Origin of the sequence: Niabella beijingensis, from assembly GCF_020034665.1 — a bacterium.
In the GTDB taxonomy this organism is placed as follows: domain Bacteria; phylum Bacteroidota; class Bacteroidia; order Chitinophagales; family Chitinophagaceae; genus Niabella; species Niabella beijingensis.
In genome coordinates this window covers 1211104-1268774 of record NZ_JAIQDI010000002.1, presented here as the reverse complement: position 1 = coordinate 1268774, position 57671 = coordinate 1211104, and the positions used below count along the sequence as shown (strand labels likewise).

45 protein-coding genes and 1 pseudogene (2 of these 46 only partly in view) are annotated in these 57671 nt (G+C 48.7%); 20 read left to right on the top strand and 26 right to left on the bottom strand.

Annotated features, from left to right (window positions below; all coding sequences use genetic code 11):
• The 8 genes from K7B07_RS21345 to K7B07_RS21310 all read right to left on the bottom strand — a co-directional run.
• Positions 1-1837 carry the 5' portion of an ABC transporter permease gene (locus K7B07_RS21345; protein ID WP_223712572.1) on the bottom strand. Its footprint begins 608 nt before the window's first position, so 1837 of the gene's 2445 nt are visible here — the first part of the coding sequence; it begins with the start codon at positions 1835-1837; its stop codon lies beyond the left edge, outside the window.
• A 238-nt stretch (positions 1838-2075) separates the two neighbouring features.
• Positions 2076-3596, bottom strand: coding sequence for a serine hydrolase (locus K7B07_RS21340; RefSeq protein WP_223712571.1), 1521 nt, complete (start codon positions 3594-3596; stop codon positions 2076-2078).
• A gap of 160 nt (positions 3597-3756) precedes the next feature.
• Entirely contained in the window at positions 3757-4797 is a 1041-nt protein-coding gene (locus tag K7B07_RS21335; RefSeq protein ID WP_223712570.1) for a DUF4097 family beta strand repeat-containing protein, read from the bottom strand.
• A gap of 132 nt (positions 4798-4929) precedes the next feature.
• A complete protein-coding gene (locus K7B07_RS21330; RefSeq protein ID WP_223712569.1) occupies positions 4930-7353 on the bottom strand; it encodes an ABC transporter permease in 2424 nt (807 codons plus the stop codon).
• Between the two features lie 42 nt (positions 7354-7395).
• Entirely contained in the window at positions 7396-9768 is a 2373-nt protein-coding gene (locus K7B07_RS21325; protein ID WP_223712568.1) for an ABC transporter permease, read from the bottom strand.
• Between the two features lie 112 nt (positions 9769-9880).
• A complete protein-coding gene (locus tag K7B07_RS21320; RefSeq protein WP_223712567.1) occupies positions 9881-12253 on the bottom strand; it encodes an ABC transporter permease in 2373 nt (790 codons plus the stop codon).
• A gap of 70 nt (positions 12254-12323) precedes the next feature.
• Positions 12324-14681, bottom strand: coding sequence for an ABC transporter permease (locus K7B07_RS21315; protein WP_223712566.1), 2358 nt, complete (start codon positions 14679-14681; stop codon positions 12324-12326).
• Between the two features lie 313 nt (positions 14682-14994).
• A complete protein-coding gene (locus K7B07_RS21310; RefSeq protein WP_223712565.1) occupies positions 14995-15672 on the bottom strand; it encodes an ABC transporter ATP-binding protein in 678 nt (225 codons plus the stop codon).
• Positions 15673-15821: 149 nt separating this feature from the next.
• On the opposite strand from K7B07_RS21310, the pseudogene K7B07_RS21305 reads away from it, so the two are divergent.
• Positions 15822-16169, top strand: a pseudogene (locus K7B07_RS21305) (four helix bundle protein).
• 82 nt (positions 16170-16251) lie between these two features.
• Here the strand turns inward: K7B07_RS21305 and K7B07_RS21300 are convergent.
• Together K7B07_RS21300 and K7B07_RS21295 are read right to left on the bottom strand one after the other, a co-directional pair.
• Positions 16252-17505, bottom strand: coding sequence for an efflux RND transporter periplasmic adaptor subunit (locus K7B07_RS21300; RefSeq protein ID WP_223712564.1), 1254 nt, complete (start codon positions 17503-17505; stop codon positions 16252-16254).
• A gap of 374 nt (positions 17506-17879) precedes the next feature.
• The gene (locus K7B07_RS21295; RefSeq protein WP_223712563.1) at positions 17880-18323 is read right to left on the bottom strand and encodes a hypothetical protein; all 444 of its coding nucleotides are present in this window, start codon (positions 18321-18323) and stop codon (positions 17880-17882) included.
• 215 nt (positions 18324-18538) lie between these two features.
• On the opposite strand from K7B07_RS21295, the gene K7B07_RS21290 reads away from it, so the two are divergent.
• Complete coding sequence (locus K7B07_RS21290; RefSeq protein WP_223712562.1) at positions 18539-19897, top strand: sigma-54-dependent transcriptional regulator; 1359 nt, start codon at positions 18539-18541, stop codon at positions 19895-19897.
• Complete coding sequence (locus K7B07_RS21285; protein WP_223712561.1) at positions 19884-21242, top strand: sensor histidine kinase; 1359 nt, start codon at positions 19884-19886, stop codon at positions 21240-21242. The genes K7B07_RS21290 and K7B07_RS21285 overlap by 14 nt, the downstream gene beginning before the upstream one ends.
• Before the next feature lie 86 nt (positions 21243-21328).
• Here K7B07_RS21285 and K7B07_RS21280 read toward each other — a convergent pair whose 3' ends face one another.
• The 9 genes from K7B07_RS21280 to K7B07_RS21240 form a co-directional block, all read right to left on the bottom strand.
• Positions 21329-22300, bottom strand: coding sequence for a DUF4421 family protein (locus tag K7B07_RS21280; RefSeq protein ID WP_223712560.1), 972 nt, complete (start codon positions 22298-22300; stop codon positions 21329-21331).
• On the bottom strand, positions 22300-22965 hold the full coding sequence (locus tag K7B07_RS21275; RefSeq protein ID WP_223712559.1) for a virulence factor: 666 nt from the start codon (positions 22963-22965) through the stop codon (positions 22300-22302). The genes K7B07_RS21280 and K7B07_RS21275 overlap by 1 nt, the downstream gene beginning before the upstream one ends.
• Positions 22966-22968: 3 nt before the next feature.
• Positions 22969-25575, bottom strand: coding sequence for a phosphatidylglycerol lysyltransferase domain-containing protein (locus tag K7B07_RS21270; RefSeq protein WP_223712558.1), 2607 nt, complete (start codon positions 25573-25575; stop codon positions 22969-22971).
• Between the two features lie 15 nt (positions 25576-25590).
• A complete protein-coding gene (locus K7B07_RS21265; protein WP_223712557.1) occupies positions 25591-26172 on the bottom strand; it encodes a hypothetical protein in 582 nt (193 codons plus the stop codon).
• Positions 26173-26269: 97 nt separating this feature from the next.
• Positions 26270-26464, bottom strand: a complete 195-nt coding sequence (locus K7B07_RS21260; RefSeq protein ID WP_223712556.1) for a hypothetical protein — start codon at positions 26462-26464, stop codon at positions 26270-26272.
• 241 nt (positions 26465-26705) lie between these two features.
• Positions 26706-26975: a hypothetical protein gene (locus K7B07_RS21255; protein ID WP_223712555.1), complete on the bottom strand. Its 270-nt coding sequence runs from the start codon at positions 26973-26975 to the stop codon at positions 26706-26708.
• A 133-nt stretch (positions 26976-27108) separates the two neighbouring features.
• Entirely contained in the window at positions 27109-29310 is a 2202-nt protein-coding gene (locus tag K7B07_RS21250) for a response regulator (RefSeq protein ID WP_223712554.1), read from the bottom strand.
• A 34-nt stretch (positions 29311-29344) separates the two neighbouring features.
• On the bottom strand, positions 29345-29542 hold the full coding sequence (locus K7B07_RS21245; RefSeq protein WP_223712553.1) for a hypothetical protein: 198 nt from the start codon (positions 29540-29542) through the stop codon (positions 29345-29347).
• A 241-nt stretch (positions 29543-29783) separates the two neighbouring features.
• Positions 29784-30479 carry a LytR/AlgR family response regulator transcription factor gene (locus K7B07_RS21240; RefSeq protein WP_223712552.1) on the bottom strand — a complete coding sequence of 232 codons (696 nt, stop codon included), beginning with the start codon at positions 30477-30479 and terminating at the stop codon, positions 29784-29786.
• A 303-nt stretch (positions 30480-30782) separates the two neighbouring features.
• Here K7B07_RS21240 and K7B07_RS21235 point away from each other — a divergent pair, with 303 nt between their 5' ends.
• The 4 genes from K7B07_RS21235 (at position 30783) to K7B07_RS21220 (ending at position 37375) form a co-directional block, all read left to right on the top strand.
• Positions 30783-32843, top strand: coding sequence for a TIM barrel protein (locus tag K7B07_RS21235; protein WP_223712551.1), 2061 nt, complete (start codon positions 30783-30785; stop codon positions 32841-32843).
• Between the two features lie 173 nt (positions 32844-33016).
• Complete coding sequence (locus K7B07_RS21230; RefSeq protein WP_223712550.1) at positions 33017-34402, top strand: S41 family peptidase; 1386 nt, start codon at positions 33017-33019, stop codon at positions 34400-34402.
• A gap of 211 nt (positions 34403-34613) precedes the next feature.
• A complete protein-coding gene (locus tag K7B07_RS21225) occupies positions 34614-35690 on the top strand; it encodes a family 43 glycosylhydrolase (RefSeq protein ID WP_223712549.1) in 1077 nt (358 codons plus the stop codon).
• Positions 35691-36058: 368 nt separating this feature from the next.
• Positions 36059-37375 carry a M60 family metallopeptidase gene (locus K7B07_RS21220; RefSeq protein WP_223712548.1) on the top strand — a complete coding sequence of 439 codons (1317 nt, stop codon included), beginning with the start codon at positions 36059-36061 and terminating at the stop codon, positions 37373-37375.
• Between the two features lie 132 nt (positions 37376-37507).
• Here the strand turns inward: K7B07_RS21220 and K7B07_RS21215 are convergent, their stop codons facing one another.
• From K7B07_RS21215 to K7B07_RS21195, 5 genes are read right to left on the bottom strand one after another with little or no spacing between them, the layout of a single operon-like run.
• Entirely contained in the window at positions 37508-37960 is a 453-nt protein-coding gene (locus K7B07_RS21215) for an L-rhamnose mutarotase (RefSeq protein ID WP_223712547.1), read from the bottom strand.
• A gap of 8 nt (positions 37961-37968) precedes the next feature.
• Positions 37969-39270, bottom strand: a complete 1302-nt coding sequence (locus tag K7B07_RS21210; RefSeq protein ID WP_223712546.1) for an alpha-L-fucosidase — start codon at positions 39268-39270, stop codon at positions 37969-37971.
• A 35-nt stretch (positions 39271-39305) separates the two neighbouring features.
• Positions 39306-40955: a sodium:solute symporter gene (locus tag K7B07_RS21205; RefSeq protein ID WP_223712545.1), complete on the bottom strand. Its 1650-nt coding sequence runs from the start codon at positions 40953-40955 to the stop codon at positions 39306-39308.
• Positions 40956-40994: 39 nt separating this feature from the next.
• Positions 40995-42218 (bottom strand): enolase C-terminal domain-like protein, encoded by a 1224-nt coding sequence (locus K7B07_RS21200; RefSeq protein WP_223712544.1) that lies wholly within the window; start codon positions 42216-42218, stop codon positions 40995-40997.
• Positions 42215-43006, bottom strand: coding sequence for an SDR family NAD(P)-dependent oxidoreductase (locus K7B07_RS21195; RefSeq protein ID WP_223712543.1), 792 nt, complete (start codon positions 43004-43006; stop codon positions 42215-42217). The genes K7B07_RS21200 and K7B07_RS21195 overlap by 4 nt, the downstream gene beginning before the upstream one ends.
• 120 nt (positions 43007-43126) lie before the next feature.
• Here K7B07_RS21195 and K7B07_RS21190 point away from each other — a divergent pair, with 120 nt between their 5' ends.
• From K7B07_RS21190 to K7B07_RS21155, 8 genes are all read left to right on the top strand, one after another.
• A complete protein-coding gene (locus tag K7B07_RS21190; RefSeq protein WP_223712542.1) occupies positions 43127-43999 on the top strand; it encodes an AraC family transcriptional regulator in 873 nt (290 codons plus the stop codon).
• Positions 44000-44434: 435 nt separating this feature from the next.
• The gene (locus K7B07_RS21185) at positions 44435-45292 is read left to right on the top strand and encodes a heparin lyase I family protein (RefSeq protein WP_223712541.1); all 858 of its coding nucleotides are present in this window, start codon (positions 44435-44437) and stop codon (positions 45290-45292) included.
• A 117-nt stretch (positions 45293-45409) separates the two neighbouring features.
• Positions 45410-46633, top strand: a complete 1224-nt coding sequence (locus tag K7B07_RS21180) for a hypothetical protein (RefSeq protein ID WP_223712540.1) — start codon at positions 45410-45412, stop codon at positions 46631-46633.
• A gap of 220 nt (positions 46634-46853) precedes the next feature.
• On the top strand, positions 46854-47906 hold the full coding sequence (locus K7B07_RS21175) for a Kelch repeat-containing protein (RefSeq protein ID WP_223712539.1): 1053 nt from the start codon (positions 46854-46856) through the stop codon (positions 47904-47906).
• A gap of 155 nt (positions 47907-48061) precedes the next feature.
• Positions 48062-49372: a DUF4270 family protein gene (locus tag K7B07_RS21170; RefSeq protein WP_223712538.1), complete on the top strand. Its 1311-nt coding sequence runs from the start codon at positions 48062-48064 to the stop codon at positions 49370-49372.
• Entirely contained in the window at positions 49362-50645 is a 1284-nt protein-coding gene (gene bamG / locus K7B07_RS21165) for a BamG family beta-barrel-assembly machinery protein (protein WP_223712537.1), read from the top strand. The genes K7B07_RS21170 and bamG overlap by 11 nt, the downstream gene beginning before the upstream one ends.
• A gap of 106 nt (positions 50646-50751) precedes the next feature.
• Positions 50752-51882 (top strand): sensor histidine kinase, encoded by a 1131-nt coding sequence (locus K7B07_RS21160; RefSeq protein ID WP_223712536.1) that lies wholly within the window; start codon positions 50752-50754, stop codon positions 51880-51882.
• A complete protein-coding gene (locus K7B07_RS21155) occupies positions 51863-52630 on the top strand; it encodes a LytR/AlgR family response regulator transcription factor (RefSeq protein ID WP_223712535.1) in 768 nt (255 codons plus the stop codon). Before K7B07_RS21160 ends, K7B07_RS21155 begins: the two co-directional genes overlap by 20 nt.
• A gap of 11 nt (positions 52631-52641) precedes the next feature.
• Here K7B07_RS21155 and K7B07_RS21150 read toward each other — a convergent pair whose 3' ends face one another.
• Positions 52642-53340: a type 1 glutamine amidotransferase gene (locus tag K7B07_RS21150; RefSeq protein ID WP_223712534.1), complete on the bottom strand. Its 699-nt coding sequence runs from the start codon at positions 53338-53340 to the stop codon at positions 52642-52644.
• Between the two features lie 149 nt (positions 53341-53489).
• Here K7B07_RS21150 and K7B07_RS21145 point away from each other — a divergent pair, with 149 nt between their 5' ends.
• From K7B07_RS21145 to K7B07_RS21125, 5 genes are all read left to right on the top strand, one after another.
• Positions 53490-54605, top strand: a complete 1116-nt coding sequence (locus K7B07_RS21145) for a sensor histidine kinase (RefSeq protein ID WP_223712533.1) — start codon at positions 53490-53492, stop codon at positions 54603-54605.
• Positions 54602-55285, top strand: coding sequence for a LytR/AlgR family response regulator transcription factor (locus tag K7B07_RS21140; protein WP_223712532.1), 684 nt, complete (start codon positions 54602-54604; stop codon positions 55283-55285). The genes K7B07_RS21145 and K7B07_RS21140 overlap by 4 nt, the downstream gene beginning before the upstream one ends.
• A 115-nt stretch (positions 55286-55400) precedes the next feature.
• Positions 55401-56129: a dioxygenase family protein gene (locus K7B07_RS21135; RefSeq protein WP_223712531.1), complete on the top strand. Its 729-nt coding sequence runs from the start codon at positions 55401-55403 to the stop codon at positions 56127-56129.
• Positions 56130-56167: 38 nt separating this feature from the next.
• A complete protein-coding gene (locus tag K7B07_RS21130; protein WP_223712530.1) occupies positions 56168-56671 on the top strand; it encodes a hypothetical protein in 504 nt (167 codons plus the stop codon).
• Positions 56664-57365: a pirin family protein gene (locus tag K7B07_RS21125; protein WP_223712529.1), complete on the top strand. Its 702-nt coding sequence runs from the start codon at positions 56664-56666 to the stop codon at positions 57363-57365. The genes K7B07_RS21130 and K7B07_RS21125 overlap by 8 nt, the downstream gene beginning before the upstream one ends.
• An 18-nt stretch (positions 57366-57383) precedes the next feature.
• On the opposite strand, the gene K7B07_RS21120 is transcribed toward K7B07_RS21125, so the two are convergent.
• A protein-coding gene (locus tag K7B07_RS21120; protein WP_223712528.1) for a DinB family protein crosses the window boundary here: on the bottom strand, positions 57384-57671 show its 3' portion. Its footprint extends 183 nt past the window's final position; 288 of the gene's 471 nt are visible here — the last part of the coding sequence; the start codon falls outside the window, past its right edge; its stop codon occupies positions 57384-57386.

Genomic DNA, 57671 nt, shown 5'->3' with positions numbered 1-57671 from the left:
TTACCACTCCGATCACCGTAAATGTTTCCCATCCGTTCGTAATGCGTTGTCCTACAGCCGGGCTTTTCAGCCCCAGCGCCTTCACCATTGCTTCATTGATGACTGCCGAGGCCGTATCGGAAGCCATCTCTTTTGAAAAATCGCGGCCGGAGGCCATCTTCATCCCCATTGTTTTTATATAATCAACATCCACATACCATTTTTGACCGCCAACAGCTGCATCTTCCTTTGTTCTGCCCTCCTTAAAAAATGGGTTCCCGTCTCTTTTGGTACCGGCAACGGGTAAGTAATCGCTTATCGAAACATGTTTTACCTGCGCCACATTCAGCAGTTCATTTTTCAATCCCGGTAAGGTGGTTTTAGGATCCAGCGTTCCCGTTCCCTGTAACAGCAATACCTGGTCTTTGTCGAAGCCCGCATTCCTGTTCAGAAGGTAATGCGTTTGCCGGTAAACCACTACTGTGCACACAATCAATGCCACGGATGTTGCAAACTGGAACACCACCAGCCCATTTCTTAAAAAAGAGCTTTTGCTTCCACCGGCCAGTTCGCCCTTCAACACCTTCACCGGTTTGAAAGCCGATAAATAAAATGCCGGATAAAGCCCTGCTGCAAAACCCACTGCCACAGCACCCAAAACCAGCGATGGCAGCAGCCACCATGCCTTCCAGGGAATGACCAGCGACTTTGCTGCTACCTGGTTAAAATAAGGCAACAATAATACTGTCAGCAGGATGCCCAAAACAAACGATGCAAAACTATAAAGGATGGATTCTGTAAGAAACTGCTGCATCAGTCCGCGGCGGCGGGACCCTACCACTTTACGCAGTCCTACTTCTTTCGCCCTGTTAGCCGACCGTGCGGTTGAAAGATTAATAAAATTAATACAGGCAATAACCAGTATAAAACAGGCAACGGCGCCAAACAGCCATACAAAACGGATATCACCTTTCGATTGCCAGTCGTCGATATCAACCGATCTCAAATGTACATCAGCAACCGGCTGCAATAAAATATGAACATCTTTTATTATACCCTCGGGATCCTTTACACCGGCACTTCTTAAAACGGGCAGGTAATACCTGTTCAGTATCAGTTTAAGTTTATTTTGAAGTGCCGCAGCATTGGTACCTTTCTTCAGCAGGGTGTAAACCCCATAATTACTGGAAGCCCACTGCGTTTGTTCTCCCGGCCAAAGCTCATGCCCGGTAAGTGTAAGCAGAAAACGGAACGGGAAATGTGAGGTGACCGGGAAATCCTGTATCACCCCTCCGACCCTGTAGATCCGGTCTTTGTTCTCGTTCAGGATCATTGTTTTTCCTACAGGATTCTGATCAGGGAAATATTTATCCGCCATCGATTTTGTGATCACCATCGTATTCGGTTCCGCCAGGGCGGTGGCCCTGTTTCCATACACCATCGGGAGCTTTAATATATCCAGCAAACCCTGATCTGCATAGGCGAACCTGCCTTCATAAGTATTCTGCAGTATATCTGTAGGCCGTATCTGGTTACTGCCGGCGCCGTCAAAAAGTGCACTGGGCATTATGCGGGCCGTATTTTCCACTTCGGGAAAATCACTCTTTATCACTTTTGCCATGGGTGGTGGAAACGACCATCCCTTTCCCACTTTTCCATTGTCTTTGAATTGCGCAACCAAACGATAAATGCGATCCGTATCCGGGTAGCTGCGGTCGTAACTCAGCTCATCCCTGATAAACAGGGCGATCAGCAAACACGCGGTAATGCTCAGCGCAAAACCGCCGATCTTAATAGCAGCATACATCTTCTGCTTTTTTAATTGCCGCCAGGCAATTTTGAAGTCATTTATGAACATCAGCCTGTTATTTTAAACTATTTCTGGAGTTGCACGACTATCAGTTTTATCCAACGATGATGCCGCAAATTCAAAACTCTAATAATCAGCAAATTAAAAAAAGGAACCAATTTCAAAATGTACGTTTTTAAAACAAAAAACTGTACGCTTTTGGTACAGTTTTGTAATGCTGTTGCTGCCTGCAAAGCAGATCGCTGCGGTAATACCGGGATGAACTCCGGAACAGGAAGAAGGGCTCTCAGTCCCTGGTCTTGCTGAACACATAAGGCGCATCCTCAATAAAACCCGCAACCCGCACCGTTATTGTCTTTACGTTGCCGCCTTCTATAGTAAAAGGTATTTCCTCGATCCCGTACATCGGAATGCTGTAAAAGCACCAGAAGGCATCTTTTTGCTTCGGGTAAAGTCGTCCGGTGAGACGGGGGTGATGCTCAAAATGCATTACAAGTGTATCCTTTTCCCTTGTGATGTTCATCTTCCCGTAAACGGAGTGTTCATACTGTCCGGTAAAGGCGTCCAGTGACACCGGAAGCCGGGGCTTTGAAGCGATCTGTTGTTGTCTTTCCTCTGCTTCCTTAATCTCCTTGTTGCGGCGTTGCTGCAGCCGGGTGATGGATCGCCGGCTGTAGTTCCGGAATGGCAGATCAAGATATGCATCGGCCAGCTCATTGGTAAGGTCGTTATAAAAATTATTCGACTCCGTATTCGTAAGAACGATAATACCCAGCTGTTCCTCCGGCAACAGGTATACACTTGTTAAAAAACCATTCACACCACCGGTATGCGAAACTACCCGGCGGGCCTCATAAGACCCGGTGAACCATCCCAGGCCATAGAGACCGAACTGGGAACGGTTAAAAGCATGTCCACCCAACCCGATGATGGAATGCGGCATGCGGGTCTCGAAGATCGCACCGCCCGGGATCACCTGTTTGCCCTGATATGCCCCTTCTGCAAGCTGCAACTCTACCCAGTGGGTCATATCCGCGATGGAAGAGCCGATGCTTCCCGCCGGTGCCAGGTTGTCGATCTGCCCGTAAGGAACTTTCATCAGTTTGCCCAGGTATACGGTATGAGCAGCCGCAATGTTCTTTTGCTTTGGAAAATCTGAAGAAAGGGCGACGGTATGGTTCATGCCCAACGGATCGAAGATCCGCTCCCGGAGATATTGCGCCCAGCTTTTTCCGGTCACCCGGGGAATGATTTCACCCGCTGTAAGAAAGGCGGCATTACAATATCCCCAGGTGGTCCTGAAATCGTAAGCGGGTTTTAGCTTTGCCAGCTTTTCCCGCACCTGTCCGGAAGAAAGATCAGAATCAAAGAACATAAAATCTCCCTGGAAGGTATTAAAGCCCAACCGGTGGGAAAGAAGATCCCGGATGGTAGCATGCTGTGTCACCCATGGATCGTATAATTTAAACTCCGGAAGATATTTTATCACCGGATCGCCGAGCTTGAGTTTATCTTCGGCCTGCAGCAACGCAAGTGCAGTAGCGGTAAATGCTTTTGTGTTGGAGCCGATCATGAAAAGCGTATTTGAACCTATTTTCCCGGGGCTGCCCAATTCCCGGATGCCATAGATGCGCATTAAAACCGTCTTCCCATTCCTGACAACGGCCACTGCCACGCCCGGGATCTGCCAGGCCTGCATAGCATCCGCCACATACCTGTCCAGACTGTCACGGACAAAAGACTCCGAGCGTTGCGCCTGTCCGCATAATGTACCAATCATTCCAAGTAAAAAAAAGAGTTGCTTCATACAGATGTTATTGGGTCCTGTGCCGGAATACAGACGGCTATTGAAGTTACACAAATTACGCGAACACGGTTCCGTAACCGGAGAGGAAGCGTTGCTAAAAACAAAAAACTGTACGCTCCGGTACAGTTTTTAATATATAGAGACATCAGCATTGGTCAACTTACATATTTACATCAACATTACCACTGGAAGCAGCCACTTCAACAAGTAATTTTCCGGATCCGATGGTTCCCCTTACATGATCTTTTTCAATAGAACCGTTGAAGTTACCAAGCCGGCTGATATTTACCTTGTTGCCCCTGAGGTTTAACTGGGCATCACTGGTCCGCGGCATATTCACATTAACGCCGCCGGCAGAGGTTCTCAGTTTTACGAAATCCTTTGTCCCTACCAGCTGTGCCCTGATCCTTCCGCCTGAAGTGCTGGCTTCAAGATTCCCGTCAATCCCGCTCAGCGTTACGCTTCCGCCAGAAGTGCTTGTCAGCAGATCGCCCCTGATATCCGAGGCGGTGATCGAGCCTCCGCTGGTGCGTGCTTCGATAGTGCCGGAAAGATCGGACAGGGAAAGCGATCCGCCGGAGGTCTTCAGCCGGATCCGGCCTTTAAGGTTATCGGCTTTGATGGAGCCTCCGCTCGTAACCAGATCAATCTCATCCGTAGCATCCGTCACGTCGATACTTCCCCCGGAAGTCTTCCCGGTTATTTTTCCATCAACAGCGTGTATCGTCAGACTTCCACCGCTTGTTTTGAAAAGCTGATCGCCTTTAAGCTCCGATAAGGTGATACTGCCTCCACTGGTTTTGAGCTCCGTGTCTACATTCTTACCGGAATGGATCTTAAAAGAAACAGACAGCGCCGTCTTCTCGCTCCAGGAATGATCTTTTCTTGTTGCTCTTACCAGCAACGTATTGCCGGAAGTACGTACTTCAAGATCATAATACCTGTTCAATATCTCTTTGATCTGCTGTTCAGACATCTTTTTGCGCATACCGCCATTGGAAGGCGTCACATACACCTCTACCAGTCCGGAGGACCTCCCTCCTTCCACTTTGATAAACCCGCCGGAGGTCTCTGCCTTAATTACCTTTACCGCAGCCGGGCTAAAGGATTGAGTAAGAAATGGTGTTTCATTCTGTCCCCACTGCGCATGCACACAAAACACGCCCAGCATAAACAATAACAATAATAAATTCCTTTTCATGATAATTTTAGTTTTCAGACATTCCGTTCCTTCAGAACATGGTATCGTCCCGGTTATTGATAATTGACCCTACTGATTAATCGCAGGATTCTACAAAATGTTACAATCATTTATGCAGCCGGCCTTCGTCCGCTATTCCGACCGCAGTGCAGTCACCGGATTGGCCAGCGCCGTTTTAACCGACTGAACACCCACCGTCAGTACAGCAATGATCAATGCCATAACCCCGGCCGCCACAAACACCCACCAGTGCATGCTGATACGATATTCGAAGCCCTGCAGCCACTGCCCCATTGCCCACACAGCAATCGGCACGGCAATGATCAACGCGATAAGAACGGGTTTCACAAACTGCCGGATGATAAGCAATACAACGCCCGGAACAGAGGCACCCAATACCTTGCGAATACCAATTTCCTTTATCCGCTGGCTGATGACAATAAACGAGACCCCGAAAAGTCCCATACACGAAAGCAGGATTGCGATCCCTGCAGAGAGGGTAAACATTTCTGTAAGACTTTTCTCCCGCTGATACCAGCGCTCTATATTCTCATCCACAAAGGAACCCCGGAATTCCAGCCCCGGTTCTGCAACAGCATATGCCTGTTTTATCAGATCCATAGCCTGTACCGGGTTTTGCGTATTGATGCGCACCAGCAAGTAGCCGATCGGCTCTGTGGCGGTTTCCATACCGATCATCAGTGGCTCCGTTTTTTCAAACATCGAGTACAGATGAAAATCCGGAATCACGCCAATGATCTGTTGTTTGGGCCCGGCACTGTCGATCGTAAAAGAGTGACCGATGGGATCTTTCAACCCGAACTGTTTTACCACACTTTCCGTTACAATTACTGAATGTGCCGTATCCGCAACATACCCGCCGGATAGATCACGTCCCGCCTTCAGCGGCAGCCCCAGCGTTTTTATAATGTCGTAATCTGCAAAGACCAGGTTTGTCCGGACTATTTTATCTCCGTAGTCAAAGCTTACCGAGGATTTGTTTATCAAGCCGTCGCGTCCCCGGCCCAGGTTGATATCACTGCCGGAAATGCGTACTATACCGGATTGTGCGTTCAGTAAGCTGCGCATCTTTGAAATCGTTTGTTTCCCTTTGGCATTATCATGCAGGGGAACAGACACCAGCGAACCGGCATCATAACCGAGCGGCGCCTCCCGCAAATGCAGAAATTGCAGGTAAATGATCATTGTGGCACAGATCAGTACAATAGCGATAACGAATTGTGCCACGATCAGGGTACTCCTGAAGCTGCTCTTCCGCTCCGCTGCTATTTTCCCCTTCAGTACCTCGGTTGCTTTCAGATTGGTAAGCAGTAAGGAGGGATAGCCGGAGGAAACCAATGAAACGGCACCCAGCAGCAGCAACAGCCCTGCAAGTATCATCGGGTCAAATACCATCCGGGGATCAATAAACGTTCCGAATAACTGATTAAACGGCCCGGAACAAATAAACACCAGGCATCCTCCCAGCAAAAAAGCAATCAGCAATATAAAAAAACATTCGCCCCAGAACTGAAACCATATCTGTTTTTTACCGGCGCCCATACATTTGCGCATGCCGATCTCCTTGCCCCGTTTCAGCGACTGTCCGATGTTGAGGTTTACAAAATTGAAACAGGCAATAAGCAGGATCACTCCCGCTACCAATAGTAAAATATAAATAAAGGACTTGCTGATGGTTCTGCCATCACCCAGTTTTCCGGAAAAATGAAGCGCTTTCAACGGTAACAACTTCAATCCATAAAAATCGCCATTGGCATCTTCCTGCAATCCCTGTTTTTTAAGCAACATCCTGTTCACCGGTACATATTTTCCGGTAAAGGAACGCAGCTGCTTTTCGGCCTGCTGCCCCGATACACCCGGCGCCAGCTGTACGAAGACATTGCTGAAAGAAGCATCCCATTTGTTTTTCAGTGCGGCGTATTCAGGATTGAGCTCTGCACGCGCCAGGAGATCGAACGTTATGGATGAATTATCCGGTATCTTTTTTAATACGGAACTCACCTGCAGATTGTTCCACCGGCCGCCGATATTCACCTCGATGATCTTGCCGATGGGATCTTCTTTCCCGAACAGGCTTTGAGCGGTGCCCTCAGTGAGAACCACGCTGTTCAGCTGTGCCAACTGTTGCTGCTGTGCGCCTCTTACAACCGGAAAACTGAACATACTGAAAAAATCATTATCCACCAGGTTTGTGGAGCGCTGCAGGGTTTTATCACCATAGCGGACACCTTCCCCTCCCTGAAAAAAATTAGTGGCCCTCACCACACCCATATTTTCCTTCTTTAATGCCGGTGCTGCGGGAAACGACATGGAGGTGGAATATTCCGTTCCGCCCGCCGTGTTCTTAAACTTATAAACCTTATAGAGATTCCTGTTATTCGTATGAAAATTATCGTAGGTAAACTCATTGTACCCCATCAGCAGCAGCAGGATGCAACAGGCAAAAGCCACAGCCATCCCTATAATGTTTATGGCAGCCGGCATTTTATTACGCTGCAGCGTCCGCAATAATGTTTTTAAATAATTCCTGAACATCGTTTTATTTTTTTCCGACGTTAACCAGTCCTGCTATACGCCCTATTCCGACCGGAGCGAATGAGCAGGGTTTGCAACTGCAGCCCTGACGGCCTGTATACATATCGTTGCAAAAGCGATCAGCAATACAAAAGCGGCAGCAACAGCAAATACCGTCCACGAAAGAGGCGTTACATACGCAAAATTCTGCAGCCAGCGTTGCATCCAGATATGAGATATCGGTACCGCCAGTACAACAGCCACCAGGATCAGTTTTAAAAAACCTGCGGAAAGCAACCCCACGATGCCCGGAACACTGGCACCGAGTACCTTCCGGATACCGATCTCCTTTACTTTCCGCTGTGCGGTATAAGTAGCCAGTCCGAACAATCCAAGGCAGGAGATAAATATCGCGATACCTGCAAATACGTTAAAAAGTGTACCCGTACGTTGTGCTGCCCGGTAGTGTGCATCAAATTTTTTATCCAGAAACTCATAGGTAAAAGGCTGGTTATCGGCATACTTCTTATACTCCTTTTCTGTTGCCCGGATTGCGGCCTGCGCTCCGCTACCGGTAGTACGGATATAAAATACATTCCCCTTCCAGAACGTATGGAAAAGAATCGGGCCGATGGCTTTTGTAAGTGGCTGAAAATTAAAATCTTTTACCACTCCCGCTATATACCCCTTCCGGGAGTGAGAAGTAATGGGCTGGTTCAGATACGGCGGCTTTAACCCCATCTGCTTTACAGCGGTTTCATTTACAATATATTTATTACTGTCTGCAGGTGTGCCCGCAAAATCCTGTCCTTCCAGGAAGGTCAGTTTTAATGTCGTCAAAAAATCTTTTCCAGCAGCTACCTCACTGATCATCATCTGTTTGCCAGGCATTTTTCCCTGCCACTCAATATCACCGGAACCACTTGTTACATTCATGATATCGCTTTCTGCTGCAATTCCCACTGATATAACCGAGGGAGATTTCCGCAGTTCCGTTTTTATAGCATCGAGGTGGTTCCAAGCACTATCGGGGAAGGCCGTTGCGAATACATAGCTTTTATCAAAACCCAGGTCCTTATTCCGGATGTACTTCATCTGCCGGCCCATAACCATCGTACCAACAAGCAGTACGATCGAAATAAAGAACTGGAATACTACCAGGCCCTTTCTCAGCACGGCTATACCCACTCCCGGGGCCAATTGTCCTTTAAGTGACCGCGCGGGGTTGAATGAAGAGAGTAACAGTGCCGGATAAATGCCGGATAACAACAAGGTGATCAGTGCGGCCATTCCGATTGCTTTCCAGATAGCGCCCTCCTGCAGGCCCAGTTGCAGCTCCTTCCCCGAAATCGAGTTATACAAAGGCAACAACAACAGGACGCATCCAAATGCAAGCAGCAACGCAAGGCAGAAAAGCAGCAGGGTCTCTGTTACAAACTGAAAAAAAAGCTGGCTCCGCTCTGCGCCCACGATCTTGCGGATGCTTACTTCTTTTACACGGGCCATTGCACGGGCAGTGGAGAGATTTACATAATTGATACTGGCGATCACCAGGAGAAGAATGGCTACAGCAAGGATCACTTTTACGGTCTGCTGACCGGATCTGTTGCCATCGTTCGCGACAAGATGCAGTTCTTCGAGATTTTGCAGATGGAAACTGGTCTTACTGTCGCCATTCCTTGCTGCGCGGTACAGATCAGAAAATGCGTTCCCCACCTTCACAGGATCCGCCCCGGGATTTAATAATACATAGGTGTTGAAGTTGTAGTTTCCCATATCCTCGTCGATCGTCTTCCATTCGCCATTGCCGCCATTGCGTGTAAAATTCTGTGCATACAGCGCCATCGGAAAAATTGCATCAAAGCGGATCGTGGAATTTTCCGGAACATTTTCCAGTATTGCTGAAACGGTGAAGTTCACTTTATTGTGCCGGACAATCTTGCCGATCGCGTCGGCGGTTCCAAACAGCTTTTCTGCGGTGGCACGCGTTAACGCCACAGAATGCAACCCCGGCAAAAACGCCTGCCGGCTGCCCTTTACCAATGGAAAATCGAACAGGGACAGGAAACTGCTATCAACGCAATAAAGCTGGTTCTCCCGCAGCACCTTATTGCCGGAAGCATCAGACAATTGCTCCCCGAAACCCGAGACCCTTACAACGGCTTTTATTTCGGGAATTTTCTTTGCGATGATTGCCAGCGGCCCCGGGGCACCCGACCAGAACAACGGTTTATCTTCAGAGGGCAGTTCACTATTAATGAGAAAAATATTTTTAGCATTGCGATGGAATTTATCATAACTCCGCTCATCCTGCACCCAGATCAGCAACAGGATACCAGCTGCCAGGCCCACCGCCAGACCGGTTACATTCAGCAAACTGTAAAATTTATTTGCCCATAGGCTTCGCCACGCGGTTTTCAGATAATTTTTGATCATTGCTTCGTCAGATTTGAGGTTTGAGATCTGAGATTTGAGACCAGAGACTTGGGATTTGAAATTTTAAATTTGAGATTGGCATCGGGGTGTCCTATCCACCAGCTGCTGTTCCCTACTCCGAACGCAATGCCTTCACCGGGTTGGCAACGGCCGCCCGGATGGCCTGCGAGCTTACCGTGATCAAAGCAATCACCAGTACCAGCAGGGTTGTTCCCGCAAAAACCGGCCATCCGATCGTAATACGGTAATCATAGTTCTTCAGCCATTTGTTCATGATAAACCACGCGACCGGTGAGGCCACCACACAGGAAATAATGACCAGCTTTAAAAAATCGCCCGACAATAAGGAAGTAATATTAAAGACCGAAGCACCCAATACCTTACGGACACCGATCTCTTTGATCCGCGTCTCAGCCATATAGGTGGACAATGCAAATAAACCCAGACAGGATATGAAAACCGTCAGTCCCGCAAACAAAGCGGCCATGGTTCCCGTTTTCTGTTCCTCTTTAAATTTCCGCGCATATTCCGTATCCACAAACTTGTAATCAAAAGGATACTCGGAATTATACCGTTTGAAAATCCCTCCCGCAATATCCAGGTTCTGCCTGGTGGTATTTGCCGGGTTCAGTTTAAATTGAATGGTATTGAACCAGGAACCGGGGCCAAAGACGATCAGCTGCTGTACTTTTTCATAGGGCGACTGGTAGATAAAATCCTTTACCACACCCACTACCCGCCAATCCTTGTCGTCTGCTTTCAGCAGGGTTGTCAGCGGATCTTTAACATGCATCATCCTAACCGCCGTTTCATTCAGCAACACCACATTTGAGTCTCCCGGATATTTATAAATATCAATATCACGGCCTGCTACCAGCTTTGTTCCCAGGGTTTTTACAAAATCGGCGTCTGAAGCCATTCTTACAAAGTCTACTTTTTTGTCCTCCTCCGTACTGCCCGTCCATGAGAAATCCCAGCTATCGCTATAGCGTTCGGTAATGGGGCTCATAGATTTGGTAACCGCAACAGCTGCTCCACTGCTTACCAGCTCATTCCGGATGAGTTGATAGTTCTTTTCAATAGTGCCGTTCATGGTTACGAATACCAGGTTGTGGGCATCATACCCGTTATCCCTGGATTGGGCATGCCGGATCTGCTGCATCACGATGATCGTGGAAATGATCAGCAATACCGCAAATGTGAACTGAACGACTACGAGCACTTTTCTCGGACTTACCGCAGCCGTTGACGATTTAAACAATCCTTTTAATACCTTAACGGGATTAAATGCCGACAGGTAAAACGCAGGATAACTTCCTGCAAGTGCTCCGCTGAATAAAATAAAACCAAGGGCAAACAACCAAAACAAGGGGTTATCAAAGGGCAGGTGCAGGCGTTGATCCACCAGCCTGCTGAATGCCGGCAGACTAATGATAACGATGGTCAATGCAAATACAAAAGCGATGCCGGACAGCAGTACACTCTCGCCGATGAACTGAGCGATCAATCCTTTTTTCTGCGCGCCCACCACTTTCCGTATGCCCACTTCCTTGGCCCGTTTCTCACTGCGGGCCGTGCTCAGGTTCATAAAATTGATGCAGGCGATGATCAGAATAAGTCCTGCTATGGTCATAAACAGCCGTACCATATCGATGCGTCCCCCTGTGTACCGGCCGTTTTCCTGTTTGGAATACAACCACTGGTCTTTAAAGGGCTGCGTAAATACTTCCCTGTTTTTATACAACGGATCATTTGTCAGATGCGCTGTAGTGATTTTATTTATTTTCTGATCAAAGGCCTCATGAGAAGCCCCGGGCTTTAACAATACATAGGTGGCAAGCGAGTTATTGCCCCAGGAACTGTCGGTCCATCCCAATTTATCTTTATACATCCAGGGCAACAGGTAGTCAAAGTCAAAAGCCGTATTATCCGGCAGGTTCTTCAACACACCGGTCACGGTAAATTGATCGGCACTATCGACCTTAACAACCTTACCCATCGGGTCTTCCGCACCAAACAGGCTCGTAGCCAGCTTTTCGGTCAGCACAATATTATGCACTTCTTTTAAAGCATCCTTTTCATTGCCCTTCAGTAAAGGAAAGGTAAATACAGAAAGAAAACCGGGATCGGCAAATGCACCCGAAGGCACCAGTTTTTTCTCTCCTACCGTAAAAAGGAAATTGCTTCCGTCCGAATAGCGGACCGCATCTTCCACTTCGGGATAATCTTTCTTAAGCGTTGGACCCATAATATTAGGGGTCCAGGCCCAGGCGTGCTTGATTCCATCGTTTATGTCCCTGTTGTTCGTCACATAGATACGGTCCAGTTTATCATGAAACTGATCATGGCTGACCTGGTTCTGTACCCATAACAGGATGAGTATACAAGCTGCCATTCCGATACTTAAACCGAGTATATTGATCAGAGAATATACTTTATTCCGGATCAGATTGCGCCAGGCGGTTTTAAAATAATTTTTGATCATTGTTCTTCTCAGATTTGAGGTTTGAGACGTCCTATTCATCAGCTGCCGTTCACTATCCATATTCTGTTCCCTACTCCGAACGCAATGCCTTTACCGGATTGGCAATAGCCGCCCGGATCGCCTGGGCACTTACGGTAACCAAAGCGATCATGATGGCCATCAGCATCGCCAAAAGGAACACCCACCAGGAAATACCCGTATGGTAATCTTTATAGTCCTCCAACCATTTACTCATAAGGTAACCGCCTGCCGGTACCGCAATGATACAGGCGACCAGAACCATCTTTATAAAATCCTGGTTCAGCAACCGGGTAATGGAATACACAGAAGCACCCAGTACTTTTCTTACCCCGATCTCCTTTTTTCGCTGCTCCGTCATAAATGCAGACAATCCCAACAGGCCCAGACAGGAAATAAATATGGCCAGGCTTCCGAACAAAAGTGCCAGGTTTCCGGCAAACCGGATCCCCTTGAACAGCTTATCGTATTCTTCATCCAGGAAATGGTATTCAAAAGGGAACCCTGAATCGATCTTTTTGATCTCCCCTTCTATTGTACCCAGCGTTTGTGCCTGGCTGGCGTTCCCCGTAAGTTTTATAAACAGAACGCTACCCCAGTTCAAAAATCCCTTGGCATCCGATGCATAAAAAATGATCGGCTCAGGCTTTTCATAAATGTTATTAACGGAAAAACTCCCGGTAACCCCAACAATAGGCATCGTACCATCATCCCCCCGGTAAAGGATCTTCCCGGCCCTGCCTTCCGCTCCCATCAGTTTGGCCATGGCATCGTTGATAATAACGCTGTTACTATCCTGTTTTATATTGTCATGAAATGCGCGTCCGTCATTGATCTTTATTCCCATCAGTTTAAAATACTGCGGGCTTACCAATGCCTGGGTGATCAGGGCATCCTGCAAATTCTCGCCCCCCTTCCAGCGGAAGCCCCCTCCGTTACTGAACATCGAAAAAACGCTGCTGGTGGACATGGCCACTTCTTTTGCCACACCCGCCCGCATCAGGTTATTACGCAGAGCTTCAAAACTACCGGTGACCGGAGCTGTTGCGTTCAGTACCAGGATCTGATCCCGGTCAAACCCGAGATCGCGGTTACGGGTATAAATGATCTGTTTATTAATTACAATCGTAGCGATGATCAATATAATCGAGATCGAAAACTGGGCCACCACCAGTGCTTTCCGTATAATACCGGCACCATCCCGGCCCTTTGTCAGTTGCTTTTTAATAGCGTTGGCGGGCCGGAAGGAAGACAGGTATAAACAGGGATAAATGCCCGCCAGCAATCCGCAGAACAGCCCTACACCCAATAAACTGAACAGGTGCAGCGGATCCAATATACGAAACCGCAACGGCAGCTCTACCAGTGCCGCAAACCAAGGTGTTACGATCAGCAGCAATAAAATGGCGAAACCAGCGGCTATTAACGCCATCAACAGGCTTTCGAAAATAAACTGCAGCATTAGTTGCAGCCGGGTAGCGCCCACCACCTTTTTGAGCCCGATTTCCATCGCCCTTTTTTCACTGCGTGCCGTGGACAGGTTCATAAAATTGATGCAGGCGATAAGCAGGATCACCAACGCCACCATAAAGAACAACCGTACATATTTTATGTTCCCTTTGTCGCTCACCTCTTTTCCTTCCTCGAAAGTGTTGTACAGCCCCAGCCGGGTAAGAGGATACAGAAATACTTCATGCGGAACATCGTTCCCGGTCTTGGAGCGGATCAGCCCTTTTAAACGCTGGTTTATGTTGACAACTGATGCATTCTGATCCAGCGTGGCATACGTCCGCATGCCACAGTTACCCCACTGACTCCATTGTTTTACAAAACCGGAGTCGGCCATGGCAAAACGCATCGGCAGGACATAATCCGGTGTCAGTGATGTATTGGTAGAGGGGATATCATATACCATTCCAACAATAAAAGGGTCCTTTTTATTCAGCGTCATCGTTTTTCCGATCGGATCGCCTTTGTCAAAATAGGCTGCCGCCATTTTTGATGAAATGGCGATTTGTGTAGGATTATTCAGTGAAAAATCAACAGACCGGTGTACTGCTGGAAAGGGAAAAATATCGAAGAAGGAGCTGTCGGCATAGATACCGGACTGATTCAGGTATTTATCTCCTACAGAAAAGACACCCCCTTCGCTCAACACACGAACCACCTTATCAAATCCGGGAATCTCATTATAAGCAGTCTGTGCAAGTGGGCCACTGGTTGCACTAAACGTTTTTATATCCTTACCATAGAACTGGTTATTTTCAAAAATATAGATGCCGTCAGCATGTTTCCACTGCCGGTTGTACTCATATTTGTATTGGATCCATAAAAAGATCAGCGCAGCGCAAACCATACCAATCATCAGGCCAAATACATTGATGAGGCTGAAACCCAGGTTTCGCCTCATATTCCGCCACGCTGTTTTAAAAAAGTTTTTTACCATCGGTTTTGAAACATGAAATTTTGAGATTTAGGCGATACTATTTCGATCCGCTGATATATCCTGCCGGTCCAACCGGTTCGCCACACCTTCATTCCTGTTCTATCCGGCCGGTAAATATCTTAAAGCAACTTCCGGCTTCGTACCGCCTCACAGCGTCCTGTTAAAGTCAGCGGGCTGTGGTGTTCGTTGTAGGCGCGACGTGTAGTTCCACAATCCGTTTCCCACCTATATATCGTAATTATCAGAAGAATGTTACATGTAACCGGAAGATTCTTCTTTATACCAGGATATTCTCTGTAACCGTATGCCCGTCGAGCATCCGGATGATCCGGTGACTGTAACGCGCATCATGTTCGCTGTGCGTAACCATTACGATGGTGGTACCGGCTTCATTGAGATCAGTAAGCATCTGCATGACCTCATTCCCGTTACTGCTGTCCAGGTTACCGGTGGGCTCATCAGCCAGGATCAATTTGGGTTTATTCACTACGGCTCTTGCAACGGCCACACGTTGTTGCTGTCCTCCCGAAAGCTGTTGCGGGAAGTGGTTGCGGCGGTGCATGATCTGCACTTTTTCCAGCACTTCATCCACACGGGCCTTCCGGTCGGATTTTTTTACCCCGGCATACATCAGGGGCAGCTCCACGTTTTCAAAAACAGTCAGTTCATCAATAAGGTTAAAGCTCTGGAACACGAACCCGATGTTCTTTTTCCGCATATCCGCCCGCTTGCGTTCATTGAACTTGGCGACCTCTACCCCATTAAATACAAAACTGCCCGAATCGGGATCATCCAGCAGCCCGAGTATATTCAGCAGTGTTGATTTACCGCAGCCGGAGGGGCCCATTACCGCTACAAATTCTCCTTCTTTTACTTCAAACGAAAGATCATTCAGTGCAACGGTTTCCACTTCTTCCGTGCGGTAGATTTTTTCGAGGTTGGTTATCTTAATCATTTAATGGATTCAATTTGAGGTGAGAATAATGCTAAAGCTTTGAGATTGAGAATTAAGATTCGAGAATTGAGAAAACACCAGAATCGAATATCAGGTCTGCAATTTCTTTTCCGTACATTTATATATAATTATTTTTAAATTCGTTTACCATGTTAAACTACCAAAATTTAATCGCCTGGCAGAAAGCACATGTTTTTACATTAGACATTTATAAATTAACCGCAGGCTTTCCAAAAGAAGAACAATTCGGTCTCGTTTCTCAGATGCGGCGGTCAGCCTCTTCTATCGCTACCAATATAGCTGAAGGCTCCGGGCGTGCGACAAAACAAGATTGCTGACGGTTCCTGATCTTTGCTATCGGATCCGCTTCCGAACCTGAATATCAACTCATCTTATCAAAAGATCTCGGTTTTATATCTTCCGATGACTTTAACTCTTTTTCATTCAGAACAGTTGAAATCCGGAAGATGATCCATGCGTATTCAAAAAAACTGTAGCTTACATCTTTTAGATTTCAATCTTCATGATAATACTTCAATCCTGGAATTGATCTCTATTCTGTCATCTCATAGCTCACCACTACTTTTTCAATACCAGTTCCTGCATATCTCCAAAATTTTCATAACTGCTCGTGATCACTTTATCTCCGGGTTTCAGTCCTTTCAATACTTCATAGTAGTCCGGGTTCTGGCGGCCCAGCTGTACCTCCGCCTTATAAGCTGTTTTGCCGTCATCGGTAAGTTTAAACACCCAGTTACCCCCTGTTTGCTGATTGAATCCGCCTTTGGCCAGCAGTATCGCCGTGCTTTCGTCACTAAGCGCAAGACTGATCTGCAGGGTTTGCCCGCGGCGGATGTCTTTGGGAACCGTCCCGATAAATTCCATATCCACCTGAAACCGTCCGTTGGTCACCTGGGTATATATTTTTTTAACCCGCAGCTGGTAGCTCTTTCCCGCTACGGTTGCATCCCCGGTCAGCCCGTTGAACACACGTGAGATATAGTGTTCATCAATATCCACCCGGACTTTATATCCTGTCAGCACATCGATCTGGCCGAGGCGCTCGCCTTTATTTTTCGACTGTCCGATCTCTGCATCCAGGGAGGTCAGCTGTCCGTCTACCGGAGCTCTTAATATCAGGTCACCCACTTTCCGGCTATAGAGGGTCAGTGCTTTTTGAGAATTACTAAAGGACTGACCCGCCTGTTTGGTTTGTAGCTGGTTGGATTCAGCATCCTGCTTGGTGATGCGTTCTGCAAGGTCTCTTTTTTTGCGTTTATAATTATAGTCGATTTCGGATTTCCGGAATTCCTGTTCGCCGATTGCTTTGTTTTCATAAAGGTATTTATTCAGGTTATACAAACGTTCCGCCTCCTTCAGCTGGCTTTCGGCATCTGTCATCTGGTTCAGATTATTTACCGTGTTTTGCTGCGCGGTCGCCTTGGCCAGCTGCACCTGCGCCAGCGTGGTATATACCGAGGACTGCTGCCCGATCAGGTTCAACTCGAGGTCGGTATTGCTGAGTCGTACTATGGGTTCTCCCTTTTTCATCATGGCGCCGTCTTCCACATATTTCTCTTCCACCCTTCCCCCTTCCATAGCATCCAGGTAAATGGTACTGATGGGCAACACCACCCCGTTCACAGGTATGTATTCTTTAAAAGCGGCTTTTTTCACTTCGCTGATAGTGATGCGTTCCACATCCACATTCAGTTTGCTTTTACCGCTGGCCATTACAATACTGAAAATGATCAGCAGCGCCAGCGCGGTGATACCGGCAATGGTCCATATCCGTTTTTTATTCCAAAATTTTTTCTCAATAACTCTGTCCACGTTTACCGTTTTTTCCGTGATGTGCTTTTGATACTGTGCAATCCTTTTCGCGTTAAGCCGCACATGTTCATTTATTCATTCAACAATATGCCAATTTACTAAACAATTGATTGCAAGGATATTGTTCCGCTAAAGTTTATTTTTTTGTCCGTTACCGCACAGAAACTGTCCGTTTTTGATACACTTCGCTGTTGGTTATCAGCAATCAGACATGAGCTTTCAGATCCGGGATCTCAGGCTTCAGACACGACTTTGCAGTTCTTCACTCTGCACCTACCCCTTGCCATTCACTTGTTACTTCTCCCCAGGGTTAAAAAAGGGAGCAGATAAGACTACCCACTCCGTATATATACATGAGAATTCGGTGGGCGATATCAGATATCCCCTCTTTTATATTTTTGAGACCGGATCACCTCACCGGTGCTGTTCATTACTGTGGTGATCATGTGTTTTTCATCTTTTAATGTCACATAATAAACAACACCGTCATTCTCGCTCAATTCAGAAACGTTGATGATGGCTTTGTTTTCATATTTCTTTTTCAGGCTGTAACGGATCGCTGCCGGAAGACCATCCTCCCCGTAGTAACGGATCGTGCGGATCAGTTGCCCGTTATTATCAATAACCGCACGTACTTTCGTATTACCAAGACTAAAGCTTGCTTCATTACGCTCATTGTCGGTTCTCCATTGTACGTTTTCTGCTTTTGCAAAAACCATCTCAAATGTTTTCTTTACTTTTTCATTAATGGGATTATCGTTTACTGCATTTGCCTGCAATACGATAAAGGCCGCTGCGATCAATACTAACTTTTTCATTGTTATAAGTTTTAAAATTTTAATATTCTTGTTTGATTAGTGTATTGAAACAACGTGCCACAATAACAACAAACTATCTATCAGTAACTTACGCTTATTCATTCCTGAAAAAACGGATAAAAGCGGACACCAAACGTCTGTTTTTGATACATCTGTAAAAATTTTGGAAGCGAATATTTGTTATCCCGCCTAGTATTCTCATTTTTGTATAGACTATGTTACTAAAAGATGCCTCCATATTGATCGTAGACGACGATCCGGATGTGCTGACCGCAGCACGACTCCTTTTAAAATCGCAGGTTAAGGAAGTGACCACGGAAAAGAATCCGGAAAATCTCCGTTCGGTTTTTTCGAAGAAGGACTTTGACCTGGTATTGATGGATATGAACTTTAACAGCAGCATCAACACCGGCAATGAAGGGTTGTACTGGTTGCGGAAGATCAGAGAACTCGGGTCCAAAGCTTCCATCATCATGATCACTGCTTATGGTGACATAGATCTTGCTGTCCGCTCGCTGAAAGAAGGTGCATCAGATTTCATGCTGAAGCCCTGGCAAAACGACCAGCTGATTCAGAATATAAAGGAGTTGCTGAAGAAGCGGACCGGCAAACCCGCAACTGTAGCCGTGGAAGCTGTCAGAGGCATCGGCGGATTACTCGGGCATTCGGAGGCGATGCAGGATGTATTAAAAAAAATCGAAAAGATCGCACCTACGGACGCCAATATCCTGGTGCTGGGCGAAAACGGAACCGGTAAAGACCTGGTAGCACATGCCATCCACCAGCAATCCCTGCGGGCGCAGCGTCCCTTTATCAAAACAGACGTGGGCTCACTGACGGAAAGTCTTTTTGAAAGCGAATTGTTTGGTCATACAAAGGGTGCATTCACCGATGCCCGCGAGGAACGCACAGGGCGCTTTGAAGCGGCCAACAGCGGCACATTATTCCTGGATGAGATCGGCAACATCACGCTGCACCAGCAGGCCCGCTTGCTGACCGTACTTCAAAACAGACAGGTAACGAAACTCGGTTCCCATCAGCCCGTACCCATTGACATCCGGCTGATCTGCGCCACTAACGTGCCCCTTGAAGAACTGGCCAATGAAAAACGATTCCGCAAAGATCTTATTTACCGGATCAATACTGTGGAGATCATGTTGCCTCCGCTGCGGAAGAGAGCCGGCGATATTGAACTGCTGGCCCGGCATTTTGTAAAACAATACAAGGAAAAATACTTTAAGCCCAACCTGGAGCTGGATAAAAAAACAATCGACAAACTCAATCACTACCACTATCCCGGTAACGTGCGGGAACTGCAATATGCCATCGAACGGGCGGTGATCATGAGCGACGGGGAACAGCTGCTCCCCGGTGATATCGTTTTTTCTCCCATTGAAAGCCGCGAGGTGGAGCTGACAAAGGCACCAGAGTCCATTAACCTCAACGTTCTTGAACGGAACGCCATCCTGCTTGCCATTGAAAAAAATAACGGCAATATTACAAAGGCGGCTAAAGAACTGGGCCTGACACGGACCGCACTTTATCGCAGGCTGAATAAATATGATATTGAATAGAAAACGAATCGGACTGGTCGCAGAGATCCTGCTGCTGCTTGCTCTAACAGCAGTGATCGCCTGGTGCTGTATCCGCCGGGAATGGTGGTGGGCAGTGGCCTGCTTCCCCTTCTGGATCTATATGATGGCCCGTATCCTTCAAACCGCTGAGAAAACCGATAAGATCATCCTTGAATTTGTAGAGGCGGTTAAGTACAATGATTTCAGCAAAAATTACAACACCGCTTCGTCCAACGGGGATATGAAAAAACTGCTCACCGGTCTGAACTCGATCAACGATCGGTTTAAGGCGGTCAATAAAGAACGGAAGGCTGAAAACATTTACCTGCAAACGATCCTGGAGCTGACCGGCATCGGCATTCTTTCCTTCAATAATAATACCGGAGACATCAACTGGATGAATGAGGCATTTAAAAAAATGACCGATATTCCGTATTTTAAAAATGTGCATGCCCTCGAAAAACGGAACTCGGGATTCCTGGAATTGTTGCTGGAAATTGAAACCGGTCAGGCCCATGTTTTCACTTTTAAAAAAGGCATGCTGGATGAAAAGCTGCTGATCAGCGCCACCCTTTTTACGACAGATGGAAAGACCGATAAACTGATCTCCATTCAAAGCATTAAAGGAACACTGGATGAAACGGAATCGGTGGCCTGGCAAAAACTGCTGAATGTGATGACCCACGAGATCATGAATTCCGTGGCGCCGATCTCTTCCCTGGCCGATACCCTGAAGAAGCAGCTGGAGCCGAAAGAGCAGGACGGTGGGTCTGCACTGATCGATCCGGAGGATCTGCGACTCGGACTCGAAACCATAAAAAAACGCAGTGAGGGATTGCAACGCTTTGCTATTACTTACCGCAATCTCAATAAGATCACCAAACCGGTTTTCAAAAAAGTACTCATCAGTGATATCTTCGAAAACCTTCAGAACCTGATGCAGCCCATGCTGGATCAGAAAAATATTCAGCTGGATGTAATCTTAAAAGATCCGTTCCTGAGCGTACAGGCGGATACCAGCCTGATCGAACAGGTGCTGATCAATCTGATGACGAATGCCATCGAGGCCGTGCGGATGCAGGCTGAGCCACAGATCACGCTTTCCGCGCTCCATGAAGCGGACCGTCCGTATATCCGGATCGCCGATAACGGGGTGGGTATTCCGAATGATATCGCCGACCAGATATTCATTCCGTTCTTCAGCACCCGGAAAAACGGTAATGGTATCGGTCTTAGTCTTTGCAAACAGATCATGCTCCTTCATAAAGGCAGTATTCAGATGAAAAGCAAAGAAGGTGAAGGCACAGTATTCCTGCTTCATTTTGGAGGAGCGGTTGGTAATTAGCGGTGCGATCAGCGCATCCAGAATCGGGACCTCACCGCAGCAACAGTCCCGATGCTCATTACTGACAGCTGAAAGCTGATTGCTCATCATAAAATCCCGAGTAGCTTCTTCGGACGGCTTTTAAACCGGTATCCCAGGGTGAGGGATATTTCGTTGTCCATCGCGTTCAGTTTTCTTACGATAAGATGCGTTTGTGTAGCCTGTATGCTCCCGCTGACATAGGCATAATATACGGGGCCGCTATAACCGGCATTGATCCAGGCCTGGAGGTTTAATACCGGCTGTACGGATCGTGTATTGTTGAGTTCCTTAACAGCTCCAATCCCTCCGATCAGTGTGGGTGATATGATCCATTTCCCATTCCGCAACGCCCAGTTATAATTATATCCGGTACCTACTACGAAGCTCAGCCACTGGGGACCGGAAGCCAGCAGCTGATAGGTTACGGAATCCCGGATCAGTGCACGCGATGGTGTTTTCCAGTTGATCCGCTGCCATTGCGGGATAACACTGAAGATGACACTGCCGGCTGACCGGAGCTGACGTTCCGAAAACGAGAGACCGGCCCTGTACGCATACCGCTCCGTATTGGTAAAATAATAAATCCGGGCACCGGCACGGAACAGCTGCATACCCCGGAATGAGTCGAAATGTGTATGTGGTTTTTCGGTTTGCAGCAATAGTCCGTCATACCTGTCGAAAAAAGGATAAAAACTCATCCTGGGCCGGTTATAGCGAAAGGAAAATGAAATATGTTTCAGTTTAACACCCTTCGCCAGTTCCGTTCCCGGTATCCCCCAGGCATATTGAAAAGACAACCATTTATAGTTGACAAAAAAACCGGTGTATGCATTGGAATTTGCTGTAAGCCGGAATTGCGACGGCCTTTTACCAAAACCCGCAAAATTAAAACGCGTCGTATTGTAACCGGGATATACTTCAATTGTATTTTCCCGGTCGAATTTGCCAATAAAGCTACTGTCCTGCGCTACCTGGCCCCGTGCCACACCTGTTGCTGCAAACAGCAGGGTCAGTATATACCTGCAATACACTTTCATCAGAAATAACCCGAAACTACTTTTACAAGTCCTGTCGTATCACCATCAAAATGATGCCCGCCTTTTAAATAAGCTGCTTTAAAACTCCCCAGCTTTACCGACTGCACCGGGAAGTCTTTATCATCGCCCGGCAGTATGGCCACGATACGCTGACCTGAAGACCGGTTGATCTCAGCCACGACATCCATACTCCTTTTTTTGGCAGTACCCCACATATCGGCCACACGGATCACAAAATCTGTGGTTGATGAGGGCGCCAAAAGCACAGTACGCACGATTTTATTTTTAATATCATGTCCCAGCCGGTTGAGGATAAAGGGCGTTACATCTGCCCCGAAAGAATACCCTATGATAAGCAGCTGCTGGTTCTGCCGGCCTTTGAATGCCCCTTCAAGATAGGTGGTCAGTTCTGCCGCTACCTGCTCCGGTGTTTTTTTATTCCAGAAATAGGATTTTGAATTGATGGCCGTGATCGTATAGCCCGACTGGTTGACCGCCTTACAGAAATCATTGGTAAAGCTGTTCAATCCCCCATCTCCGCTTATATAGAATACCAGGGGTATTTTATCGTTGCCCTGCCAGCTCTTCAATGGCAGCTCCGCTGCGGGTGAAGCGGCCGCATAAAAGGAGAATAACAGTCCATAAAAAAAACAGATCGTTTTCATTTCTTAATTTGTATCTGATAAAGGTTTCATTACTTTTCGGAGCGCTCCGGGAATCTGTAACAGATCAAAATCATTGCCAAAGATCATGTATTTATTTTCCCAGATGGTCGCGTATTTTTCTTTAAAATCACGTAATGTTTTATAATGCCGGAAACTGCCCATGCGCTGCGACGCATATTTGATGATCCGTTCTGCCGGGTTATCCGGGGCCTCCATCCCGTTCAGCGGGATCATTCCCAGGTTCAGGTATTTATACTCTTTTTCCCGGGCATATTCTGTCAGCTTTACGATCAGGGCATCCATACATCCCCCAGGAGCTTCCAGCCGCTTGCGGATCAGGTCGTAGGTACACTCTTCCGGCGTATAATCCCGGATAATGTTCAGAAAGGCCTGTACCGTGCCATCCGCATCTTTTACAACGATCACATCCGAGCTCCGGATCTCGTCCCGGTTAAACATTCCCTGAGAGAATACCAGCTCTTTTTTTTCAAACTTATCCAGCCACTCATCCGACACCGATCTCAGTTCCTCCAGGAATGCATCGGTTTGGGGGGCCCTGACCAATACGGTTTTGTATCCCTTTTTCTGCAGGCTGTTCAGTCCGTTACGCATGGATTTCCGGTCTTTGCCCTCCAGTGTAAACCGGCCTACTTCCATGATGGCCTCCTGGCCCAGAAAGATCTTCATCTTTCTCAGGTTCTCAAAATACAAGAGACTGCTTTCGTCCACCCGGTAGTACACCGTCTTTAGACCCTCCTGCCGGCAGAAGCGCTCAAATTCTGCAAGTACTTCTATTTTGTCTTCTGCGGCACACACCGGTTCTTCCAGCACTACGGCAAAATCATTGGCGACCCGGTAAGCCGTAAACCCGTTGGTAACACCGGAAAAGAACAGTTGTTTATCGGCCATGGTCTTAAAATAATCCACTGCTGACCGGCCATGTTCTTCCAATATTTCCTTTGCCAGTTCCGCAGCGGTCTTCGGATCCGGAGCCGCATCAACAAAGATCCGCGGGCGTAACAGCGAATAGATCAGAAGCAGCCAGGAGCAGGTTCCGAGAAACCGTGTGATATTTACAAAATCGCGGCCAAAAAGAGTTTTCGGTGTGAGCTCATCATCGGAAAACAACAGGAAACTTCTCAGTGTATAATACAGCGACTGACGCCAGTTGAAATCGATTCCAAAATGCCGTTTATCGATAAAATAAAAACTAAGAAAATCAAACAGGCAGACAGAGATCAGTGTGATAAAAAAAGTAGTAAAGCCGATCCGGATCCATTTGGGATTTTCACGGATACGGTATTGTCTGCTGTTGGTGATCAGCAGCACCAGTATAAAGCCGGCAAGCAGACTTTCTTCATAATCCAGCGCTTTTGCAATATTACCGAGGATGGAAAGCGCAGTAAATATAAGAGCGGCCACCCATGCGGCCCGTAATCCTTTGATCAGGTAGGCGGATGTAACCAGCAGGGAAACACCCAGTACCAGTACCATCAGCTTGGAAGCATGAATGGCCTCCACCGGAAGATAATACCGGTCCAGCCGCATACGTTCTGCCAGCGGTGGTGTAGCCACGGAAATAATATTCACGATCCCCAGAAAGAAAATGGCAACCGCCGGCACGATACGTGCCACTAACTGCCGGCCTCTCCATATAAAGGCAAACAATCCCAGCAGCAACGGGATCCAAAATTCAAATACGCGGTACAGCAGGGTGATCCCCAGCCCTTCATCATGCCGGTATCCATAGCCCATAAAAATATACAGCATCGTGAACTCAACAGCTCCCAGGCCGCGCAAAAACGGAGACAGGATCATCAGTACCACGGAAAGTGTATAGCCTACAGCCGCCACCTGAAATGAAGGCGTGGCACCCAGTGCGTAGATGCTGATATAAACATGAGCAATGCCGCAACATTCGATTGCCAGTGAAGCCGCGATGGTCCGCCATAGCTGCTGCCGGTTTACAGTCCCCGAAAAGATCTCATCAATATTATTGATCACCGAAGGAAATTTCCTGCTGATCCACAGGTATAGTTTTCTCTTTTCCCGGAATGAATAAACGATAAAAAAGACCGCGCCCAATAACAGCCCCAGCAACAGCAGCGAAAGTCCCGCCGCACCGGCATGCCGTTGTTTACCGATAGTATAGAGGATAACCGGCACTCCTATCAGGAAAACAGTGAGCAGCCCTACATAGCCATAGATTGCGCTGGCCTGGTGGATCTGTGTGGCATTCAGGTTCCGTTTACGCAGCTGCGATGTGGTGTACGCCAGGGAACTGATACCGCCCGCAGGCAGGAATACACTTAAAAAATTCCGCTTTAGAAAAAGCTCCACAGCATCCGACAGTTTCAGCTGCATGCCCATTGCCCGGAAACTGTAAATATACATCAGGGCCTGGAGCAGTACATATAAGGCGGAAACGGCCAGCCCGGCAATGATCCAGCTGCCATCTGCAGCCCGCAGCTGGGGCATGATGGATTGCAGCTCCTTACGCTCGCTTCTGAAAAATACAAAGGCCAGCAGGATAACGAGCACAGCCAGGATCTCCTTCCAATAGGTCTTGGGCGAAAATCTCCGGATCTGTTTTAATAGCCGCTCTTTCATATAGATTTGGTTCAGTTATTTAAGCCGGTAAACATAGCCCAATTTCAACGCAAAACCATGCGGATTTACATCTAAATTGTTAAAAGAAAGGTGAAAGGCCTTCATACCAGCTTCGAGAAATAATCCCGACTTTTGAGTGAATACATACCCGGTACCGGCACCGCCGTATCCGTAAAAGCCGGCCTCCCGGATCTTGTAACGTACGCCGGGCTGGTCCTGGAACTCTTTATCATACCGTGCAAAACTAACACCCTCCTGCAGATGTACGTAGGGCTTCCAGCGGTTGAATGTGCCGATATAAAAATACTCACTCAGATAAACCGGAATAAAATTCAGATGATAAAGATCCCAGCCATTATCATCATGATAGCCGGTATAGGAGTATTCCATGCCGGCACCCAGCTCCCATTTTTTGCCAAAATATCGGTTGTACGAAGCGCTTACGCCCGGAAAATGATTTCCATGCGTGCTGTAAAGGTCTTCGACATTCAACCGGAGATTGGAACGGGATTGTGCGTCTGCTTTTGCGAGCAGGAATAAACAGAAAACAGTAGCCAGGAATGTGTTTCCCCGAAAGCGTTGGTTTAAAAAAAGCATAGACAAAATTACAATTAAAAAAGACAACCTCAGCAAGTGAGATTGTCTCAAATATTCAGGCATCCGCCTGCATCAACATTCAGGAACCCGGGCCCAATCACTTCGCCTTTTCTTCCTTTTTAGCGGCATCTTTCTTCGCCTGCATGTGATGGTGCTTCTTACCGGTCTTTCCTTTTTTATGTGTTTTGCTTACTTCTGTTTTAGCAGTTTTATCCTGCATATGAACACCGGCAGCATTTACGGCTACTCCTGTAGTAAGTAAAATCATTGCGGCTACTAAGATCTTTTTCATTGTTGTTTTTTTAATGATTATTTAATTTGTTGCTGCATTAAAACTACATCACCGGCGCAGCGGTTCAATCATACAATAGACGGAACGGCAAAACGGGTCGTTGAAAAAGGAAAAAAGATTTACCATTGCCGGTCCTTTTCGAAAATCGTCTGCTGCAGACTGCGGAAACAAACACGCATTAATAAAAAAAGCCCCCGCCTTACAGCAGGGGCACCTTAACAATCAAGAACTCAAAACGTATTTACTTCTTATTTTCTTTAAAGCGTTTATCGGGTGTACCGTCCTTTTTTAAATGCTGACTTTGTTTATACCGCTTATCGGGAGTGCCATCCTTTTTCAAATGGGCGGTAGCGGGCGGTGCTGCTTTTTTTTCTGCAACAACCTTTTTCTCCCCTGCTTGCACCGGCTTTGCGGCTTGTACCTTTGCGGGTTTTGTTTGCGAAGGTGTGGTCTGCGCCTGCGACAGATTAAAAGTAATCAGTGCGAGTAATGCAATAAAAAGCTTTTTCATTTTTATTATTTTTATTTACGGCTTAAAGATAAAACCGCTGCCGCAACAGGAATACGGGCTGTAGACGAAAAGGCAAAAACTGTCGTTGAAATCAAAAAAGAGAGCGGCAAAAAGATCAGGCTCCTGAAGCCGGTCAGCTATAATGTTTTGTATAATAGACGGCGGCTTCCTCAAGTGCGTGCTGACATATCCCGTACAACTGCCGGTATACCTGTTCAAATGAGGGATCCGCAGGCTCTGTTTTTTCCAGTGCAGAAAGCAGTTCTTCCGTGTCGGCGGTAAGGCCTAAAGCCGCCAGGGTTGTCTGCATGCTGTGAGCCGTTTTCCGTACACGGTCTGTGTCTCCCTGTTCCCAGGCTGTTTGTATCCGTTCCAGCTCTTCGGGTACTATTTCGCAAAACTGCTCCATGATCTCTTTTTCATATTCCTTATTGCCCCTGCTTACGGCGTGCAGGTAATCCAGCCGTAAATACCGCAGTTCGTTGTCCTGCGGCGTGGTAACAGGTGCGTGTGCTGCGGCTGTTGCCCCATGGGGCGATTGCAGCAGCTGTACCAGCAGCCGGTGTAATACCGCCTCATCGAGCGGTTTTGAGAGATAGTCATTCATTCCGGCCTGTAGGCATTTTTCTTTCTGGCTGGTCAGTGCATCTGCGGTCATGGCCACAACTGGTACCGGGTTCTTCAGCTCATTCCGGATAACTGCTGTGGTGGTATAGCCGTCCATTTCCGGCATCTGGATATCCATTAACACCAGGTCATAATGCCGTTCTCTCAGCAGCCGGATCGCCTCCCTTCCATCCGGCGCCAGGTCAAAAGGGAGTTGCCATCCTTTCAGCAATTGCGCCAGTAACAGCCGGTTCATCTCATTATCCTCAACCACCAGCAGTCTTTTATGCATCCATTCCGATTCGGATGTGTTAACCGGGGTATTGCCGGCTGTGCTGTTTGTTCCATCTGCCAGTCCGAAAGGCAGCAATATGGTAAAAACAGTGCCGGTCCCTTTTTCACTGGTCAGTTCGATACTTCCCTGGAGCAGCTGTACCAGGTCCTTTACGATCGTCAGGCCCAGCCCGCTTCCACCATACCTGCGGATAATACTGTCATCTCCCTGGCGGAAACGGGCAAATACCGCTGCGCGCTCCGATGCATCCATACCCATACCGGTATCCGACACCATAAAGGCCAGCAACAATTTATTTCCGGCGGCCTGTTTCACATCTGCCGTCACGGTTATACCCCCTCTTTCCGTAAACTTGATCGCATTGCTGATTAAATTCACCAGGATCTGGGTCAGCCGCACCTCATCCCCTTCAATGAATTCCGGAACCGCCTCCCCTACTTGCACTGACAGGGTTAATCCTTTTTCGTCACTGCGCGGCCGGTAGAGATGCTCAATGGTAGCAACCGTTTCGCGGATGTTAAAAGCAGCTTTTTCCACCGGCATCATCCCCGCTTCGATCTTTGAAATATCAAGAATGTTATTGACGATCTGCAGGAGGTTTTCCCCGGCTTTATGGATCAGTCCGGTATACCTTTCGGCTTCTGCGTCCGCCGTTTGTTTTCTTTGTAATAATCCGGTGAACCCTAAAATGGCATTCAACGGAGTGCGTATCTCATGACTCATATTGGCCAGGAAATTCTCTTTGGCCTCAGCCGACCGGCGGGCGCGTTGTTCAGAAACATTCAGCTGGTGGATCAGCCGCTGCTGCTCGCCCATTTTGTAGGAGATATATCCAAAGGCCAGCAGCGATGCAACAGCAGCTATCACGGCAAGGATGGTACCGAATGTTTTTGCATTCCGCCCGTTCTGATCAGCATTCCGGATCAATTGTATGACACTTACCTGATATTGCCGGTCGATGCGGTGTGACAGGTTGCGGATGGAATCTGAAAGCAGGGCTTCTTCCTGGTCATTGATCAGCGTTTCTGCCGCATCTTTTCCGTCACCGGCAAAAGTGCGGAGCACTTCTTTATTCAGGTCGATCTTTTTGTTCACCTGTTGCTTCAGCTGTAAAATCCCTGCTCCGATCACCGGATCGGTCTCAAAAGAGTCCAGCGTACCAAAAGACTGGTTCACTTTTTTTACCTGGTGCTCAAAACGGCCGTCCCGCAGGTCCTGCCCGCGGATCACAATACTTTTTGTTTCCGTTTCCAGCTGGGTTACGTTCTCCTGAACCTGCTGCAATTCCATTTTCAGCTTCAGCACATTCATCAGGTCTTCGTTCCCGTTGATCAGCTGGTTGATACTTTGACTGGAATTAAACTGCAGGAAGACGATGACAATGACTGCCGCTATAAATGTAACTACAAGTATGTACCGAAAAGAAGATTTCATAACCGGGCAATTCCCGCCAAATATAGTCTAATTATCAGGCATCGTCGCGGTGATTAGTGGTAATGGTCCAGAACAATTTTATAAAAACAACCAGGTCTGCAGCAATGAGGGCTAAGAAAAGGAGGATCACCAGCCAGTTCCGGAATACGTATAGTTCATAAAGAAGGCCGTATACAAATCCGATCAGCAACAATGCCGAAACCGTCATATATATGATTTTCCGGGTGTTCACGATACTGGTTTTACCTCTCAAAATTACAAGCGGGAAAAACGGCCGGCGGCAAAAATCGCTGAACGGGCAAAAAGGATCGTTGGAATGGGGAGCTGTTAGCTGTCAGCTATTGGTGTTCTATTGTTGGCGATGGGGCATCTGGCTTAAACTGATGATGGGAGGAGATTTGAGAATTGAGAGTTGAGTTCAACTACCAATGGATGCTATCCCATAGCTGACGGCCGATGGCTCATGGCCATCCTTACAGCACATTCAGCCGTTTGTTCAATGCGCTTCTGTACGCATCGGCAACAGGCACGGGCCGGCCCCCGATGATCAGCGCGCCCTGTTCCACGCTGTCGATCTTATCCACTGCTGCAATATAAGAACGGTGTACCCGGATAAATTGCTGAGGCGGTAACCGCTCCTCCACGGCCTTTAACGGACTATGAACAGCATAGAACTTTTTAGCCGTATGCAGCTTTACATAATCGCCCATCGCTTCGGCATATAAGATCTCATCAAACCCCAGGCGCTTTACAACATTGGCATCCCGGATAAAAAGAAAGGCATCGATTTGTACACTTACCTGTTCCCGGTTGCTTGCAATGATCTCCCTTGCCCGGTCGATCGCCTGGATAAAGCGTGCCGGTTGTACCGGCTTGGTAAGATAATCGGCCACATTCAGTTCAAATGCTTCAATGGCATAGTCCTTTTTGGCAGAAATAAAAATGATCACCGGCCGGTTTTCACCAAGGTGGCGTGTCAGTTCCAATCCGGTCATTTCCTCCATTTCAATATCCAGTAACAACAGATCCACCTGTTTATCCCGGAGTATATTACTGGCTTCCAGCGCACCGGATGCCTCTGCTACCACTTTCAGGTCACTCACCTGCGCCGCCAGCTGTTTTAAGGTGGTCCGCGCTATTTTGTTATCATCAACGATCAAACAGTTCATATATTCTTTTGAAGCACTCCAAAAGTAGGGCTTATTTTTGTGTTTCCGCAGTTGCCAAACAGGATCAGCCGGGTTATTGGTCCCATTCGCTTATTTAAGGTCCTGTGATCTTACAAAAATTACAAAAAGACAATATGGTACCGGCTACAATTTCAACCATCCGGTTGTTACTTCGCATAAGTTTTGGGGATCGAACCCGCTATTTTTATTTTACTGTAACCAATGGGCTTTACAAGACGGTTTTCTGATTCGAATGTCCTATTTTAGCCCTCTATCCCTGTTATCATTCAATTCATGAAACCAATGATCGTTTTTCGAAAAGGACTTTTCTTCCTCCTGTTGTTATTGTATAAAATGGCTGCGGCTCAGACCGGCTTCCCCAAACCGCTGCGGCTCGGTTTTAATATCGGTATGGATAAGGTGACCCCCGCCGGCATGAAGGCCGCAAAAGCAGCCGGTATCGATTGTATTGAGATCGGCATGGGTGGTATCGTAGACACCGCCCGTAATTTTTTAAAACAGGATGACGCCTTTTTGGCCATTGCGCAGCAGGCAAAAAAAGCGGCGGATGAAGCCGGTATACAGATCTGGTCGGTACACATGCCGTTTGGGAAAAACATCGACCTGTCGCTGGGTGATGAGAACGAACGCAACGCTGTAGTAGCCATGCATGCACGCCTATTAAAATATGTAGCCGTCCTGGACCCGCAGCTCATTCTTTTTCATCCCAGCTGGTACCTGAACCGCAATGAGCGGCCGCTGCGTAAAAAGCAACTGGTACGGTCGGTGCAGGAATTGAACCCGATGGTAAAACAACAGGGCGCCACTATGGTGATCGAAAACATGCTGGGGCCGGAACTGCAGCACGGGCCGGTGCGCGAGCGGCCACTGTTACGCACGGTAGAAGAGGCCGTCGAAGTAATGAACCTGCTGCCCCGCGATGTCTATTCCGCTATCGATCTGAATCATATCAAGTACCCGGAAAAGCTGATCCTGGCTATGGGCAGCCGTTTAAAAACACTGCATGTTGCCGATGGTACCGGCCGTGAAGAAAACCATTATTTTCCCTGCAACGGTAAAGGCGAAAACAATTGGGTGGCGATCCTTCAGGCACTGGACCAGGTACATTACGACGGGCCTTTTTTATATGAAAGTCATGCTTCCAATCTGGCCGACTACAGGTCCTGCTACCAGTCACTTTATGCCGCAGCATTTGGTACCGGGCCCGCGCTCGGTACTACGCTCGGAGAAAAAAATTTTCCGCTGACAGCACAACTGACCGATCTGCAAACAACCCCGGTATTTGAAAAGGCCATGCAAGCAGTTGCGGGGGAATATGCCGCACAATTGCAGCAGGACATTCAAACCTGTACAGACAGAACCTGCTATGCCACGGCCCTCCGGCTATCGCCGGAGCTGATCCGGAGGACCGGCGATGCCTGGGTTAGCGAACATGCCGGCAATACCCGGCTGCAAACCCTGGTTGCCGGACTAAAAAAGAAAGAAACCTATTATCGGTTCAACCAGCTGAAGGATACCGCCTACCTGCGCAAGGTATGGGAAACCGAAGCCGGTTATATCAACAATGTTTTCAGTGTCTATATAAGCGGCGCGGCGCCCCGGTATCCTAAAATTGATTCCATCCGCTTTAACGAAAAAGATAAAGCATATCCCAAAACAATAAAAGATTACCTGCAACAGGCTGCAGGCCATGTGGCAATGCCGGCTACGGCTTTCCATGCCGCCATCCGCATACTGGAGCTGAACGGGCGCTATGAAGCCGCCCGTTATGAACCGCTGGAGGCAGGTCTTAATACCACTCCGGTAAGGCAGCTGAAAAAAACCAACTGGAACCGCTATGCTTACAGCCTGATACTGGTACCAGGGCTTGGCCCGGAAGACCCGGCGGTAACACTGGATTCCGGTGGTGCCCGGCGCTGCCGTGCCGCTGCAGAATTGTATAAAAAAGGAATGGCGCCGTTCATCGTGGTATCGGGCGGCAATGTGCATCCCTTTTTAACACCCTACAATGAGGCGGTAGAGATGAAACGTTATCTTACAGGAGTTATGGGCATACCGGAACATGCCGTGTTTATTGAACCCCATGCCCGGCATACCACCACCAATATCCGCAATACCAACCGGATGATCTACCGGTTTAAAATACCCGCCGGCAAACCCGTACTGATCGCCACCGATGCCAGTCAGACCCAGTATATACGCGGCAATATGACCCGAACCTCCCTCCGGGATTTGGGTTATCTTCCCTACAGTAATATGAAGAACATTAACACGGAACAGACCTCTTATTATCCCAACAAAGAATGCCTGCAAACGGACGCTTCCGATCCGCTGGACCCCTAGTGGTTTCCCGGCATATCGGCTTTGTGTTTTGCTTCAAAGATCAACGCTACGTTGCAGCTGCTAATAGCAGCAATTAACCTGACGCATATGCGATAGTGACCGGAACAACAGATCCGGTTAGTCCTGTTGCCGGACAAAGTGTAACATTTTGATCTTTCTGCGTTTAACTGTATATGAGATCAATTGTTTATTTATTTGTTACCGCGCTTATTAGTTTCACCTGCATTACCCTCCGGGCACAAACCAGCCGCGCCCTATTTTCTCCGGCTGAATTGAAAGAAGACCTGAATTACCTCCGGCACCTTGTTTCCACCGTGCATGTAAACCCTTACAGTGAGTTGACACCCGCACAATACGATAGCCTGTTTAACAATATCGCCGCTTCACTGGAAGATACCGCTACCGCCACAGCTCTTTTAAAAAAGATACGGCCGGTAATGGCCCGGCTTTCTGATGAACATGCGCAGCTGAACCTTAAATCAGCGTTGCTGGATTCCGCTTACCGCAATGCGCCGGTATACCTGCCCTTTATGCTAAAGAAGAAAGGCAACACCTACTGTATTGACCGGTGCCTGGGCAATGCACCTGCCGGCTACAGCGGATGGGAGATCCGCAGCATTAACGGTGTGCCTGTAGACGAATTGGTATCCCTATGTGCCCTTGCTACTATCGGCTATCCTGACCAACGGACGGAAACCGCCCTGCACCAATTTGGCTACCTGTATCCCTGGGCTGCAGGAACACTGACCACTGTATTCAACATAACTTCCACAACAGGAAAAATCATCACTGTACCAGGCATTTTCTTAAAGGACTGGGAGGCATTCTTTGCCACGCAGGCAGTACCGGCCTGTGCAGAGCGGTTATCGTATACCCGCTACGGAGATACGGGCTATATCAATGCCTGCTCTTTTGATGTAAAGGCGGAGGGCCGGTATTCGCGAGATTCCATCCGGGCAGTCATCGACGGTATTTTTAAGCAGGTAAAAGCAGATGGCATCACACAACTGATCATTGATGTAAGTCGCAATGAAGGTGGCAGCACCGCTGTGGGCGATTACCTCATCAGTTCTATTTACCATAAGCCCTACCTCAGCTACCAGACCAACTGGAAACGGAGTGACGAATATTTAAACCTGCTGCGATCCTGGGGATTTGATAATGCACCCTATGCCGCCGCACCGGTGGGTAAGGTACTGCACTTTGCATCGGAGCGGATCAGCCCTGAACCTGTCCCTTATCCCTACAACGGAAAAACCGTTATAGTTATTGGCCCTGCCACATTTTCCAGCGCCATGAATTTTGCCACACTGATAAGGGACAATCATATTGCTACGCTGGCCGGCCAGACACCGGTTAACGGCCATCCCACCAGCTTTGGAGAAATGTTTTACACCACCCTTCCTCATACGCAGCTCTTTGTACGTTTTGGAGTTAAAGAACATATCCGACCTTCAGGCAGGGTGGCCGACAATTACCTGCGACCGGATATTCGGTTAACCGATCAGCAAATGAGCGATATCCACGAAATGATCCGCCATATCATCGCTGTAAAATAAGGTCGCCCTGAGCGGATCCCGGCAAAGACGGAAGGCCCGCCATTCCGCTCCGGCAATGATTCGTGCTTCACCTGGTTCTGTAAATTTTGTAGTACTCCTGTAAATTTTGTGTTACCTGCCCGGCAGCTACTCCGGAGCCGGCTTTCCGGCTTGTTTGTTGATGCAGGATAGCTGAAGGATACACCAATATAAACCGACTTAAAACTACAAAATGAAAACAAAACCCCTGGGAGCACTCCTCCTTATCCTGCTGCTGGCAGCATGCAAACGGAACGTGGCCGATACCCGACTCACTACTGCTGTGGCTGCAAACGGCCGGCCGGTGCTGGCGGCGCTGGCCTCCGTATACCAGAACCCTGTGATCCCCGCCTCGCAGGATCCCAAAGACCCGCAGGTATTTAAAGCAACGGACGGCAAGTTCTACCTGGTGCACCCCAACGATAACAAGTACAAGATCTACTCCTCGTCCGACCTCGTGAACTGGACCTTAAAAACCGCAGCCGGCTTTACCAAATCCACCGGTTCTTTCTGGTCGGCTGGCAGCTTTAAAAGCGGCAGCACCTATAATTTATATTATACCCATGTGCTGGGCGCAAAGAACAAACGGATCGGCGTGGCAACCTCCTCCACACCGGATGGACCCTATACGGATGCCAATGCCAGCCTGGTGGTAAAGACGGATGCCTCCGGTGGCTATATTCCTGTAATAGATCCTTCTGTTTTTAAGGACCCGGCAAACGGAAAAGTATACCTGTATTATGCCCGGAATGTAGGTACTGGTACGCTGCCGGATCTTCGTTGTGTGGAACTGACGGCTGATGGACTGAATACGGTAGCAGGTACCGACAAGCAGGTGCTCACCATCACCCAGGATTGGGAAAAGATCAATATCGAACACCCGCTGGTGTACTATGCCCCCAATGCACAACCCAGTCACCGCTACTATATGCTGTATAACGGAGCGGGCGGCGCGCTGCCCCGTTATGCAATCGGCTATGCCTATGCTGCATCGCCTGCCGGGCCCTTTACAAAAGCAGTGGCAGGTACCGCTACGGGCAATAATCCCCTGGTAGCACAGGATCCGTCAAAGGGGATCTACGGGCCGGGAGCCCCCAATACCGTGGTGGATGATGCCGGTGAGCGCTGGCTGATCTACCGGATTAAAACCACCAATACCGAAGCCTGGAACGATCGTGCGATCTGTATCGACGTCCTGTTCCGCAATGGCAGCGACCAGCTGATCTGTACCCCCACAAAGGGCACGAACCAGACGGCGCCAACCTTTTAGAGACGGTACCTGTACAACAGCAACAGGCCGGCAGCACTGTCCGGCCTGTTGCTGTTGTATAAAGACAGGAAATAGCCGTTCCTTTATACATTAAACCGCTTTATCTGCCCGTACCTGATAAATCACCTTTTCCAGGAAACGATACACACTGCAAACAAAAAACAAAATTTTCGCCCTTTTTAAACGGATCTGCCACCCCTATCCTTCAGCAATCTGCGGAATTTTGTAAAAACAGCCCGATGCTTGTCCGGACCACTCCCATACAATGCTGATTTGAATGGTGTACCGCGAAACCGTCCGTTATCCTCATGCCTGCACCAACGCGACAAGCCTCTGATCTGTCATTTTTTAAACCTAAAACAATAATCATGAAACACGTATTAAAAATCAGTATTGCTGCGGCGCTGCTCATTGCCTGCAACAAAACACCCGTTACGTCGCTTGCCGGCGCACGTTCCCAGGTACCACACGGGCCCGGACTGGAAATGCTTGCACAGAATATATGGCAACTTACACAGCGCAGTTCGGGGCAGGCAGAAGCCAGCCGGATGATGTTATCATTGCGTACCGCCGATCATGATCCCGTAGGATTGCGGAAAAACGCCAATACTCCGCTCATCGTAAACGTGACCATCATCAGCGGCAATGCATTGCCCCAGCTGCTGGTAGGGAGTTACGACCGGGAAACCGTAACCAGTTACAATCTGCAACCCGGGACCAATACTATTTCCGGGGCTGCAGGGGATCTCTACCTCAAATTTGCAGCCGATCAGCCTTCCGCCGGTAATAAGGTAAAGGTGGAGTTTGTAAGTGGTTTTTCAGTCTTGCCGTTTTATATCCTGGGCACTACCACCAACCAGCAATGGAAAACCATGCTCGCCGGCGATACCCTGCCCAATGTCGTACTCGTATCCAAAAGAGCGTTTGTGGTGTGCTCACGAACAAAGGCGATCGAATTCCAGGACAAGAACCAGGACTCCGCCCTTCTGTATATCGACAGCGCCTTAAATGCTGAACATGCTTTCAGCGGACTTGACGGAAGCACTGCCGCCGATAAGACCTGGGAGGGAAAGATCATGATCGTGGAGCGGACCGGAGGGTATATGGACGCCACGCATGAAGGCCGGGTACGTGTTGTGGGCAGCTCCTTCAGCCGTGTACTGGATCATACCGTGATCACCGGAAACGGCTGGGGGCTCTTTCATGAAATGGGGCATCATCACCAGATGTGGAACTGGACCTTTGGTGCTGTGGGTGAGGTGAACCCGAATATCTATACTCTTGCCGCCTACCGGAAAATAAAATCCGGGTATACCTGGCTTACAGGATCCAAATGGACCGCAGTGCAACAATACCTTGCACTTCCGGATTCCAGCCGCAACTATACCACCTCGCAGGCCTCGGGTGATGTACGCCTGGCACTTTACCAGCAGCTGTGGCTGGCCTTCGGCGACAACTTTTATCACAACCTGCACCAACTCGTACGGGCAGAAAAGCCTTCACCCGCAGGGAATGCTGAAGAGGAAATGCGGGTCCTGATGTTATATGCCAGCAGGGCTTCCGGTAAAGACCTGGGCTCCTTTTTCCGGAAATGGGGTTTTAAGGTAAGCCAGTCGGTTTATGATGAGATCACTAATCTGAGCCTGCCCGCACCATCCGTTGATATCACCACGCTTCATGAATAATTAACGAAGCATTCTCTTTATAAAAAGCCGGAACGGGTCTGAACCTGTTCCGGCTTTTATTGGTGATCCTTTTAACAAAAGTATTAGGGTACCTGAAGCTTCCGGTGTACCCGCCCTGTGGATGGGTGGCCTTTAATCCTGGTGAAACACTTCTTCCATGCGGCTCCAGGTTTCGCCTTTGGCAGCAGCATCCGGAAGCGGCAGCTGCGTGGGCGCTGTTTCCTTCCACCAGCGTTGGGTAGTACTGTCTGCTGCCATTTTTTTCATATCCGCCGTAAAGTCGGTACCCACATATTCCCAGTAACTGAAAAGATATGGTTCCCCATCTATTTCTTTTAAATAAATGGAATAATTGCGGATATTACATTCTGTGATCTTTTGTTTTACAGCGGGCCATACCGCGGCGTGTAATTGCTTGTAGCAGACGACCTGGCCGGGTTTTAAACCGGTAACCATGCCAAACCGTTCCACTTTTGTCTCCGGCAGGGCGCCGGTTTTTTCCCCGGCTGTTTTTTTTGATGCAGGCGCGGTACAGGCTATCGCCATAGCTGCCACCAACGCCATTACAGGATTCAATGCACGCATATCGGTACTTATTTAATGATCGGAAGGGTTGATACCGGTTTGTCGGTTTCCAGCGCCACCACATAAGGCAGTCCGCTTTTTTCAGGCGCTGGTTTATGGATTTCGATGCTGTCACCATTTTGTGCCAGGTTCACCTTTTCCCCCGCCAGGGTATGTGCGGTCTTGATTTTAATACCTGGTATTTTCCTAAGGACAATAGATGCCGTATCCGTATTCAGCACATGTACATAAATGGTCTTATTCTTCCGCGTAGTGGCATAAGCCCCGGTAGGCTCATAAGGACCGCCCAGTGTGCCATACACGGCTTCTCCGTTTATCTTCAGCCAGTCGCCGATCTCCTGCAACCGTTTTACTTGCCGCGCCTCGATGCGGCCATCCGGCATGGGGCCAACATTCAGAAGCAGGTTTCCGTTACCACCCACGGCTTTGGAGAGGATGGTAAGGCATTCCTTCAGTGATTTCATTTTATCATTGGGTTTCCAGGCCCATTGGTTGCAGATGGTAAAACAACTTTCCCAGGGCAGATCCATGTTCAGCCGGCCTACCACCTGCTCGGGGGTATCATAATCGCCGATCATTTTTGCAGCATCAATCGTTTTATTATCCACAGCGGCAAATTCCTTGCCCAGCCGGTTGTTGGTAATGATGGAGGGTTTAAGCTGTTTTACATAGCTGTAAATATCCCGGCCCATTGCATCGGTCCAGGGACTTTCCCATTGTCCGTCGAACCAAAGCATATAAGGATCATAGCTGGTGATAAGCTCCTTCAGCTGGTTTTTCATAAAAGCGATATAACGGTTCATATCCGATCGGGGATCGGGCTTGGGGTTATTATGGGGTGAATGCATCGGATAGTCCGGATGGTACCAGTCCAGCACCGAATAATAAATACAGAATTTGATCCCTTCTTTTTTACAGGCCTTGCTGAGGGCGCCCACCACGTCTTTTTTATACGGACTGTTCATAATATTATACTCCGTAAACTTTGTGGGCCAGAGACAAAACCCGTCGTGATGCCGGGCAGTAATCGTAAGATATTTCATTCCTGCATCCTTTGCTGCCTTTACCCAGGCACCGGCATCAAAAAGCACCGGATCAAATTCTTTGTAAAGAGCATCATAGTCGGCCTTGGATACTTCACGGTCGCGGCTCCAGCCGATCTCCGTACCCCGCAGTGCTACCGGTCCCCAATGAATGAACATTCCAAAACGGTCCTGCATAAAGGATTGTAATGATGCGGAGCGGGTCTGTGCATTTGTGTTGCAAAAAACAAATGCCGCCAGCATGAGAAAAAAACTTTTTTTGCGCATACGATTTTATTTGCTTTTAAAAAATCAAACAGTGATTAGCGAAAGCACCAATAGAGCACGCCCATCAGTGCGATCAGTAAAAATGAAAGTACTTTATAATTACCGATGCCCTTCCACCCGCTGCTTTGCAGTGGCTCCCAAACAGACTTCCAGTACAGGTTGCGGCTCTGCGCTGTATGCTGCACCGGGTATGCATAAGAAAATACTACCTGCATCAATACACAGGCACAGAACAGGTAGAAGGCCATCATCATAAACGGAATGTGGCCGATAAAGGTTTCCGGTCCTAAAAGTTTATTCACCGCAAAAACCGTCACACCCAAGGCAGATCCCAGCCATAAGGTCAGCTGGGCAGCTTTTGCCGATGCTTTTTTCCAGAACACGCCCAACAAGAATACAGTAGTAATGGGTGGTGCTATATGAGCGATCACATCATTAATACCTTCAAACAGGCTGCTGTACCGGTTGAGCAAGGGCAGTAACCCGATGGATACCACAAGAGCAACAGCAGCAGCAACACGGCCCACGGTCACCAGTTTTTTATCGTCGGCCTCCGGTTTGAAGCGTTTATAAAGATCAAAGCTGCTGAGGGTAGCGATCGAATTGAGCGCTCCGGCGATCTGGCTCATCAGCCCCGAAAGCAACGCCGCTACCAGGATACCTACCAGTCCTTTGGGCACCAGTTGTGTGATCATTAAAGTATAGATACCCTTTGTGTTCAATACCGCAGCGCCACCGGCGCCGGTCTGTTGCAGGCTGCTGAGATCCAGTTTACCGGAATGGAATAACGCATAGGCAAGCAGACCCGGCATTACAAAGATAAAAACGGGCAGTATTTTTATAAAGCCGCAGAACAGGGCACCCACCCTTGCATGGTTCTCATCCCGCGCCCCCAGTGCGCGCTGTACAATGGTCTGGTCTGCGCACCAGTACCAGATACCCAGCACCGGGTACCCCAGGAACACCGCCAGCCAGCTCATACCGCTGGCGTCCCCTGCGGGGCGCAGCATGCTGATCTTGTCCATACTGTTCTGCGCCTCCAATATTTCCGTCATCCCCTTCCAGCCGCCGGCTTTGTTCCAGGAAAAATAAGTAATGATGAGCGCTCCGGCAATGAGCACCACGCTTTGCACCGTTTCCGTAACCACCACCGCGCGCAGTCCGCCAATGATCGTGTACAGCCCCGTAACCAGTGCAATTACAATAATGCTGGTATACATATTGATACCAAACAGGGTTTCCAGTACGATGCCGCCCGCAAGAAAGGAGAAGGCGATATGAATGATCACGGCGGAAATGATGGAAATAAACGCCAGCCAGTCGCGGCAGGCCTTGTTATACCGCCGTTCCAGGAAATCAGGGAGCGTAGAGACCCCTGAGCGGATGTAAAACGGTACAAACCATAAGGCCAGCAGCACCAGGGTAAAAGCAGCCATCCACTCAAAATTGCCGTTGAGCAGGCCGGTATCAAAACCGCTCTGGGCAAGACTTACCAGGTGCAGGCACGAAATATTGGTGGCAAACAATGCCAGGCCGATCATAGGCCAGCGCAGTGTATTACCGGCAAGAAAATATTCTTTGCTATCCGTGCTGCCCGCCCGCTTACGGGCGCCCGTCCAGAGGCCAATGGTTACAATGAACAGGATATAGCTGATCGTTATAATTATATCGGGAGTCGATACCATCTTTGTTAATCGTTAAGGGTGCATGATCAATAATAAACACTATACCTTCAGGTCGCAACTGCTTCCCGCCTCCTGCGGGCTACGATACACCCCGTTCTCAATTTTTACGGGATGTACAAAATATTCTTTCAGATGCGGGATATGTTCCAGGAACAGGGCCGGGTGTCCCATCGCAATATGATTGAACAATACCAGGTGCTGGTGCAGCTGTCCCATATCCCCTACATGTGGCACTACGGGCACGCCAAATTTTTTACACAGCAGGCTGATGGTAATAAACTCGCTGACACCACCCACCCGAACGGCGTCCACCTGTATAAAACCGGCACAACCGCTTTGCAGGTAATTCTTAAACAGGATGCGGTTGGGAACATGCTCCCCCACCGCCAGCTGTACCGGTGCTATTTCACGGGCCAGCGCCTGGTGTGCCAGCACATCATCGGGATGTGTGGGTTCTTCGATCCAGTAAGGGTTGATCTTCTTCAGTTCATTACAAACCGCTATGGCTTGCGGAAGCGTCCACTGCTGGTTGGCATCCAGCATCACTTTTACCGCATCACCTGCTTCTTCGCGCACAATATTAGCCCGTCGTATATCCCGCTGCGGATCGGCCGAACCTACTTTTAATTTCATGGCCGTAAAGCCGCTGGCGATGGCCTTTTTACAATTCTCGCGCACTTTTTCATCATTATAGTTGAACCACCCTACCGAAGTATCATAACCCGGGTAACCCGTCTCAATGATACTCATACGTGCCGTCCTGGTGGCCGCCTGCGCTGTAAGCAGCTCAAGTGCTTCTTCTTTTGTCAGCACATCTTCCAGGTAGGAAAGATCGAGCGTGTTCACTATTTGCTCCGGGCTCAGTTCTGAGAGCAGCTTCCACAACGGCACACCGCGTTGTTTGGCCCAGAGATCATAACAGGCGTTGGTAACGGATGCCAGTCCCAGGTGCACCACCCCTTTGTGCGGTCCCAGCCACCGGAACTGCTGTTCATTGGAAAGGGTTTTAAAAATAGTTCCAAAGTCCTGCATTAATGCTTCAATATCCTGCCCCTTTAATTTTTCCGCATAGAATTGTGCCGCCTTGCATACAAGATCATTGCCTGCACCCACGGTAAATGCCAGCCCCGTACCCGCCCGGCCATTCTCGTCTCCCAGCGTTGTAACGGCATAAGAGTATTGCGGATCCTTGTGTATCGCATCACTTCCTGCTCCGGCAGCAAGCGGAAAGCGTCTGTCTTTTATGGTAATGGTTGCGATCATTTGCTGAATGATTTTGTATGATTTGCACTTACGCTTCTGTAGCCCAGCTCCGCGCCTCCGCTTACCGGTAATATGCAACCGGTAATAAAGCGCGCCGCATTGCTGAGCAGGAATACCGCCGCATCGGCGATCACATCCCCTGCAGGCATGGCACCCAGCGGCTGCAACTGATCCAGGTAATCCCGGATGGCTGTGGTATCGGGCTGCTCACGACTCCAGGCTTCCAGTGCCTGTGTGCGGATGGCTGCAGGGCCGATGGCATTTACCCGGATACCCAGCGGCGCATAATCCAGCGCCATGGCTTTCACCAGCGCATTCACCGCGCCCTTGGTGGCTACATAGGCCGCATGATGCTCCTGCCCGATACTGCCCACCAGGGAACTGGTCATTAAAAAAACACCTCCCGGCTGCCTCAGATGCGGCAGCCCGTAACGGGTAGTATATAATATGCTTTTTACATTCACTTCCATCAACAGGTCCCATTCTTCGTTACTGGTGGTATGCAATGGTTTCGACGGATGTGTAACAGCGGCATTGTTATGAATGGCATCAAGGCCGCCGAATTCCCGTACAGCAGTCTGAACGGCCTGCTGTACCTCTGCTTCACGGGCCAGATCGCAGCAAACCGAAAGATGTCCTTCCCCATCCAGTACCGCAAGCTGTTCCTGCTTAAGGGGTTTTATATCAGCAATACAAAGCAGCGCCCCGTTCCGGGCATAGGCCCGGGCACATTCCCAGCCGATACCATCGGCACCACCCGTAAGGAAAATGACTTTGTTCTGAAGCATGACAAGCACATTTAGCAGTACGAAAATATCAGAATTATTCTCCGGATAATATCCGTGAAATGACCAGTTCTTACTGTATATTAGCTAAAAAATAATAACTCCAATAAAATACCTGTAAATATGAAGCCTGTTTTTGCCAAGATACTGGATGGCTCCGGACACGAGGTATTTGCCACCAGGCGCATAGAGCGACCTTATTTTACCACTGAATTCCATTTTCATAAAGAAGCGCAGCTGACCTATGTAGTGGAAAGTGAAGGCCGGCGGATGATCGGCGACAGTGTTGAAAATTTTTTCAGCGGTGAGCTGACCCTGCTGGGCGCCAACCTGCCCCATGTATGGCATAACGACCCACAGGATCTTCCGGGAAATAAAAAAGACATCCATGCCCGCTCCGTGGCATTGTTCTTTGATCCGGAAAAAACAACAGAGCTGCTTTCCCATTTTACAGATATCAACCGGCTGGAACAACTGTTTCATTTGGCACAGCGCGGCATGCTATTTTATGGAGGAACAAAAGAACAGCTAAAGGACCTGCTTTTTGAGGTATGTAACCAGGAGGGATTGAACAAGCTGATCGGTCTCTTAAAGATCTTTGAGTTCCTTTGCTCCGCCAGCGAATACCAGCTGCTGGCCAGTCAGGGCTATACCAATACCTACCAGGCAAAAGACAATGAACGTATCGACCGGGTATTAAAATTTGTATTTGATCATTATGCCAAAGAGATCGTGCTGGACGAAGTGGCCGCGCTGGCCAATATGAGCAAGCAGGCTTTTTGCCGCTATTTTAAAAGCCGTACGCAAAAAACATTTATCACTTTTGTAAATGAAGTACGCATTGCCCAGGCCTGCAAGCTGATGGCACATAGCAACCAGGCCATCAGCACCATTGCCTATCAATGCGGCTTTAACAGCCTCTCCAATTTCAATCGTTTTTTTAAGGAGCTCCGGGGTATGACACCAAGGGCCTACCTGGAAAAACTCGGGAGTTAACTTCATTACACTTCTGTACTTTTTCCTGATTGCCGTTCTTTTAATCCTGTCGGAGAACGGATACCGGTTTTAATCCAATAACCGGGTACAACAGCAGCATTGCAACCGCCGAAATGACAGTATGCGGCTTTTAACTGCTGCAGCCGGACGTATCAACCGCCGGCGTAAAAAAACTTTACCGGGTGGTTCACTTATCGAATTGCCTGTTTTATTTACAGGTTTTATCTGCAAGTGGTTTGCACCACCGGAAATTCTTTAAAATTTCAACCAGTTCTAAAATACGATCACCCATTTTAAAAGCCCCGGCATTTGAGATCGGCTATTTTACAAGTCCTTTTTGTATGATGCTCCTCATTAAAAATATATAACGAAAGCCTGTCATTCTTACAGCAGCCACTTTTTTAATCAATATTTCTAAACCTAAAAATCAAAACAATGAACAAACGATTCCTCCATTTCGCAGCGCCCTGCGCCGCACTGTTGCTCCTTGCAGCATCCTGTACCAGGACCGGTAATTCCTTGGTTGCTCCTCCCCCTGAAAGCGGAACTGCCGGAAAAACGGCAACGGCCGGTACCGCAGTTTTTGCCGCCGGTGATACCCTGCTGAACGCTACCTATGAGAACGGCACGACCAATTCAGGCATTACCGGTCTTACGGGCACGGATGCACCGGCACCGGATGCAGCTTATATGGTATCGCCGGGAGCCTCCGGTACTTATGCCGTTGCACATAAAGTGGTTTTTGGCGACAGTGCCTATATCTCAGATGGTGCCTATCGGAGTGAAACCACTGCAAGACTGGTATCTGCCGCTAATTTTACCCCGGGCCAGGAACGCCGTTATGAATTCAGTGTATTATTAAAAGACTGGCCCGACTGGAACGGAGCGAGCCCCGTAGACGGAGGCAACCTTTTCCAGTGCCGCGTAAGCGGTGATGCCTACGTACCCGTAATGATACGCGTACGCAGAAACGGCATTATCATACGGGAAGCCGATACACAGGTATTTGCCGTAGTATCCGACTACCGGCCTTATGTGAACCAGTGGATCCGTTTCCGCATCGACGTATTGTGGACCACTGACAGTACCGGTTATATAAAAGTATACACCCAATTGCCCGGAGAAACAGGCTATACATTAAGAAGAGAAAGTACCGGTCTGAGGACCTATACCGGCACGGGCACGTCAGGCGGCGGTGCCTTTGGTTATCCCAAATGGGGACTATACGGCGGACCGGATTCCGGCACGCGTATCGTCTATCATGATGATGTACGTATCATTGCGCTGAACTAGGCAACGTTAATCCGGCAGCCGGCAACCGGCCGTCTCAGCAACAGGAGACGGCCTTTTGCATTACCGGCAGCTTCACCCGATGAGGGTATATTGTGCAATTGATTTATCTTGCGCCCGATGTTATTAACCATAAAATCCACCCTGCAGGCATTGTTAGTGATCAGCTGCCTGGTCTTATCCCTTCCGGGAAATGCACAGGAACTACCGGAACGCTACCGGTTCAATGATGAGATCACAGCATTTATGAACCAGCTCAGGATAGAAGCTTCGGATCTCAAACAACCAGAGAGCATTCCGGGAAGCGATCCCCTGGAAAACAAAAAGGAGCTTGAAAAAATGCCCTTCTATCAAAGATTACAGGGCTTTGTGCAACAGCAGGCACAGGAGTATCTTAAAATAAGACGATATGAATTTGAAAAGCTGCTACCCCCGCCTCCGTCACTGCAGCGCCTGCTGAATAAGGCAGCTACCGGCAGCAACAACGAGGCGCTGCTGCTGGAAGACCCTGCTCTTTTTAAACTCCTTTGTCTGAATGCCCTGACACCCGGTTCAATGGCTTTTTCCATTTCCATTCATGCACGGCCACTATTGCCGGAAGAAGCAACAACTATGGAACCCATAACAAGAGGCTTTATCGGCTCTCTGTTATACGGCAGGAAACTACAACAGGACAAATGGCAGCTCTGGTATATAAGCCGAGGAATGGGTATTGCATTTTATATTGACCTGGCCACGATGCGGCTCAGTGAACTGTCGTATATCCGTTTAAAAGAACTGCAGCCGGCTATTGCCGCGCTTCATCCCGTCCTGCACCCCAAAGACGGCATCGACTCATTATGGCTGGATGAAAATGACTACCGCTGGAGATCGGAGCGCAACGCACTGGATCATCCCGATGAAAAAGGCGCCCTGGAAGTAGCGGAAAAGATGGATCATTTTTATGCCCGTAATGCCGCGCGCTATGCAGCATGCCGGAGGCTGGCGCTATCCCGCTTTCCGCTACCGGTCGACGACACCAGCGCTTATGCGTTGGTAGCCGACAGCAGCCTCTTCTCAGATACCGACCAGCTCCTGGCCTCCATGCGTGCCGCTATTGATGTGCCATACATCAGCAATCAGTTGTCGATCCACACTGTGCTAACGATCCATCCGGATGAAAAGCCCGACTATACGGCACTGGCACTGGAAAGCATGTCGGGCTTTCTGCACAAAGCCGCGTCAGCAAAAGATCCTGATACCTGGCTGATACAGGCCACCGGGAAAAAGAAAAGGATCGAATACCGCTGGAATATAAAAACAGGAAAGGTCACCGTATTGAACTATTATGAGAAAAAACCATAAACCGGCACCTGGTAAACCACATCTGTAAGATCGCCACGCAGTGGTCTGATCCCTCCAAAAGACCGGTCCTCCGATACTGTTCAGGTATCCCCGGATACCGGCAATGTTCCGTTCGGCAACCCGTTCGTCCCGGTGAGTCGCCATTTTGTCCGGCCCGGTCGGATTAACTTTTTCTTTAAAGAAAAATAAAGCCTCTTTGCATGCAAATAAGGAATTGACTATGATTGTTTTTAGAAAACTAAACAGCCTTGCTTCCGGTCTTTCGGCGGCGCTTTTGCTCTTGGCAACTACTTTTGTTTCCTGCTCCAAAGACAGCAGCGATGACGACGATTATACGGGCAACTGGAAGATCTCATCCGAGTATGAAGGTGTGGGACGCACCGACGCCGTAAGCTTCACCATCGGCGATCTGGTATATGTGGGGCTGGGTTATACCGGAACAGAGCGCCGGAAGGATTTCTGGGCATTTCAGAAAAGCAGCGGCACCTGGAAGCGGGTGGCAGAATTTCCCGGAGCAGCGCGCAATTCCGCCGTGGCTTTTACGGTTAACGGTAAGGGCTATGTGGGTACCGGCTTTGACGGCAATAACCGGCTGAGTGATTTCTGGTCGTACGACCCGGACGCCGACTCCTGGACGGAAGTGGCTGACCTCGCCAACTTTGGCGGCACGGCACGCTACGGGGCCGTGGCATTCGCCATCAACAATAAAGGTTATGTGGCCACAGGATATGACGGGAACTACCTCAAAGATCTTTGGCAATATGATCCCATATCCAACCAATGGGAACAGAAAGCCAGTCTGGCCGGATCAAAACGCATGGACGCCGTAGCTTTTGTTTACAATAACCTGGGCTATGTGGTAACCGGTGTCAGCAACAGCAGTTACCTTACCGACTTTTACGCATACGATCCCTCCGCAGATGCCTGGATCCGCAAACGGAATATCAACAGCTCCAACAGCGACGAAGACTACGACGATGATTATGGTTCCAATATCCAGCGCAGCAATGCAGCCGCTTTCGTACTAAACAACAAAGCCTACCTGTGCTGCGGAGAAGCCAGCGGTACGATCGGCACCGTCTGGCAATACGATATCGACCAGGACCTGTGGGCACAAAAAACCTCCTTTGAGGGTGCTGCCCGGCAGGGGGCCATCGGCTTTGCCATGAGTGGAGTGGGCTTTATCACCACAGGTACCAATGGCAGCTACTGGTACGATGATCTCTGGGAGTTTTACCCCGATGCAGAACAGGACGACGCAGATAATCAATAGCTCTTATAAAGCAGTTTTACATTTTTGTGCTTCATGCATATAGGACAGAAGCATAATTCAGGTAGCGGGCAATTGATATTCCTATTGATTGCCCATTTTTTTAACCCGCTTATTTTTCTGAACGGCAGCGACTGCCGTGCATATACCGAACACACATGAAATTTAAGTACCTATTCCTTTTACTGATCATTGGCACCGGCAGCGCCTGTACCAAGACTGATATCCTTTTTAAGGACAATACAAATACAGCGGATCCCAATATCACTTACTGGGATAACTATACCGTAGCTCTTTCCACTTATAAGCTCGATACCTTCGCTACAACCGGCGACAGTCTTTTTGTGATCGGCACACAAAACGATCCCCGGTTCGGAAGGATCAATGCCCTTTCCTTTGCAGAGTTGACTGTGCCCACCGAAAACCCGCTCTGGGAGCAGCGTGTAACCTACGACTCGGCAGCAATACTGCTGCAGCCCAATGGCAATTACTATGGAGATACCACCCGGCCATTCCGCATAAACGCACATAAGCTCACCGAAAATATAGGGATCGATGTTTCCGCTTCCACCACTTATTACAACCCGGCTAAAACCGGCTATGACAACAGCCTGCTGGGTAGCTATACCGGCATCGTATATCCCGGCAGAAAGGATACGGTCCGGATAAAACTGGCGGATGATTTTGGTGCGGACCTGTTTAACCAGATAAAAAACAAGAGTGCTGTAATTGAGGACCAGACCACATTCCGCAATTACCTGAAAGGCATCGCCCTGGTTTCCGACAGCAATTACAGCCAGGCAGTTTACCAGTTTGCCGCTGGTACGGGTCTTTTAAGGATCTATTATACCCTGCGTGGCCAGTACAATGAAAAAAAATTCCTCGATATCGGTTATACTGCTTCAAAACAATACAATCACCTGGGCTATAATTATGCAGGAACACCGCTGGCTTCCTTCAACCCGCTAAAATCACAACTGACCGAGAGCAGCGCCATGGACCGCAAAGCATTGCTGAATAACTATATCCCTTCTTATATAAAGATCACCTTCCCCGACATCCTCGACGTAAAACAGGCCTATCCCTATGTGAAAGTGATAAAGGCGGCACTTGAAGTACGGGTAAATAAACAGGAAAACACGGCGCCCTTTACACTGCCGCCCGGCCTCGTAATGTATATCAGCAACCTGAACAACGAATTCAGCAGCGTACTGCTGCAACCAGGCAGCACAGATGCCGTACAGAACGGGAATCTTGTGATCAATGATCTTGAAGAGAACGGCACAAAATATACTTTCGACATCACCAGCTATATCAATACCATTATCGACGAAGGCCGGTTCTCTACCAAATCATTATTCCTGTGCCCTTATTCAACCGGTTACAAAACATATACTTCACGGCTGGTGGTCACCGACCAGCCCAATGATTCCGATATCAAATTAAAACTCTACGTTCTTGGCTTATAATCAACATATACCTACAGTTCCATTGCCGCAGGGGCTTGCACTGCTGTTGTTACTGATCGCCGTGCAGACAGCAGCGCAGAATGTAACATCGCCTTATTCCAACCTGGGCATCGGGGATATCGACAATAAGGATTTCAGCCGCTATGCCGCAAGTGGAAGCGCAGCCCTCTCCCGGAGGAACGAGGTCTCTTATAATTTTTCAAATCCGGCTTCATTAACTTCCCTCGGTGAAAAGGTGGTGAATCTTGAATTTATGCTGCGGGGCCGCAGCAGCGTATTCCGTATGAATGCAGCCGATACATCGACCGCAGCCAGCAAGGACCTTACCATCAAGCGGATCTCTCTTTCCTTCCGTCCTTCGGCAAGGACCGGCTTTGCGTTCGGGCTGAGGCCTTACAGCTCGGTCAACTACCAGTACCAGCTTTCCGGTGTGGTATACAGTGACGGTACTGCGGGGTATTCCAGGACCGTTGAAGGCGACGGCGGCATCAACCAGGCCTACGGATCCTTTAGCTATGCCCTGGGCAAACGGTTCTCCGCCGGTGTCACGGGTTCGTTCCTGTTCGGCAATACTACCCGGAAGACCTCTTATACGGATCCCCTGCTGAATCTTGATATCACAAAAAAAGAATACAGTTATTACAACGGTGCCGCACTACAAACCGGCTTTCAGTATTATACACCTGCACAGCGGAAATGGCAGCATACCATTGGTCTTACCGCTACAACCGGCACCCGGCTGAAGGGCTATTCAAAAACGGAGTATCTTAATGTAGACACAGCGTTTCTGACCAACAGCAATGGCAGTGCGGTATTCAATATGCCGCTGAGTGCCGGCATTGGTTATACGCTTTCGAACCGGGAAGGGCTTAGCCTTTCAATAGAAGGCGATTATTATCACTGGTCGAAACAGGCAATCAACTATTCCAATTCTTATACCGCCCCTTCTGTACGTCTGGGTGCGGGATGGGAATATGCAAAAAGAGAACAATACCTCACTTCCGGCGGCGCCTCTTACGAAAAATATTATCTGGCAATGGGGGTTACCGCTCAGAACAGTTATTACCTGCTGGCAGGCAATCATGTATGGGATTATTCCGCCACATTGGGCGGCGGTTACAATGTGGCCCGTAACCTCTACATGCACGGCGGGCTGGAATTCGGGATCAGGGGCAGTAACAAGGCCGGGCAGATCCGGGAACAGTATACCCAGTTTACCCTGGGACTTACCATAAGGGATATCTGGTTCCGGGCAAAGCAGGCAGGCAACTGATATACCGGTTGTTAAAATGCGTTATGTTAAACTTAAGGGCGCCCCGGAAGGATCTCTTATACATCCTATAATTTTGCCCCGCTTCCGGCAGCGGACGAATGAGAAAATGACAAAACAATTTGTTCCATACAAAAAAATCCTGATCATTGCGCTACTGACGGCCCCGTTATTTGCGGTTTTCGGCTCGGTACCCATGCCCGCATTATTATCCGGCGGCATCAGCTGGAAGGAGATCGGCCACAGCTTTTTAACGGTGGTCCTTACCACCTTATTATTCTGGGGCATCAATGCCTTGTTGCTGCTGTTGTTTGCTACATTGTTTAAACGTAACAACGCATGGCTGCGCTATACGGTCAGCATTCTTCTCTGCGGTTTTCTTGCAGTGATTATTATGAAAGAAGCGAGACGCGGACGTGCATTTCCGCAACGGGAGCTGCGGATGCATCAGATCTACCACCGGTTTAACGGGGAGCCTCCTGTTTTTGATCCGCAAAAAATGCCAAAACCTCCCGGCGGGCGTTCCGGCATTTTTTTCTTTTTTCCGGTGCTCCAGGCACAATCGATCAATATCATCATTCTTATTTTACTGGAAGTTATCCTGCTCCGGAGCAGAAAAGAGCGGATTGAAAAAGAGAACGACCTGCTGCGGGTCACCAACCTGGAAGCAAAGCACAGCCTGCTGAAACAGCAGCTGCAACCACATTTCCTGTTCAATTCACTTACGATCGTAAAAGCCCTGATCCGGCCCGAGCCCGATAAGGCAGCGGCTTATGTAGACCTGCTCTCCGATCTGCTGCGTACCGTTGTTTATTCCGGCGACCGGCTCACGGTTTCTATAGAAGAAGAGCTGTTACAGGTAAAAAACTATCTTGAAATGCAGCAGATCCGTTTTGGTAGCGCGCTCATTTACTCCTTTGACATCCCCGAAACATTAATGCCCGCAACCCTTCCGGTTTATTCCATCCAGCTGCTGACAGAAAACGCCTTAAAGCATAACGCATTTACTGCGGCTGACCCGCTACACATAAGGGTAACGGGAGATGCCGTACAAAAAACAATTACTGTATGTAACGACCTGCGGCCGAAACCGCCGGAAGGTTCCTCCAATGGCATGGGGCTTAAAAACCTGGAAGAGCGGTGCCGGCTACTGGGCGGCGAGCCCCTGAAGATCGACCGCACCGGTGGCGCTTTTTGCATTACTTTAAAAACCATTGAAGATGCGCGTGGTCATCATTGAAGATGAGCAATATACTGCGGAATACCTGCAGGAACTGCTGCTGAAGGCCGCTCCTGAGACCGAGGTAACCCGGCTTCTCTTTTCCGTTGCCGCTGCTGTTGACTATTTTAAAACCAACCTTCCGCCGGATCTGATCTTTTGTGATATACAGCTCACGGACGGTCCCAGTTTTGAAATATTCCGTCAGGTAAAGCTGGAAGTGCCCGTTGTTTTTATCACGGCTTATGAACAATATGCATTACAGGCATTTAAAGCCAACGGCATTGACTATATATTAAAACCGTTTAAGAATGATGATATTGCCGGTGCCATCAACAAATACAATCAGCTGCATTCAGCCGTGGTCAAAAAGGTACTGAACTATGGCCACTACCTGGGGCTGCCTTCCGTGGCAACCGGAGCGGGGCAAAAAAGCTCCTCCTCCATACTGGTCAAATACCGCGATTCCATCAAACCGATAAAAATATCGGATGTTGCTTTTTTCCAGACGGAAAACAAGATCGTGCAGCTGACCACATTGAATCACCAGAAATACCTGCTCAATAAAACACTCGAAGACGTGGAGATGCTTTGTGGTGACGGCTTTTATCGTGTAAACCGGCAGGTGCTGCTCAACCGGGACGCCATAGAAGAAGTATTACAGGGATATGCACGCAAGCTGGTCATCAAATTAAAAATAAAGGAGGCGCCTGAACTGCTGGTCAATAAAACAAAGATCAGTGATTTCCTGTCCTGGCTAAGCGCCTGAACCGGCACTATCTATGCAGAAAGCCAGTGCGTCAGCACAGCCGTCATTATTTTATTACAATGGCCAAGATTACATTTCCCCGTTTCAATTTCATCCGCAGTCTGCACACAGGCCGATGCATCCAGGTCGTTCGATGCGGCCTGCACCAATTCATCAACAGAATCTCCGGTAACTTCCAGGTGAAACTGAAGCCCGAGAATATGTTCGTCATAGTAAAAAGCCTGGTTGGTATTGGCAGAAGAGGCAAGCAGATCGACACAGCCGTCCGGAATATCAAAACGGTCGCCATGCCAGTGAAATACAACCGGCCTCTCCTTGAAAAGTTCATAAAACCAGGTCAGGGCCCGGCATGCAGCGGTTGGCCACACCTCAAACCAACCGATCTCTTTGTGTGCTGCCGCCTGCACTTTTGCACCAAGACATACCGCCAACAATTGTGCACCCAGGCAGATCCCCAGCACTTTTTTACCGGCACTGATACAGGCTTTAATAAACGTCTTTTCTTCTGCCAGCCAGGCATATTGCTCTTCATCATAAACGCCCATGGGTCCACCCATAACCACCAGTGCATCGATAGCACCGACAGCAGGGAGCTGCGCCGCAGCATCGAAGAAACGGGTTGCCGAGATCAAATGACCGTTTTCATTCAGCCAGCTTGCAATAAATGCCGGCCCTTCAAAAGGAACGTGCTGTAAATAATGGATCCGCATGCTATTATTTTATTTTTGCCCCTACCGGAACAGGATCAAAAATAAGTAATCGCATCAGGTTTTTGATACACTGACCGGTGAATCGCCTGATACCCGTTTGTTTTAAAAAGGCCCGAACGTTGATATTTTTTTTAAGTTTGGAAAACATTATGGATAAAAAGCCGCTGTTGATCCTGGTACACATTATTGGCTGGATATTATGCTTCAGCCTGATACTGGCTTTTATCCAGTCGGGATCCTTCGGCGGCCAGACATTGCAAAAGCGGTTGTTTTCCTGGCCGTTCCTGCTCTTTGCCGGGTTTTATGTATCTCTTTTTTACCTGAACCTCTGTATATTGCTCCCCCGCTTTTTTGTGCGGAAGAAATACATTACTTACAGCTTCATACTGCTGGCGCTGCTTACACTTACCTTTTACCTGAAGCCTTTTGATGTATTGCTCAATGCCAGCCGGCCCGACCGGCAGGAAGTCCTCCGTCAACCGCCCCCGCCGCCTGCGGGTACTGATGTACAGGCGCAGCGTCCTCCGCCTCCGGGCAACCGGCCGGGATTCAGGGAGGGTCATTTTGACCTGATGAGTATTATCCTGTTTTTAACAGTGGCTGCGGTAAGCACTATTATTGTGATCAACCGGCAGTGGCGCATTACGGAACGCCATCGTGCAATGATACAGGTGGATAAGGCCCGCGCAGAACTTTCCTTTCTCAAAGCCCAGGTAAGTCCTCATTTTCTTTTCAACACCCTTAACAATATCTATGCCCTGGCCATTGGCAAAAGCGCGTATACCGCCAGCAGCATATTGCGGCTATCCAATATCATGCGTTATATAACGGACGATGCACACGAACAGTTTGTGCCGGTGGAAAAAGAGATCTCCTGTATCAATGATTTTATCGAATTGCAGAAATTACGGTTAAGTAAGAAGGTACAGGTACAGTATGAATTGTCCGGACGCTATGAGTCGGTAGCGGTGGCCCCGCTGATCCTTATGCCATTTATTGAAAATGTTTTTAAACACGGTATCAGCAATAATACGCCGGCGGCGATCATTATCCGGATCGGTGTAACCAACGAGCAGGTTCACTTATTTACAGAAAACAACATTATCGATCATAACAAAGAGACGCCCCGTCAGGGGATCGGACTCGAAAATGTAACACAGCGGCTGGAGCTGCTCTATCCCGGCAGCTACGAACTGATATTAAAGAGGGAGAACGGAACATTTATTGCAGACCTCCGGCTTCAAACAGAAACAAAAAGATCATGAATGCCATCGCCATTGACGACGAACCACTGGCCCTGGAGATCATCAGGGACTTTTGCGGGAGGATGCCCGGCATCGAGCTCATCGCGTTTTTTGATGACGCCGTCACCGGCAGGCAGTTTGTAGAAGACCATCCTCCGGATCTCCTGTTCCTGGATATTCACATGCCCGACATCAACGGACTGGACCTGGTAAACAGTCTTAGCGCCCCTCCCATGCTGATCTTCACCACTGCCCATAAGGAATTTGCCCTGGAGGGATTCGAACTCGAAGCTGTGGACTATCTCCTCAAACCCTTTAGTTTCGGGCGGTTCGAAAAGGCCATACATAAGGCCGCAAAATTTTACCAGCCCCATAAACAACCGCAACCCGACAGCCTGTTTGTCTATGCCGAATACCGGATGATGAAAATATTGTTCACCGATATCATTTATATCGAAAGCCTGGATGACTATATAAAGATCCATTTAAAGAACGGGCGTTTTATCCTGACGCTGTTGTCTCTGAAAAAAGTTGCGGAAAAATTACCCGCCGGTTTTATGCGCATCCATCGCAGCTATATTGTTTCATCAAAACAGATCGATTCCTTCCTGGGCCGGAAGCTGCGCCTGATAAGCGGCGCGGAACTCCCTGTAAGTGAGACCTACCTGCCCGCATTACAGCAATGGATGAAACCGTCTTAACGTTTTATTAAAAGATTTACCGGTACCATTTGCCGGCTGACCTATTCGTTTTTTTCCGCATGCCGCTCTGAAGTAATATTGTTTTGCAATACAAACAGATCACAAAAAAACACGCATGGAACGGAAACTTTTTTTAAGAAATGGCATTGCAGCACTGGGACTGGCCTTTGTGGCGCCGCTTGCCAAGTCCTGCAGCAAAACCGATGCTGTAGACGATACGACCGATACCACTACCGGAGACGGAACCGGTACTACAGCCAATTGTACCAGCTCACCTTCTGAAACGGAAGGCCCTTTCCCCACAAAAACCCCTTCGGGCCTCGTACAGTCGGATATCACAGGCGACCGTATGGGTGTGACACTGGGTATCAATATCGCTATTACCAATGTGAATCAAAGCTGTGCGGCGCTTGCAGGCACTATTGTAGACATCTGGCACTGCGATGCACAGGGCAACTACTCTGAATATGGAGGCAGCGGCATGCAATCGACCAATTATACCTCGGTACACTGGCTGCGCGGGCGGCAGACAACGGACGAAAACGGGAAGGTCACTTTCACCAGCATCTTTCCGGGCTGGTATTCCGGAAGGGCACCACATATTCATGTGCATGTTTACAATGCAAGTGGCACTTCCTTACTGGTGACCCAGATCGCCTTTCCCACAGATGTATGCAATACGGTATATACCACAGCTGCAGACTATAAAGCCCGTGGCACACAGGATACTGCAAATGCGCGCGACAATGTGTTCGCTGATTCACTGGCCGCCGAGCTCGCCACGGTTACCGGCACTGTGGCGGCGGGGTATACTTTATCACATACGATTGGCGTAAAAGCATAAGCTGCAACATACCCGCCAATGCAATTAAAAATATACATATGAACCGTCAGGTGAGGATCTGCTACCGGAAGATTATTGATGTACAAACCCGCGGAGCCTGGGAACAACTGGTCTTCGAAGCAACCTATGCCGAGTTCCTTATGCAGGCGCAATACTTTAACCGGGAAAATAAATATACCAGCTATGCCCAGTTAAAGCAGGAAGTGCGTAATGCAGACAAGCTGGATTTCCTGGTCAGTACTGCTATTACCGGTTATATGCAGCAGTTACAGCATAAAATACCGGATATTACCAATACGCTGGGATTGCAGTTCCTTCCCTTCAGCGATTACCGGTTCGAGCTGCTCAGCTCCGGTATCACCGACAAGACCCGACACCGGATCGCCATCAGTTTTTACAGCGACTGGATGCGGTGGCTGGATACGATCGGCGACCGCATGCTGTTGTCGTATCCGGGACACGAACAGGAACAGCTGACAGAACTTTTTTCCCTGCCACCCTTTGTAAGTATTTATTCCATTAAACCGGATCAATATGCCTGAGCCGGCAGCACATATCTTCCTGAGGGAATGGGGATCCGTTTCTGAAAATGAAACAGGCCGTACCATACAGGTGCCGCTGGGGCCGGCTTCCACCGCCGGCGCATTAAAAGCCTGCACCGAAATAACACTCGCCCCGGGCGTTTTTTATCAACCGGATCCGAACGATGGCCGGCTGTTATTGTTACCGGTTGTAGGCAACCTGGAACTGCGGATCAAACCCGCTGCCTGCGCATTAAACTGCGGGCAACTTGGCAGCATCGATACCGGATCTCCGGTTTTGATCCGTAACCCCTATAAAAAAGAACTCATCCGTTTTATCAGCCTCCGGCTGCACGATACGGTTGCACAACAAAGCGGATACAAATGTTACCCGTTCAACCTGCATACCCAGCCCGGTCAATGCATTACAGTAATAGAATCACCTGAAATCCGGATCAGCATCGGCCGGTTCGCGATGCGCGCCGAATCGGGATACAGATCGCGCGGTACCGGCACCTGCATCTTTAGTTACCTGCTGCAAGGATCCGTAGAAATAAATGGGAGGCTGCTGCACGCAGGAGACGCCCTGTCTGTATGGAACACCCCTGACATAGAACTCGAATCATTCGGGAAAGAAAGTATTTTACTATTGGTGGAAACAACAGCTCAGACCAATGGCAATACCGGTATCCGAACGTTCCGGCCGGTAATATAGAACGGCCTCCCGTGTGTTCTATTGGCCGGATAGCAGCTTCCTGATCAGGCTTACCTGGCCCAGGTGATAATACCCATGTTCGATCATTGCCTCGATATTGCGCCGAAAGGTTCCGTATTTTTTATCGATAAAAATTTCGTCCAGCTTTTCCGCCGGCATGACCTCCACAAAAGCGGCGAATTGTTCTGCGTCCTCCCAGAGGCCCTCCTGCAGCGCATTCCAGTCATCTCCGCCACGCAGCACGGGTGCGTCAAAACTATAACGGTCACTGATCTCCAGCGTACCTTTTTCAAAAGCATGGTTCAA

Excerpts from the sequence above, each read along its gene's own strand:
- K7B07_RS21340 (WP_223712571.1), bottom strand. The coding sequence starts at position 3,596 with ATGAAGCAACTCTTTTTTTTACTTGGAATGATTGGTACATTATGCGGA.
- K7B07_RS21335 (WP_223712570.1), bottom strand. The coding sequence starts at position 4,797 with ATGAAAAGGAATTTATTATTGTTATTGTTTATGCTGGGCGTGTTTTGT.
- K7B07_RS21330 (WP_223712569.1), bottom strand. The coding sequence starts at position 7,353 with ATGTTCAGGAATTATTTAAAAACATTATTGCGGACGCTGCAGCGTAAT.
- K7B07_RS21325 (WP_223712568.1), bottom strand. The coding sequence starts at position 9,768 with ATGATCAAAAATTATCTGAAAACCGCGTGGCGAAGCCTATGGGCAAAT.
- K7B07_RS21320 (WP_223712567.1), bottom strand. The coding sequence starts at position 12,253 with ATGATCAAAAATTATTTTAAAACCGCCTGGCGCAATCTGATCCGGAAT.
- K7B07_RS21315 (WP_223712566.1), bottom strand. The coding sequence starts at position 14,681 with ATGAGGCGAAACCTGGGTTTCAGCCTCATCAATGTATTTGGCCTGATG.
- K7B07_RS21310 (WP_223712565.1), bottom strand. The coding sequence starts at position 15,672 with ATGATTAAGATAACCAACCTCGAAAAAATCTACCGCACGGAAGAAGTG.
- K7B07_RS21295 (WP_223712563.1), bottom strand. The coding sequence starts at position 18,323 with ATGAAAAAGTTAGTATTGATCGCAGCGGCCTTTATCGTATTGCAGGCA.
- K7B07_RS21290 (WP_223712562.1), top strand. The coding sequence starts at position 18,539 with ATGTTACTAAAAGATGCCTCCATATTGATCGTAGACGACGATCCGGAT.
- K7B07_RS21285 (WP_223712561.1), top strand. The coding sequence starts at position 19,884 with ATGATATTGAATAGAAAACGAATCGGACTGGTCGCAGAGATCCTGCTG.
- K7B07_RS21280 (WP_223712560.1), bottom strand. The coding sequence starts at position 22,300 with ATGAAAGTGTATTGCAGGTATATACTGACCCTGCTGTTTGCAGCAACA.
- K7B07_RS21275 (WP_223712559.1), bottom strand. The coding sequence starts at position 22,965 with ATGAAAACGATCTGTTTTTTTTATGGACTGTTATTCTCCTTTTATGCG.
- K7B07_RS21270 (WP_223712558.1), bottom strand. The coding sequence starts at position 25,575 with ATGAAAGAGCGGCTATTAAAACAGATCCGGAGATTTTCGCCCAAGACC.
- K7B07_RS21265 (WP_223712557.1), bottom strand. The coding sequence starts at position 26,172 with ATGCTTTTTTTAAACCAACGCTTTCGGGGAAACACATTCCTGGCTACT.
- K7B07_RS21260 (WP_223712556.1), bottom strand. The coding sequence starts at position 26,464 with ATGAAAAAGATCTTAGTAGCCGCAATGATTTTACTTACTACAGGAGTA.
- K7B07_RS21255 (WP_223712555.1), bottom strand. The coding sequence starts at position 26,975 with ATGAAAAAGCTTTTTATTGCATTACTCGCACTGATTACTTTTAATCTG.
- K7B07_RS21250 (WP_223712554.1), bottom strand. The coding sequence starts at position 29,310 with ATGAAATCTTCTTTTCGGTACATACTTGTAGTTACATTTATAGCGGCA.
- K7B07_RS21240 (WP_223712552.1), bottom strand. The coding sequence starts at position 30,479 with ATGAACTGTTTGATCGTTGATGATAACAAAATAGCGCGGACCACCTTA.
- K7B07_RS21235 (WP_223712551.1), top strand. The coding sequence starts at position 30,783 with ATGATCGTTTTTCGAAAAGGACTTTTCTTCCTCCTGTTGTTATTGTAT.
- K7B07_RS21230 (WP_223712550.1), top strand. The coding sequence starts at position 33,017 with ATGAGATCAATTGTTTATTTATTTGTTACCGCGCTTATTAGTTTCACC.
- K7B07_RS21225 (WP_223712549.1), top strand. The coding sequence starts at position 34,614 with ATGAAAACAAAACCCCTGGGAGCACTCCTCCTTATCCTGCTGCTGGCA.
- K7B07_RS21220 (WP_223712548.1), top strand. The coding sequence starts at position 36,059 with ATGAAACACGTATTAAAAATCAGTATTGCTGCGGCGCTGCTCATTGCC.
- K7B07_RS21215 (WP_223712547.1), bottom strand. The coding sequence starts at position 37,960 with ATGCGTGCATTGAATCCTGTAATGGCGTTGGTGGCAGCTATGGCGATA.
- K7B07_RS21210 (WP_223712546.1), bottom strand. The coding sequence starts at position 39,270 with ATGCGCAAAAAAAGTTTTTTTCTCATGCTGGCGGCATTTGTTTTTTGC.
- K7B07_RS21205 (WP_223712545.1), bottom strand. The coding sequence starts at position 40,955 with ATGGTATCGACTCCCGATATAATTATAACGATCAGCTATATCCTGTTC.
- K7B07_RS21200 (WP_223712544.1), bottom strand. The coding sequence starts at position 42,218 with ATGATCGCAACCATTACCATAAAAGACAGACGCTTTCCGCTTGCTGCC.
- K7B07_RS21195 (WP_223712543.1), bottom strand. The coding sequence starts at position 43,006 with ATGCTTCAGAACAAAGTCATTTTCCTTACGGGTGGTGCCGATGGTATC.
- K7B07_RS21190 (WP_223712542.1), top strand. The coding sequence starts at position 43,127 with ATGAAGCCTGTTTTTGCCAAGATACTGGATGGCTCCGGACACGAGGTA.
- K7B07_RS21185 (WP_223712541.1), top strand. The coding sequence starts at position 44,435 with ATGAACAAACGATTCCTCCATTTCGCAGCGCCCTGCGCCGCACTGTTG.
- K7B07_RS21180 (WP_223712540.1), top strand. The coding sequence starts at position 45,410 with ATGTTATTAACCATAAAATCCACCCTGCAGGCATTGTTAGTGATCAGC.
- K7B07_RS21175 (WP_223712539.1), top strand. The coding sequence starts at position 46,854 with ATGATTGTTTTTAGAAAACTAAACAGCCTTGCTTCCGGTCTTTCGGCG.
- K7B07_RS21170 (WP_223712538.1), top strand. The coding sequence starts at position 48,062 with ATGAAATTTAAGTACCTATTCCTTTTACTGATCATTGGCACCGGCAGC.
- K7B07_RS21160 (WP_223712536.1), top strand. The coding sequence starts at position 50,752 with ATGACAAAACAATTTGTTCCATACAAAAAAATCCTGATCATTGCGCTA.
- K7B07_RS21155 (WP_223712535.1), top strand. The coding sequence starts at position 51,863 with ATGCGCGTGGTCATCATTGAAGATGAGCAATATACTGCGGAATACCTG.
- K7B07_RS21150 (WP_223712534.1), bottom strand. The coding sequence starts at position 53,340 with ATGCGGATCCATTATTTACAGCACGTTCCTTTTGAAGGGCCGGCATTT.
- K7B07_RS21145 (WP_223712533.1), top strand. The coding sequence starts at position 53,490 with ATGGATAAAAAGCCGCTGTTGATCCTGGTACACATTATTGGCTGGATA.
- K7B07_RS21140 (WP_223712532.1), top strand. The coding sequence starts at position 54,602 with ATGAATGCCATCGCCATTGACGACGAACCACTGGCCCTGGAGATCATC.
- K7B07_RS21135 (WP_223712531.1), top strand. The coding sequence starts at position 55,401 with ATGGAACGGAAACTTTTTTTAAGAAATGGCATTGCAGCACTGGGACTG.
- K7B07_RS21130 (WP_223712530.1), top strand. The coding sequence starts at position 56,168 with ATGAACCGTCAGGTGAGGATCTGCTACCGGAAGATTATTGATGTACAA.
- K7B07_RS21125 (WP_223712529.1), top strand. The coding sequence starts at position 56,664 with ATGCCTGAGCCGGCAGCACATATCTTCCTGAGGGAATGGGGATCCGTT.